We start from the raw sequence: 55,229 nt of genomic DNA, 5'->3' as shown, positions 1-55,229 counted from the left end.
ATGGAGACGCCGCCCAAGGGCTACCACCGTCTGTATCCGGGCAACAAGGTCCGCTTGAAGTACGGCTATGTGATCGAGTGCGTGGGCGCCGAGAAGAACGAGCAGGGCGAAGTGACCGCCGTGCTCGCCAAGCTGGTGCCGGACACCAAGAGCGGCACCCCGGGGGCGGATGCCGTCAAGGTCAAGGGCGTCATCACCTGGGTGGGCGTGCATGACGGCATCCCCGCAGAACTGCGGCTGTATGACCGGCTCTTCACCGAGGCGCAGCCCGACTCCGGCGACCGCAACTTCCTGGACTTCATCAACCCACAGTCCAAGCGCGTGGTGCAAGGTTTCGTGGAGCCGTCGCTGGCCGGTGCACAACCTGACCAGAAGTTCCAGTTCGAGCGTCATGGCTACTTTGTCGCGGACCGGAAGGACCATCAGTCTCACGCACCGGTCTTCAACAAAATCACCGGGCTGAAGGACAGCTTCGGCAAGTAAGCTCACGCTGGGCCCCGCATGCGTGGCCGTCACGCCCGGCCCGCACGCTTGATCCGCACCCCTGGCCTGCCGTTCAGACCCCAGCGGGCATCGCGGCATTCATCCAGCCCATGCCCTGCCCCAGATGGAGGTTGGGCAGGCTGGGTGCTTGCGTATCCAGGACGAATTCGAGCCGCACGGTGTCACTGCGATTGCCGGCAGCATCGAAGGCCCTGAACTCGATGACGTGACTGCCGTCCGCCCAACCATCGGGAACGAGTTCACCGTCGGCTAGATTCGTCCACACCGCGTCATCGTCCATTCGATACACCACCGTCAGACCGGCTTCGGCGACCTGGACCAGGATCGTGCCGTCATTGGTCACATGGTCGCTGGCGGACAGGCCGGAGTCATTCTTGAGCCGGACCGAGGGCGCCTCGGGGCCTTGCCGGTCCAGGTCGAAGTTGAAGGTGGTGATGGCCGTTCCCACGTTGCCGGCGGCGTCCACCTGACGCGCCAGCACGGTCCAGTGGCCGTCCCGTGAGAAGGCGGCGTCGTCCCTGAAGACGGGGTCGGCCGCGCTGGCGGGAGCGGTCCAGGTCTGGCCGCCGTCCAGGCTGAGGGACCAGCGCGCCCCCGGCTCCAGCCCGGACAGCGTCAGCCAGGGCTTCAAGGTGAGCAGATCCCCTGGCAGGCCGGTGTCCTGCGCCAGCGACACAACGGGCGCTGTCACCGGTGCTGTGGTGTCGCGCTCCAGGGTCAAGGTCGCCTCCGGGCTCTGATTGCCGGTGGCGTCCCTCACGAAGACGCGGACGGTGTGGGGTCCGTCGCCGCCGATCTGGGCATCGGAGAGCTCCTGGCCCTGCCCCGCCTGGAACTCCCCCCCATCCACCGAGAAGAACCATTCGTCGCCCGGCTGCACGCCGCTGACGGTAAGCGTGGCGTCGCGGGTGACCGAGTCATTGGGGTCGCCGGTGTTGTTCTTGAACTGGAGGGTGGGTGCGTCCGGCGCCACTGTGTCCAGCCAGAAATTGAGCGCGGCAACGCCACTGCGGTTGCCTGCCAGGTCCATCTGGAAGACCTCCACCGTGTGCTGGCCCTGGCCTGTGAGGGCAAGTCCTGTCACGCTGGTGCCCTGCCCCTGGACCCACGCCTGCCCGTCCACGCGGTAGTACCACGCGCCGTCGGCTTCCAGGTTGCCGACCTGGATCACCGGATCATTGGTGCTGGGCAGCCCCTGCACCACGCCCGCCGCTTTGGCCAGCCCCAGCGACACCGGCTGGCCCATCGGGCCCGGGTTGGGGGAATGGCCATCAACGCCGCCTGCACTGATGCCTCCACCGCCGCCCACTATGCCGCCCGTGTTGCCGCCTGTGTTGCCCGTTCCGCCGGGACCGCCGCTGCCCACATCGCCGCCAATGCCCCCCGTGCCAGCACCGGCCCCAACACCCACGAAGGCGCCGCCGCCAGTGCCCGCCCCACCACCGCCAGCAGCTCCCAACGCGGCTGCAGCGAGCAAGCCGCCACCTGCGGTCATCCAGCCCACCGAGGACGTGCCAGTAGGCGCAAACAGGATCGCGCTGCGTCGATCCTCCTCATCGACTGGCGGAGGGGCGCTGTCGTGGATCGGCTCATTGGGCGGCGCAGCGGCGACTTGCGTGCTGGGCTCCGGCTCCGCATCGGCATCGCCGTCCCGTGCATAGGGGTCGTTGCGGGCTTCGCGGCGAGCGTCACGCGCAGCTGGGGTCAGGATGTAGGCCTGGAGCGGCCGCTCGGGGCTGGGTGCAGCGTGAAGATCACCAAGCGGCCAAGGTGAAGGACTGGCTGCGGCGAAGCGCAGCAGCTTTGCGACGGGACGCTTGCCCTCCGCTAGATTCGCAGCGTCTGCAGGGCCTGCAAGGTCAGCTCGGTGCTCGTGGGGCTCGTGGGGCTCGTGGAGCCCATGCTGCGTCTGGTGGCCGTGGTGGCCTTGCTGCGCTTGACCCGCAAGGTCTGCAACATTCGCAGGTTCCATCAGGGCCAGTTCATCGTGCGCCGCATCACCGGGGAACGCAGGGTGCGCAGCCTCACCAAGGCGCGCCGGGCCAGACGCCACAGTAGAAGACACCGAAGAATGGGCCTGGAGGGAAGAGTCGTGGAGATGTGTCATGGCGAATCGGAAACATCCAAGTGAAGGGATGTCCAGTATTCGCCGCGCGGTCTGTGGGCGCAGCCGCTTGCGTGGGTATCAAACGGCGTCAGGCCCGCTTGAACCGGTGGAAGGACCGACTCGCTGAAGGAGATGTCCGGCCACTGGCGGTGCGGTGGCCCACAGAGCGACCCCGCGCTTCAGGTCCGCAGCGATGGACGTCCCGTCCACCGCCGCGGCGATTCACTTGTAATAAGCCTCGACCTTGCCCTTGAGCTTGATCATCAGCGGCTGCCCCTTGCGGTCCAGCGTGCGCCCGGCGGGCACCTTGATCCAGCCTTCGCTGATGCAGTATTCCTCGACATCCATCCGGTCCTTGCCGTTGAAGCGGATGCCGATCTCGTGTTCAAAAATGGCGGCCACGTGGTGCGGGCTGCGCGGGTCCACGGAAAGATGGTCGGGCAGTTCGGGGCGGGCGGTCTCGGTCATGGAAAGGTCAACAAGAACAACAGAGGACCTGCATTGTCCTGCACTTCAGGACCCGTCCACCCACCTTCACAGGTTCATCCGTAGCAGCGCTGCACAACCGGGGTGGCGTACTCATGGCCCACCACGGCGCGGGCGAACAGGTAGTTGTCGCGGGCCTGCTCGCTGAGCTGGTCCAGCGCCACCTGGCCGCGGGCATCACACGGAAAACTCAGTCCCCGGCCGCTGTGGAACAGGGACTCGAAGCGCAGCAGATAGGGCACCTGGGACGGCCCACAGGAGGGGTTGTTGCTGCTGGACTCGACAGACGAATTCATCACGCATCTCCATCGCCTGGGGAGGCAGGCGTGACGCAACATTAGGACGGGCGCCGCCGCCATGTGCGTGCAAACGTCGCAATCCTTACAGCTGTTGCAGGCCGCCCCTCAATCATGGGGGCGGGAATGCGAGAGGTGTCACAGTCCGTCGGGCCGCCTGTGTTCAGCCACCGGCGCGTTTGGGCGAATAACCCGCCTTTTGCAGCCACTGCATCACCTTGTCCAGATGGTCGCCCTGGATCTCGACCGTGCCGTCCTTCACGGTGCCGCCACTGCCGCAGGCGGCCTTGAGCTGCTTGGCCACATCCGCCAGGCCGTCCGCCGTCAAGGGCAGGCCCAGGATGACCGTGACCCCCTTGCCCTTGCGGCCCGAGGTCTCGCGCCGCACGCGCACCTGTCCGTTGCCCAGCACGGCCGCCTGGGCCTGGGCCTTGCAGCGGCAGTCCGCCTGCGCCTGGCGGCAGACCGGGCAGGTGCGGCCGCTGTCGGTGGAATAAACCAGTGCCATGGGACCCTCAATGCGTGGCAGGTGACTGCAGCGTGGCGGACGGCTGCGTGGAGGACGGCTGCGTGGGCGCCTGCAGCGTGCGGGCGAAGAAGGCGTCGACCGTGCGGTACAGATGCAGCCGGGCGCCACGGCCGGCAATGCCGTGGGCCTTGCCCGGGTACACCATCATCTCAAAGGGCACCGACTGCTTCTGGAAAGCCTCGCTCAGGCGCAGCGTGTGCTCAAACAGCACGTTGTCGTCGGCGGTGCCGTGGATCACCATCAGCGGATGCTTGAGCAGCGACACGCGGTCCACCAGATTGGACTGCGCATACGGCGCGGTCGGCTGACCGGCGGCATCCGTGGGCAGGCCCAGGTAGCGCTCGGTGTAGGCGGTGTCGTAGAGCGTCCAGTCGGTGGGCGGCGCACCGCCCACTGCGGCGGCGAACGGCGTCTGGTCGTCCAGCATGCTGCGCACCGCCAGGAAGCCGCCGTACGACCAGCCGAAGAAGCCGATGCGGCGCGCGTCAATGCCGGCGCGCTTTTGCGGCAGTTGGCGCACGGCCGCAAACAGGTCGGCCACTTCGTTGACGCCGAAGGACCGGGCATGGGCGCGGGTGAAGGCGCGGTCCCGGTTGGCCATGCCGCGGGTGTCCAGCGTGAAGACGCCATAACCGCGACGCTGCCAGTAGGCGATCAGCGCGGTGTCGCGATGCCAGCTCCAGCCCACGGTGCTCACGCCCGGGCCGCCGTAGGCCAGCGTGATGACCGGGTGCAGGCCAGGGCGGCCGTCCAGCGGCGCGAAGTAGAAGGCGTTGAGCGGGGTGCGACCGTCTGCCGCCGTGACCTCGATCACTTCCGGGGTGGGCACCACCTTGGCCAGCAGCGGGTCCGGCAGGTCGCCAGGCAGCGCCACCGGCGCCGTGCCGGTGTCCAGGTCCTGCAGGAACAGACGGGGCGGCTCGCCCCAGGCGGAGCGCGTCACCAGCAAACGACTGCAGTCGCCGTCGGCGCGGGCATCGCGCCACTGCCGCTCCCGCTGACCGGCCAGCGGTCGGGCACGGCCGGCCAGGTCCACGGCAAACAGTTCACGCGAACGACCGCGGTCGCGCGCGGCGGCATACACCACGCGGTCGCCGCTGCTGCAGACGCGATAGGCCACCGGCTCGGGTTCGGTGGTCAATGCCATGCGTCGGCCGGTCACCCGGTCGATCAGCACGAGTTGGCGCCGGCCCGAGGCCTCGGTGGACCACAGCAGCGCCGGTTGGCCGGAGAGACGGCGGGCGGGCAGTTCAGTGAGGTCGTCCTGCACTTCGACCCAGGCGTCGTCGCGTTCCTCGGTGATGACACGGCCTTGCAGCGCGAGGGGATCGCCAGCGACAGCGCCGCCAGCAGCACCGCCAGCCTTGAACTCGGTCAGCACCAGCCGACGCTGGTCCCGCGTCATCCATTGCAGCCAGGGCGTGCCGTCGGCAAACCAGCCGGCACGCGGCAGGTATTCCGCCTCAGCCGGCACGGCCAGTGGCACGGCACGCGCGGCGCCCTCCCCGGCCAGGTCCAGCACCCAGGCGGTGACTTCCGCATTGGGGCTGCCGGCGCTGGGGTAGCGCTGCTGCGTCATGGTGGTGCGGTCGGCAAAGATCTGGGCGCGGGTCTTCACCGGCACACGCGATTCGTCCACGCGGAACGCCAGCAGCCGCCGGCCATCCGGCGACCACCAATAGCCGCGCTGGCGGCCCAGTTCTTCCGCCGCGATGAATTCAGCCAGGCCCCAGAAACGGGTGCCGGTGCCGTCGGTGGTCAGCGCACGGGCGGCGCCCTGGGTCTGCAGCGGCTGCAGCCAGAGGTTGCCGCTCTTGACGTAGGCCAACTGGCTGCCGTCGGGCGAGCAGGTCGGGTCCTGCTCCGGGACGTCCGGATCGTTGGTGAGCCGCTGGGCCTGCGGGCCCTGCTCGGTCAGGCGGACCAGGTACAGGTCGCCGGACAGTGGGAACAGCAGCGTGCGTCCATCCGGACCGCACCATTGGTAGCCGGTGATGCCGCCCTGGCTGATGCGTTTGCGCTCCAGCGCCATGCGCTCCGCTTCGGTCAGTTGCTGGCGACGACCGCCCAGCACTTCGTCGGCGGAGACCAGTCGGCGCGGTTCGCCACCGGCGGTGGGTTGTGCCCACAGTTCCAGTTGGTCGCTGTCCGTCACCGACGGGCGCAGGTAGCTGACCCAGGTGCCGTCCGGCGACAGCTCAGCCTGGCGGGTGGTGCGGCCTTGCAGCGGCGGGTCTGCGTAGACGCGCTCCAGGCTCAGGGGCGTGGCGGCGGTGGCGGTCGCGTTGGAGCTGCCGGCCGTGCGCGCAGCGGTGCCGCTGCGGGCGGGCCGGGGCATGCCACTGGCGTCGCCAGGGTGGTTGCCACGACCGGCGTGGCGGGCGTGGCGGGTCTGCGCGTTCTGCCCATTCTGCGGCGTTTGGGCGGACGGAGTCGCCTGGGGCGCTGATGACGCGGTGGGGGACGCCTGCGCGCGTGCGTCAGCGTCGGCCTGGGCCAGTGCGGTCATCGGGATCGCCGCTGCCAGCGAGGTCAGCAGCAGGGAAGCCGCCAGCGGCTTCAGCCAGGCGCGGGGCCGGGCAACAAGGGTGGGCAGAGTCATGCAGTCAGCGTCAGCGCGTCATCAGGCGCGGCGTTGGGTTCGATGGGGGAATGGCGTGAGCCGTTGGGCGACTCTCTCGAAGAAGCGGGAGAGGCCATTGGCGATACGGGTGATGTCTGCGCCTTGATGAGCGCAAGCCGAGCGGCCATTTCGTCCGCGACGGCATCGCCGAACATCTGGCGGGACAGCTCATCCGCGCTGTTGATCACGCGCACGCGCTGGTAAGTCTCTTCCGCTTCCGGATAGTGACGGCGCAGGTAATGCAGCCACTGCTTGAGCCGGCCCGCCTGGTGGCGCGCGGCCACCTTGGCACGCACTTGCAGGAAGAAGTCGGCCATCAGCACCAGCAGCGCCGTCCACGACAGGGCCGGAGCCACCGTTCCGGTCAGCTCCGCGCGCAGCGCCAGGGCCAGGCCGGGATTGGCGACCATGCCACGGCCCAGCATCAGGCTGTCGCAGCCGGACTCGGCCAGACACCGGCGGGCATCGGCCACGGTCCAGACTTCGCCGTTGGCCACCACCGGCACGCGTACGGACTGGCGCACGACGGCAATCTGGTCCCAGTAGGCGGGGGGCTTGTAGCCGTCGCGCTTGGTGCGGGCATGGATCACCAGCTCGGAGGCACCGGCCCGCTCCACGGCGCTGGCGCATTCCAGCATCCGCGAGCGGTCCTCGTTGCCTAGCCGCATCTTGGCGGAGACGGCGATGTGGGCCGGCACGGCGCGGCGAACGGCGGCGACGATGTCGTGCACCAGGGTCGGCTCGTCCAGCAGCACCGCGCCACCGCGGTGACGGTTGACCGTCTTGGCAGGGCAGCCGAAGTTCAGGTCAATGCCGGCGGGGTGGAGTTCGGCCAGGCGCGCGGCGTTTTCGGCTAGGCAGGTGGGGTCAGAGCCCAGGAGTTGCGGCCGCACCGGCACGCCGGCGCGGGTGCGGCTGGCGTGGCGCAGCTCCGGGACGATGCGGGTGAAGACGCGCCGGGGCAGCAACTGGTCGGTGATGCGGATGAATTCGGAGACGCATCGGTCCACGCCGCCCACCTGGGTGAGCGTGTCACGCAGCATGTGGTCCAGCAAGCCCTCCATGGGAGCCAGCAGGATGGTGGGGAGTGCGCCTGGGGAGATTGGGGCGACGGAATCGGACTCTGGCGTCATCAGGACACTACGGGCTGCGGGGCCGGCTCAGCGCAGCAAGGCCGGCGCGGCGGAAAGTCCGACAGCATAGCGGATCGTCCACATCCGCTGTGGATAAACGGGTGTACAGGCTGAGCAGGGGTGGGCTAAGTGGTTGATGGGAAAGGCGGTTTGTCGAGGTGCCTGAAAATGTGGCAATGGGGTGAATGCGGCGCTGCACGGTGGGGGCCAGGGGAGACGCCTACAAATCAAGTCCGGCGGGCTAGCGCTGGCTTGCATTACTCGACGCAGGCAGTTCGCTGAAGTGATGCGCTACACCTGGGCCGCCCAAACGATGGCAACGAACAAGCTGGCCACGTAGGTTGTTGAAACAGCAAATGACCAGAGCGCCCAGCCAACTGCAACCTTAGCAAGCGGGTCAGGTGGCAAATTGACTACCGCCAGGGCAAGTTCAACGGCGGGGTCAATCGCCTGGCGCGGCTTCGTCTCCATCCGCGCTGCGATGGCAGAGAAAAGTAAAACGGCGACACCGATTCCGAATGCCGGCAACACCCAATCGCTAGGGGAAAGCAGAAATGTTGCGACTCCAGCAAGGGATGCCACGGGCAGGCCAACATTCCACCGATTCATCATGGTTGTGTAGCGTGTTGTAGGCGGGTCGCTCGCGAGTTCATCCGTTGATTTGAGCATGCAGGCCACGCCCGGTAGCTGGTGAGATTCCCTTGGACCGGCGCCTCGTCCGCTTCCAGCAACGGATGTTTTCCGCTCACGCCTCAACGCTGAAGAAGGTGAACCCTGCCGGCCACAACCAATGAAATCGATTGGCCTACGGGTTGCGAGGAATTCGGCCCGGTCTTCCACTCGAGAGAGACGCCGGCCAGTGCGACGAGCTCGGCGCGCTCGGGACTCTCGGCTCAAACTATGCGGGTTGCGAAAAGCCAGCAATCTCTCAGATCAGCCTAGAGCGGCGGCGGCAACGCAGCGGACGCGGACATCGACGCAGAGGCAAGGTAGCATGGAAGAACCATGCCGCTCATCATCCAGCTCATCTGCGAAGACCAATGCTTCGATTTTGAATGCTTGAGCGAGACTGACCTTGCGGGACGCCTCGTCTTGGATAAAGCGCGGCGTGATTGGCTGCGAGCTCAAAGCGAGCGCGAAGACGAAGCGGATGCACCGTGGTATCTGGATGAAAACGGCGAGAGACTGCCCGCGGAGGAGTTGTTCCTTCGATCTCCGTGGGCGATCGTTAGAGGCGCTGCCGGAAACATCAAGGTGCTCAGCCGCTTTCAGAACGTCGAGACCGGAGAGGCGTGCTTCGATTTGCCAGACCAATATGGCGGCGAATGGATGCGGGAATGGATGCGCGACTTTGCGCTCGCAGGTTGACTACCTCCGGACCGGAAGGAATTCGATCTTCGCAGCGCGTGCCTGCTTTCAGCATGAAGTGGACTTCATTGTTGCAGCGGGTGTAGACGTTCGTGCTTCCAACCTGGCACGGCCGCTGTCGGCCACCAGTGGGCAGTCGCGGCCGATCGCTTTCAGGCAGCATGCACAAGACGCTACTTCGGGTTTGACAGCAAGCCATCAGCTGGCGACAGGGACGGCAGATGCGCGAATGAGCTGGAACTCGGTTAGAGTCAATCGTATGACCACCACTGCAACTTTGGTCCGAGTCTGTTCGGCGTTGCTCTTCATCCTCGCTATCGCGCTTGGAAAGCCGATCCTTGCTGTCGTGGCACTTGCATTTGAGGTGGGCTACGCGGCCCTCTCCGGCAAACCTGGGAATTGAGGTGTCCAGCCCGCTTCAGCTTGAAGCGGGTGTCAGCTTCGCAGTGATTGCGGACTTCCGCTTCGCCGAAATCGACGCATGAAAGCTGTCGTTCAACGTTTGCCGTGAGGGGCCGCCGTAGCGGCGGAGCCGCGAAGGGCACCCACAAGCGCAAATTGTGGGCAGTACCCCTCGACGGAATTGTTGGGCCGCACGCGGCGCATGTGTTTGGTCACGACTTGGGAAGCAACTCAGACAACGCACCCCATTCGGGATCTTTGAACATTTGAAGCTCGATTGGATAAGCTGGATGGCCGGCTAGTCCTTGATTGAGCTTGGACATGAACTCGTCGGTGTCGTATGCGTAGTACCGCCACTCTTTTGAGCCATTGCCTGTAATACAGGCGGCCTGTACCCCAACGCCCTTAACTTCAAGGGTCTTTTCAATAGCATCCTCGAATCGAATCGTGTTCTGGTGGTCCTCGTGCTGAGGCATGCCTGAATCATTCGCGGTGTATGGCCACGAGATGATGATCAGGTTTTCATATATTTGCCGGTCTGGAAGCGAAGGCAGCTTTGATCGAGTGCGAACTATCAATGGCAGTCCATTGACCTGCGCTCCCCCAACTGACCAATCATCCTCTTTGTAGATTCCGCTCATGCAATGGGTTTCCTATGATGACGCCCAACGTTCGAGCCAAGCTGCCCGCGAAGGCAGGCGGCGCTTGGCCGCGGAAGGCAGCATGCCACAGGCGCCAGGAGCGGCCACGCGACGACTGCCGTAGCGAGTCAGCTTGAGCGAGGGGTTAGGCGTCATTCGCGAAGGCGCGTACTTCTGCCAAACGTCCGTCTTGCAGCCAGACTGCATCAAGGCAACCAGAAGCGACGGCCTTCAGGCCTGGAAGCGCAAGGGTCTCCTCGCGAGACAGGGCGTGGCTGCACAGCTGTGAATTTGCAGCCGGTCGGCATTTAGCGTCCGTGATCATGAACGAGTTGTTGCTTGGGTTGAAGAGCCAAGACGAGAGGACCCGGTCATTCACTGCGTCGTTGCCCCAGGTTCCGATCAGAAAGTCGAAGTTGGGCATGTGCTCCGCAGAGCCTACCGTCCACTGCACAAAGTACGCGGCGACGGTTTTCTCGCGGTCGTGCACATAGCCCCACACCGTGCTTGTTGCGTTGCCGCAGCAGTCGCAGTGGCCGTGGCTTTCACCGGTTGGTTCGACTGAGAGCGGGTGAGTCATGACGCCAGACGTGTGGTAGACCGCAGGTCAGCGCAGTCTATCGCGGCAATCCGCGCTGTAACGGGTCGCCCTGCTTGCATGGCAAGTGCTTGTCGAGCCTGGACTTTCACCTCACGGCCTTCACGGCTTTCCTGGCCATCAAACGCCGGACGACGATAGGCAACACCGCCAGTGGAATGATCACCACCGCGACGCCCGCCACGAACGCCTCCAAGGCCCCCAGCAGCATCAGCCCGTCACTGATGTGCTGGTATTCACGGTCAAAGCCCCAACTCGCCGCCGCAGCGCAAATGCCAAGGACACAGCCAACCACAAAGGGCCCGGTGAGTGTTTGTCGCTCTGACGGCGTTAGACGGAACATGGATCCCCTCAGCAAAGGCTTCAAGTTGCGGGCCTCATGTTCTCATGCGAAAACCTGCTTTGGAAGCGAGGCACCCCCCTCGTAGCCTCTTGCGATCACCTCAGGAGGAGCTTCCATGTCCCACGCTGATTCGCCCTCGCCCTCACCCTCGCAATCAACCTCTCAATCGCAAGCGCCCTCACCCACCCCCGCCTGGCGCTTCGAAACCGTCTCCGTCCACGGCGGCTATTCCCCCGACCACACCACCAAGGCGGTCGCCGTCCCCATCTACCAGACGGTCGCCTACGCCTTCGACAGCGCCCAGCACGGCGCCGACCTTTTCGACCTGAAGGTGCCGGGCAACATCTACAGCCGGATCATGAATCCGACCAATGATGTCCTGGAGAAACGGCTTGCCGCGCTCGAAGGCGGCATCGGCGCGTTGGCAGTGGCCTCCGGCCAGGCGGCGGTTACCTACGCCATCCTCACCCTCGCCGAGGCCGGCGACAACATCGTCGCCTCCAGCGCGCTCTACGGCGGCACCTACAACCTGTTCGCCCACACACTGCCGCAATACGGCATCACCACCCAGTTTGCCGACTACCGCCAGCCCGACTCATTCGCCGCTCTGATCAACGAGCGCACCAAGGCCATCTTCGTGGAGTCCCTGGGCAACCCCCAGGGCAACGTGACCGACATCGAGCGCATCGCCAAGATCGCCCATGACCACGGTGTCCCGCTGATCGTCGACAACACTGTCCCCTCGCCCTACCTCAGCCGCCCCATCGAGCACGGTGCCGACATCGTCGTGCATTCGCTCACCAAGTACCTGGGCGGCCACGGCACCAGCATCGGCGGCGCCATCGTGGACTCAGGCCGCTTCCCCTGGGCGCAGCACAAGGAGCGCTTCAAGCGACTCAATGAACCCGACCCCAGCTACCACGGCGTCGTCTACACCGAGGCCTTGGGCCCTGCCGCCTACATCGGCCGGGCGCGGGTGGTGCCACTGAGAAACACCGGGGCGGCGCTGTCGCCCTTCAATGCATTCCTCATCCTGCAGGGCATCGAGACCCTGGCCCTGCGCCTGGATCGCATCAGCGACAACGCCCTCGCGCTGGCCCAGCACCTGAAGCGCCATGAACAGGTCAGCTGGGTGAATTACGCCGGGCTCGAGGACCATCCGGACCATGGGCTCGCCCGCAAGTACCTCTCTGGCAAGGCATCGGGCATCGTCACCTTCGGGCTCAAAGGCGCCCAGGGAGGAGGACGCGAGCGCGGCGCGCGTTTCCTGGATGCGTTGCAGCTGTTCACGCGCCTGGTGAACATCGGGGATGTCCGCTCACTGGCCACGCATCCGGCCTCCACCACCCACCGGCAGCTGTCGCCGAGCGAGCTCGACAAGGCCGGTGTGTCCGAAGAGACGATCCGGCTGTCGGTGGGCATTGAGCACATCGACGACCTCATTGCCGATCTGGATCAGGCGTTGGCGGCGGCGGCGCGCTAGTCGCAGGGAACGATCAGACCGCGGCTGGCGCATCGGCCGGAGGCGGCTTTGCCGGTGGGTCGATTGACTTCGAGCGCTTGAGCACCAGGCCGGGCTGCACCCGCTGCCCCAGGGGCAGTTGCTTCAGAACCGTGCAGGAGCCGTCCAAGCGGCGTTCGACCAGCAGGCCCTGACTGGTTTTCACGACCGCGCCGCCAGTGCGGGCCAATGCGGTCTTGTAGGCTGCATGGCCTGCCTTTGACGCCAATTCCGGGATGCGTTGCTCTGCACGTTGCATGGCGCACTCACTCATCGGTTGGCGTTTTGGGGCAGACATGTCGCGTCTCGCGGCTGGGATCAGATCGTCAGTCTATCCGGCGCCGCTCGATGCGTCCGCCCCGCCCCACTCCCTACCCCGCTTCACGCCATCGAGACATTCCTCTTCCGGGTAGGTTTCCCTGATTCTGTTGGCCGCAAACTGCGACAGCGGTAACTCATGTTTTCAGCGGGACCGCAGCGCTTGTCGCGCCTCAGCGCCCCTCTTCTAATCCGCGCCCATCAGGAACCTGGTTCCTCCTGGCTCGTCTTCGTGCGAGCCGCTCTGCTCAAGGAGTCAAGATGGCGCGATGGTGGAAGCACCCCACAGCATGGGGTCCGTTCGAAGCTGCTCAAACGGCCTCGCCATGCCCCGCCCCGGCGCGGCGGACGCGGTCGGTCCTGCGCGCGGCTGCAGGCGCGACGCTGCTGACCCTGCTCGCGGCCTGCGGCGGAGACAAGTCCTCGACGGGCCCCACGGAGCAGCCCGCCGGCGCGCCCAATACGTCTCCGGGGACGCCCCCCACCGGCACCGCTGGCCCGTCCACCGTGCCCGCTGGCCGCTACGTGCTGGCATTGGCCTCCACCGGCCAATGCGTCACCGGTGCATCGTCCACCAGCGGCTCGGGCACGCTGAGCCTGGCCGCCTGCGCGACCGGCACGAGCCAGGCCTTTGACCTCACCGTCAACACCGACGGATCAACCCGCCTCACCCAAGTCAGCACCGGTCTGGCCCTGGACCTCGAAGCCATGTCCACCGCCGACGGTGCGGCCATCCAGCTCTGGTCTGCCAATGACAGCTCCGCCCAGCGCTTCTCGCTGAGCCGCATCCAGGGCCACCTGTTCAGCCTGGTCAATGCCGCCAGCGGCAAGTGTGTCGCGGCCCAGGGCGTCTCGTTGCAGCAGATGAGCTGCAATGCCCAGGCTGCTCAGCTGTTCGTGCTCTATCCTCAATCCACCACGGCGACCACGCGTGCGCTGCTGCCTTACGGCCGCTTCAGCCTGCAGTCCAGCCTGTCCTCTCTGTGCCTGGATCTGGCCAACACGGGCCTGGCCGATGGCGACGGTGTGGTGCAGGCCGCCTGCGCCGGCACCGACCGTCAGCGCTTTGACATCAGCGTGACCGCCGATGGCAGCTACCGCCTGCGCAACGTCGCCAGCGGCAAGGTGCTGGATGTGACCGGCGCCGCCACGACGGCCGGCACCGTGCTGCAGCAATGGCCGGATACCGACGGCGCCAACCAGCACTTCGCGGCCCTGGCCAACGGCGCCGCCATCCAGCTCAAGGCCCAGCACAGCGGCCTGTGCCTGGACCTCACCGCCGAGCGCACCGATGCCGGCGCGCCCATCCAGCAATGGGACTGCGGCAGTGGCAAGGCCAACCAGCTCTGGCGCCTGGTCACCACAGACAATCAGGTCTGGACGCCGGTCGCACCGCCCACCACGGGCGACGGGTCGGGCGATGGATCGGGCGGTAGCGGAGGCGGCACGGGTGGCGGTTCCGGCGGCGGAGGATCAGGCGGCGGTAGCGGCGGCGGTGGCACCACGCCTCCCGGCACTGGCACGACGCCCCCCACGCCCACCACGCCATTGACCTTGCCGCTCGAACTGCTGGGCGCCGGCCTGCCCAGCGCACCGGTCATTGCGACCGCCAATCTCACCCTCGATGCCAACGGCATCAGCGCCGCCTCCGAGTTGTGGATGCGCTGCCACCGCTGTGGTTTCTTCGGCCCTCCTGAGTACGAAGCCACGATCGAAACCCCGGCACGTATCAAAGGCAGCCTGCGAGTGCTGGGTGGGACCCCGGAAGCCAATGCGGCCAGCATCCCGTGGATCGACATCACCGACGCCACCGTGACGCTGGCCGACGCCGAGCGGGTGCAAGGGGGCCTGCAGCGTGGCGGTCTCTACACCGTGCGCATGTCCCTGCCCCTGGACACCACCACCAAGGCGCGCCTGGTCGCGGGCGTCAATCTCGTGCAGTTCCGCTTCAACGGCAGCGACGGCGAGTCCAACGGCTACCGCATCATCGATCTGCAGGTGCGCAACGCGCAGGGCGCGAGCCTGGCCACAAATGCCGTGCAGCGGGCCGACATCCAGGCCGAAAAACTCGCCGGCCGCACCCTGACCGCCGACGTCACCGCCGGCGAGACGCTGTGGAAACAGCAGGACAAGCTGCTGAAGTCCACCCTGGTGAACCGCCCCATCCATGCGGCCTGCGCCTCGTGCCACGCCTCGGACGGCCGTGACCTGCAGTACTTCAACTATTCCAACAATGCCATCGTGCAGCGTTCCCGTTTCCACGGGCTGAGCGAAACGGAAGGCCGCCAGATCTCGGCCTACATCCGCTATGCGCTGCAGAACCTGCCGCATGTGGCGCAGGCGGCGCCATGGAATCCGCCCTATCAGCCGGGACCTGGCATGGACAGCCGTCCGATCCAGGAATGGGCCGCAGGTGCCGGTCTGGACGCGGTGGTGGAGTCACCGGCCCAAGCCGTGAAGGCCCTCTTCGGCAAGCCGATGGACAACACCGCGCTGGCGCTGACCCAGGCGGACGTGGACAAGGTCATGGACGCCAATGCCACGCTCAATGCGCGCGAGGTGGCCATGCCCATCCAGTTCCCGGACTGGAACTCCTACCTGCCGGCCATCCATCCCATGGACATCTGGCCGACGGGCGCCAATGCCCAAGGCTCCTTCATGGCGGGCGCCACCTTTGCGGGCAATGGACGGCTGGATCCGCTGGGCACGTCCAAGCGCATTGCCGCGTGGTTCGAATCACATCGCTCCTCGACCTTCGGAGACTGGAGCCATCTGACGCCCGCCCAGCGCAATGAGATCAAGAACATGATCCAGCCCTCTGGCTTCGAGCTCTACGCCTTCCTGGGCGGCGGACGCGGCAATCACATTGCCAGCTCCGGGCAATACGGGGCGCAGGTCGGTGCCGCGCAATTGCAGAAGCTGGCATCGCCCACCCGCATGGCCACCGAGCCCGCCGCCTTCACCACCAATGCCTTCATTGAACGGGTGGTGGGCAGCACGCTGCAGTGGAACCTGATGCAGCAATGGGAATGGGCCCAGCGCTATGGCCTGGAGGGCGACCAGCGCTGGTTCATCGGCGACTATGACGCCACCACCAAGACCTGGACCGGTCGCGGTGAGGCGCGCGGCTGGCCCTTCAACACCGTCAGCGCGTTCTTCCTCGCACCGCACATGGTCTATCAGAGCGACTACGACAGCAGCGGCAAGGTCACGCGGGAATGGATCCTCGCCTGGGAAACCGGCAACAAGGCCGGCTCCTACTACCGCACCAATGCCTGGTATCAGGCGCAGGTGACGATCAATCCGGGCGGCCAGAGCGACTGGGTGAACTTCTCGGTCGACTGGCCCTACCTCACCGGCTTCGACCAGTACCTGTCCGAGCTGCTGGGCAGTTCCACCCCGGCCCTGGCCACGGCGTCCTTCCTCAGCGACATCCGCCTGCTGCAGGCCCGTATCAAGTCCGCGCAGTACGTGAACAACCGCATTCCGCTGTATGTGGCCACCGATACCGGCTCGCTGATCAACAACCGGGGGCGCTTCAGCCGGGCGCAAGTGCTCAAGCACCTGGCGCCGACCAACTTCATGGAAACGGCCACCACGCAGGGCAATGGCGGCACACCGTTCGTGAAGCTGGACCAGTTGCAGCAGGGGCTCTACTTAAAGGTGCTCAACGGCGCATTCCGCCAGTTCAATCAGGTCTACACCGTGACCGACCCGGCCGATTGGCGCCGCTGTGATCCGAACAACATGGACCTGGGCGAGCCCGAGCCGACCGCTGGTTTTGCGTTCTGCCTGGACCGCAGCAAGCGTGCGCTGGTGGCCTTGTCCGGCGGGCTGTATGCCATGAACTCGGAGAACTACCGCACCACGGCCGAGCAGAAGCTGCAGTTCTCCGTCTGGAAGGGCGGACGCCTGGGTGTGGAGGCGTCCCGGCTCAACACCCTGAACGACTGGGTGCAGCGCGCCTGGCCCTGAACGCCACGTCGTCATCTTGTCGACGCCTTGTCGACGCCTCTGCACAGTCCCTCATTCTTCTGGAGTTTCCATGACCGTTTCCCGTCGTCAGTTCCTGGGCAGCGCCGCCGCGGGCGTGGCCGCCACCACCTTGCCGCTGGGCCCGGCCCATGCCGCCGTCAACCGGCGCGCCAGCAGCGTCGGCGACGTTGTGGGCAAGATCACCGTGGGCTACCAGGGCTGGTTCGCCTGCCCGGGCGATGGCGCACCGATTCAGGCCTGGTGGCACTGGGCGCAGGATTGGGGCAGGACGCCCTCCCCCACCAACCGGGCCATCATCAGCTGGCCGGACATGCGCGAGTACGCCGCCGCCTATCCCACCGGCTTTGCACGGCTGGGCAATGGCGCACTGGCCACGCTGTTCTCGTCCTATGACAGCTCGACGGTGGACCTGCACTTCCGATGGATGGCGCAGAACGGCTGCGACACCGCGGCATTGCAGCGCTTCAATCCGAATGGCGGGGAAGGCGCCACGCGGGACGCGATGGCGCTGAAGGTGCGCCAGGCCGCCGAGGCCCATGGCCGCAAGTTCTACATCATGTATGACGTGACCAGTTGGACCTCGATGCAATCGGAGATCAAGGCCGACTGGCTGAACAAGATGGCCGCCCTCACCGCGTCCAGCGCCTATGCGCGGCAAGGCGGCCGGCCGGTGGTCGGCATCTGGGGTTTTGGATTCAATGACGACAACCACCCCTGGTCCCCCGCCGCCTGCCTGGACGTGATCCAGTGGTTCCGCGCGCAGGGCTGCTATGTGATGGGCGGCGTGCCGACCTACTGGCGGGAGGGCAAGAACGACTCTCGCGCTGGCTATCTGGACGTCTACCATGCCTTCCACATGCTGTCGCCCTGGATGGTCGGCCGCATTGGCGACGCGGCGGGCTCCGACTGGTTCTACCAGAACGTCAATCTGGCCGACCAGGCCGATTGCAATGCCCACGGCATCGATTACCAGCCGTGTGTGCTGCCCGGAGACCTGAGCGCCGGGCAGCGGGCGCATGGCGACTTCATGTGGCGCCAGTTCTACAACATGGTGCGGGTGGGCGCGCAGGGTCTGTATATCTCGATGTTCGACGAATACAACGAGGGCAATCAGATCGCCAAGACGGCCGAGAGCGCCGCCTACCTGCCCACCAATGCGGGCATGCGTTCCCTGGATGAGGACGGTGTGGCCTGCAGTTCGGACTACTACCTGCGCCTGACGGCCGACGGCGGTCGCATGCTCAAGGGCCAGTGGCCCCTCACGCCGCTGCGTCCCACCGTGCCGGTGCCGGGTGGAACGAATCCCCAGCCGACGCTGGTTGTGGCGCTGCGGTCGCGCGCCAGTGGCTTTTTTGTGACAGCGGAAAGCGCCGGTGCTTCGCCCTTGATCGCCAATCGCAGTGCCGTGGGCGGCTGGGAGCGGTTCCAGCTGCTGGATGCGGGCAATGGCCGGGTGGCGTTGCGCTCGCTGGCCAACAACCGGCTGGTGTGCGCCGAGAGCAGCGGCAGTGCGCCGCTGGTGGCCAATCGCGATGCCATCGGTCCGTGGGAGACCTTTCAGCTGATGCGCAATGCAGATGGCTCGGTGGCCCTGCTGTCGATGGCCAACCAGCGCTATGTGACGACCGACGCAGCAGGCGCGTCGCCGCTGCTGGCCAGCCGCACGACCGCGGGCCTTACCGAGTCGTTTGACCTGACGCCGGTGGCGTGACGGTGGGGGCGGTCGTCGCTGCGGTGTCGCTGCCGGGGGCGCTCTCGCCACCGACAGCGGTGCCGGTGCCGGTGGCGGCGGCGGCCGCCGCCTGATCTGCACAGCTCAGCCACAGCCGCAGATCAAACTCGAGCTGGGCGTAGTCCGGCGCCATGTGGTGGCACAGCTGGTAGAAGGACTTGTCGTGGTCCGGATGCTTGAGATGGGCCAGCTCATGCACCACGATCATCTTCAGGAACTCGGCCGGCGCTTCCTTGAACAGCGTCGCGACCCGGATCTCACGGCGCACCTTGAGCCGCTGGCCCTGCTTCGTCGTGGCGCGGGTATGGGTGCCCAGCGCATGCTGGACCACCTTGAGCTTGGCGTCATAACAGACCCGCGAGAGCGGGTCGGCATTGCGCAGATGGCGCTGCTTCAGCGCCTGGGTGTAGTCGAACAGCGCCTTGTCGCTGCGCACCTCATGCGGCTCGGGATATTTGCGGGCCAGCAGGGGCGCCAGTTCGCCGCTGTCCAGCAGCGCCTGGGCCTGCGCCACCAGGGCCGGCGGGTAGCCCTGCAGATACTTCATCGTCATGCGGGCATGATATCGACATGGACGAACCCCCTTTCCGCGTGACGCTGCAGCCGCAAGGCTGGACCTTCGAGGCGGCCCCGGACCAGACCCTGCTGCTGGCCGGCCTGGCCGCCGGCATCCGCCTGCCACATTCCTGCCGCAACGGCACCTGCCGCACCTGCATCGCGCAGCTGCAGTCCGGCACCATCCACCACCGCATCGAATGGCCCGGCCTGTCGGCCGAGGAAAAGCTTGCGGGCTGGATCCTTCCCTGCGTGGCGCAGGCGCGCAGCGATATCACGTTGCAAGCGCCGGCCGCCACCCAAATCGTCAACGCCCCTCGCCCCGTTGTGCTGCAAGCGCCCATCCCGCCAGGGCCGATGCCCACGGACCGAGACGACGATGTTCGTATATCGACGTGAAAAAGACACACCCAGCGTGACGCTCGCGTGACACCCTGCGTCCAGCGCGTCGCAATTCACAAAGCGCCGGCTTCGGCCTCTTCCGTGTTTCCCCTGAAAGGGTGAGGATGCGCCCCAGAGACTATGGACCGTCCCCGGGTCCTGCTGACAAGGAAGAAGAATGCTCAAGCTCAATGCATGGCGCCTGCGCACCCGCGTGCTGGCCGGTTTTGCCCTGGTGATCGTTTTGATGGCGGTGGCGTCCACCGTCGGCGTGGTGCGGGTGTCGATGCTGCACCAGCGCATCGAACACCTGGTGGAAGTGGACATGCGGGTGCTGGAACTCTCGCGCCAGTGGGCTGGCATGACCGAGGGCAACATCCAGCGCCGCATCGTGCAGATGGTGATGGACGACGAGGGATTCGTGAAGGCCTTCACCGCGCGGTCCAAGGAGCTGTCCGCCCGCATCGACCAGGTGCAGAAGGAGCTGGACGAGAACATCAAGGAACCGGAGGGCGCCCGCCTGATCGACAAGATCGGTGAAGCCCGCAAGGCCTACCAGGACGCACGGGACGTGCTGGTCAAGGAAAAAGCAGCCGGCAACGACATCAAGGCCGCCGCTGCGACCAAGCTGATCCCGGCGATGAATGCCTATCTGGAGAGCATCGACGTCTTCGCCGAGCACACCCGCAAGCTGCTGCAGTCGGCTCGTGAAGAAGCACAGGCCGAGGCCCAGTCCACCCGCACCCTGGTCATCACGCTGATGGTTGCCGCCAGCGTGCTGGGCGTGTTGATCGCGCTGGTGATCACCCGCTCGGTCACCGAGCCGCTGAGCGAAGCGCAGAGCCTGAGCCAGTCGATTGCCGACGGCGACCTGCGCCAGACCCGCGAGGTCAACGGCAGCGACGAAATGGCGCAGCTCAATCGCTCGCTGCTGGAGATGCAGGAACGACTGGCTTCGACGATTGCCGGCGTGCGCTCGGCGGCGGACCAGGTGCGCCACGCCTCCACGGAAATCGCCACCGGCAATGCCGACCTGTCCAACCGGACCGAGCAGGCGGCCAGCAGCCTGGAAGAAACCGGTGCTGCCATGGCCCAGCTCAGCGAAGGCGTGAAGCTCAATGCCGAAGCCGCGCGTGAAGCGGACAGCCTGGCCAAGACCGCTTCCGACGTGGCGGGCCGCGGCGGCGCGATGGTGGATCAGGTGATCAGCACCATGAACGACATCCAGCAGTCGTCCAACAAGATTGCCGACATCATCGGCGTCATCGACGGCATTGCTTTCCAGACCAACATCCTGGCGCTGAACGCGGCCGTGGAAGCGGCACGGGCCGGTGAACAGGGTCGGGGCTTTGCGGTGGTGGCCGGTGAGGTGCGCTCGCTGGCGCAGCGCAGCGCCGAAGCGGCCAAGGAGATCAAGTCGCTCATCTCCGCCTCGGTGGAGCGGGTGGATGGCGGCAGCCGGCTGGTCGGTGAAACCGGCAACACGATGCGTGACGTGGTGGCCAGCGTGCAGCGTGTGACGCGCATCATCGGCGAGATCTCGTCGTCCAGTGCCTCACAGGCGCTGACGCTGGGGGAAATCGGTCAGGCGGTGACGCAGCTGGATCAGATGACGCAGCAGAATGCGGCGCTGGTCGAGCAGTCCGCGGCTGCGGCGGAAAGCCTGCGGGACCAGTCCGCCCAGTTGGTGGAGGCTGTGGCCAGCTTCAAGCTGAAGTGAGCAGCCCCCGGGCGGCGGATTCGTTCACTTCATCGGGCCACTGCCGATGAGGGATTGGCCCTGACCCGTTGAACAGGCCCCGCTCTGGCGGGGCCTTTGTCATTCCGGCGCTGCCTCCTGCATGGCACTGGCCAGCGCCGGGTTGCCCGCAGCGATCAGCCCGTCGATGGCGCCCTGCCGGTCGGCCTCGCTGTGGTGCTGGTTGAGCTTGCGTTTGCCCTCCAGCCGCGTCACCTGGATCTCGATGCCGACGATGTGTTGCAGCAGCTCATCGATGTAGTCCGCGGGCGCATCCCCCATCTTCCACGGCACGGGCTGACTGGCTTCATGATGGCGCGTCAGCCGGGCAAGCGCACCGCGCAGGAAGCGGGCGTCCTCGCGCCCGAACATCCGTCCATGGGCATGGACGGCCTCGTAGTTCCAGGTGGGCACGCGTCGATGCGTTTCCTGCTTGCCGGGATACCAGTTCGGCGAGATGTAGCCGTTGACGCTGCGAAAGACCACCATCACCTCCTGGCCGTCAAGGCCGGTCTGCCAAACCGGATTGGCCCGGGCGACGTGGGCCAGCAGCAGCGTGCCGTGTTCCGGGGTGCTGTCGAGCAGGAAGGGGATGTGATTGGCATCGAGCCCGTCCGCACCCTGGGTCACCAGCACGCCCAGGGGTTGCGCCTGGATGATGCGGTGAAGTTCTTCGGTGCGGGTCTCGGCGTAGGGCTGGGGGGTGTACATGGCGGGGGCGTGGATCTACGGGCGTGCTTCAGCGGAAGTGCATCGGCGGACGTGGGTCATCGGGCGTGCCTCAGCGGATATGCGTTAGCGGAACGCCATCATGGCCTGGCGGCCTTCCGGCGACAGGAAGCGCTGCACTTGCGCCAAAGGCAGCGCGACGTCTTCTGCGCAGGGCGTCAAGGCATACGGGGCGGAGGTATGAAACACCAGTTGCCCCGGCAGCCCGTGCAGAGAGGCGCCGTTCCAGGCGATGGAGTCCTTGCATTCGCTGTACTCAGGGCCGAGGTCGCCTTTCTCGTAGGTCTTGCGCAGCAGGCGCCCGAGCGGTGAGGCGTCGCCGATGTCCTTGCGGTATTCGGGCAGCAGCCAGGTCGACACGTCCACCTTGGCGCCCGTGTCCAACTGGAACGTGGTGGTGAAGGTGTCGTGCCAGGGATGCGCGCCGCCGCAGTAGCCTTCGGTGTAGGTACGGATCACGACGTAGCGATCGTTCCAGGCTTCCACCTGTTGACGGATCTCCGCCTCGTAACCGGCGTCCGGTCCTCGCTCCAGGCGGCCGGAGGCCTTGCACTCCAGATGGTCACTGACCGCCTCGACGGCCGCCTGCCGCAGGGCCGCATTGATCGCATCCAGGCCGGCGGCAGTGCCGACCAGGCGCACGCCTTCGGTACCGCCCCCTTGCGGGCCGAACGTCAACAGGTCGAAACGGCGCTTCTGGAAGTTGCTGCTCTTCTGCCCCGTTGGCTTGATGGCGCCTGCCCGGGCGACCGGGTACTGCGCCTCAGGAGCGGCCTTGGCGAGCACCGGCAAACGCCGGGCACCGTCCATTGAGCGCCACTCCCCACTAAGCGTCTCCGATTGGCAGCTCAGACGAAGCAGCCCCGTGGATTTGCCATTCTCATCCTCTTCCTGCCATTCACCGGTCGACGCGTCTTGCTTCAGGAACAGATCCCCCAACGATGCGCGGTAGTAGTAGCGTCCGACCTGGGCGCGGTCTTCCGGCGATCTCAGTTCCAATGAGATCGGGGTGCCACCCAAGGTGCCGAGCCAGACACCCGCAGAACACGCAGCGGCGCTGCCCTGCGCGCCGCCGTGGCCCACCGGTCGCGGAGGCCCGGCCACCGCGGTGGCAGGCACCAGGAGTGAAAGTGTCATTGCAGCGGCGAAGCAAACCGGGGCCCAGAGGCCTCGGCGCTGACAATCAGGCCAACGAGGATGTGTTGGGAGGATCGCTTTCATGGTGGACACTGTAGCGCCTCCAATCGCGGTGGCATGCGTACGTGGCAACAAGGCACGGTTGCCATCGCCCCACGGCCCCGCTCACCTCTACAAGCTTCTAGTCTGAGACTGCAGCGTTCATGTCCATCGAGCACTATTGGCCTGCCATCGTCGGCGCCTTGCTGATCCCCGTACTGGCTGTCACCGTCCCCTGGTTCGTCCGCTATTGCAGAGAGCCGAAGCAGCATCTCCGTGACGGTATCCAATCGCAGATAAAAGCGATTGGACAGTTTCGAATCTGGTTCACGATATCGCTGCATACCGCCGCCGCAGTCGCCCTTTTCACGCTTCTGCTGTCCAGGGTAAGCATTCTGACTTTGACGCTTTCGCTGTTCTGCTACGTCATCTTTGTCTGCGGTCTGGCTGCGTCCACGCTCATTGCAGTTCCCGCTCTAAGAAAGCTTCTGGAAGATCCCTTCTTCAAAATTGTGGTGGCGATCATCCCGATCGTGGGTGGTTACGTTGCTCGCGGCTACGCGCAGCTCTGGGTGGGCGAAGCGCTTGGCACTTCGGCTGCAAACGTCCCGATGACCTTGCTCGCCGCCACTGCATTCATGACGCTTCTTGAAGTCGGAATTGCGCTTTCGGCGATGACAGTGGTGTTTGAGATTCTGTATTTCATCGCCGAAGTCACTCGCACGTCACCTCCACGCCCTGCGCATGCTCGCCCGTGGAGAACGCTAGTCTTTCGTTGGCACCCGCTGTCCCAGGGTGACCCGGATCGACTGCGCATGCGGGAGCAGCTCCAAAATATTGGACTGGGACTTCTCTGTCTGTTCTCGTTCGCCGCCTGCCTCCTTGGTTCGAAGGCAGCATTCGCCCTTCCGACGAGCGGATTAGGGAGTGCGATGCTGCATGCCATCGCTTTTGAGTTCGATGCCGGACCCGCCGGCTACTGTCAGTTCAAAGACGACTTCGAGCGGCAGCATGCACAAGGGTCGCAGCCTTTTCTGAAAGCCATTCCGCTGGCGAGTTCCCAGGAGAAGGCGCTGTTGGTGTGGCGCCAACCAGCGTTGTTTCGCGAGATCAAGCTCAGCGAACTAAGCAGCGAAGCCCCCGATTCACGCCGCATGCAGTTGCTTCGGGTCGAAAAATGCTACGAGGTCGGGCCGTAGATCGACCGTCATACCCGGCGTGGTCGGATTTGTGGACGTCACTCAGCGAAGCGAGACGGACACCCCCGCCGGCACACACGCCATGGCAATGCTGATCCACACCCCGAAGCTGAAATAAGGCGTCAGCCACATGGCATCCGCTTTCCAGGCGTCCCAGCTGCCGCTGTGCACACGTCGCTCCCAGGCGTCGCGGGCGCCGTGGTGCAAGCGCATGTAGGTCACCCCCTGGATGCGCCCCTGCTGATACCGCCGCCAGTACATCGGCACGTCCACCCGCAGCACATAGGCCACGAAGCAGGCCGAGCCCAGCATGCCGAACACCGCCAGCGCCTGCACCCAGCCGCTGCTGCCCAGGGCGATCACACCCAGCAGCGCCGCCATCCACGAAAAGCCGGCCGCCCAGAGCGACGACTCCACCGCCTGCGTGATGTGATTGAGCGTCAGCACGCTGTGCCAGCAAAAGGCCTGCGCCACCGTCATGAAGATGGGAATGGACCAGGCCGCCTTCTGCACCCACGGCATCCCGGCCTGCGCGCCGAGCTGATGCACGATCAGCCCCAGCTGCAGCGCAAAGCAGATCTCGGCCACCGTCGCCGCACTGCGGCCCAGGAAGATGCTGGACAGCCGCGTGTCCACGACCACCAGCCGCTCCAGATCCACCCGCGGGAAGATCGAGCGGTAGGCACACACCAGCACATACACCCCGGACAGCGCCAGATGCGTCTGCGCATAAGGCCCATGCACCGGACCGAAGTTCAGCACCAGCAGCCACAGGGCAATGTTCAGCACGGCCAGGGCGCGCAAGCCGCGCCACCAGGACAGCAGCATGGCATCCGCCTGCACCTGCGCTATCGGAAGTAAGTGACGAAATGATGACATGACGTCAAAGCCTACTCGTGCAGGCCTCAGGCGGGAAGCCCGGACAGCAAAAAGGCCTGCGGATGCAGGCCTTTGCACGGGGACGTCATGGTCCCTTCGGACTAACAACAGCTCCTTGGAGCTACGCGCCGCGGCTGTGAGTGACGCGCAGGCGCGACACCTTCGCTCACTCCTTGGTGCCGAAGATCTTGTCGCCGGCGTCACCCAGACCCGGAATGATGTAGCCCTGCTCGTTCAGATGAGAGTCGATGGCGGCGGTCCAGCAACGCACATCCGGATGAGCCTTGTTCAGTGCCGCCACGCCTTCGGGCGCGGCCACCAGCACCAGCGCGCGAATGTCCTGGCAGCCCCGCTTCTTAAGCAGATCGATCGTGGCGATCATCGAGCCGGCCGTGGCCAGCATCGGGTCCACGATCAGCGCGGTGCGCGACTCCAGCTTGCCCACGAACTTCTCGAAGTAGTTCACCGGCTGCAGGGTCTCGTGGTCGCGCGCCAGGCCCACGACGCTCACCTTGGCGTTGGGCATCATGTCGAGCACGCCGTCCAGCATGCCCAGGCCCGCGCGCAGGATGGGCACCACCGTGACCTTGCGTCCGGCGATCTGGTCCACCTCCACCGGTCCGCACCAGCCATCGATGGTGGTTTTCTCCAGCGGGAAGTCGGCGGTGGCCTCGTAGGCCAGCAGGCGGGCGACCTCGCCGGTCAGCTCGCGGAACTTCTTGGTGGACATGTCAGCCTCCCGCATCAGGCCGATCTTGTGCTTGACCAGGGGGTGTTTGACTTCGATGACGGGCATGTCGGGACGCTCTTGGGGAGGGGATGGGAAAGAATGGCCGGATTATCCCCGCAAAGATCATGCCGGCTGCGCCCAGCCTCAGGGCTTGCGCTGGCGCAGGGCCTCGTACAGGCAGACACCGGCCGCCACCGACACATTCAGGCTTTCCACCGCCCCTTGCATGGGGATGCGCACCAGCTCGTCGCAGGTCTTGGCCGTCAGCTGCCGCATGCCCGGGCCTTCCGCGCCCAGCACCAGCGCCACCGGACCGGTGAGGTCCAGGTCGTACAGCGTCTTCTCTGCCTGGTCGGAAGTGCCGACGACCCAGATATCCCGTTCCTTGAGCTCGTTCAGGGTCCGGGCCAGGTTGGTCACCATCAGGTAGGGCACCGTCTCGGCGGCGCCGCTGGCCACCTTGGCCACGGTGGCATTCAGGCCCACGGCATGGTCCTTGGGTGCGACGACCGCATGGGCACCGGCACCGTCCGCCACACGCAGGCAGGCGCCAAGGTTGTGGGGGTCGGTCACGCCGTCCAGCACCAGCAGCAGCGGCGGGCCTTCCACGCCGTCCAGCACATCGTCCAGCGAATGGTGCTGCGCCACCGGCTTGACCCGCGCCACCACCCCCTGATGGCGGTGCGTGCCGCACAGCTTCAGCAGCCGCTCGTCATCACTTTCCACCAGGCGGGCACCGGCGGCCTCGGCTTTCTCGAGGAAGCCGCGCATGCGCTGGTCCTTGCGGGTGGCGTCGAACAGGATCTCCTGGACGGAGTCCGGCGCCGTCTTCAGGCGAACGGTGATGGCGTGAAAGCCGAAGAGGATCTGGGTCTTGCCACCGGCGGCCGGTGCGTCGGGGCCGCCGGCCCTGGATTGTCTGGATGCGCTCATGGGCCCGATTGTCGCCGGTCTCAGAACCAGCCCAGCGCCTTGGCCCCCATCAGGGCGCCGATCAACACCGGTTGATGCAGCATGTAGTAGGACAGCGACCACTGCCCCAGCACCCCCAGCGGCCTGAGCACGCCGGGCAAGGGCCTTTGCAGCAGGGTCTGCACCGCACGGGTGCGCATCAGGGCAAAGCCCCACAGCATCGGGCCCAGCCACGGCAGCACCGGCACGTAGTCCTCCGTCAGCGGCTTGCGGGTCACCAGGCCCACCCAGTTCGTGGTGCGGGCGTCAAAGAACGGATGTGCCGCCCACAAGGGCAGCAGCACCGCCACCAGTCCCAGCAGCACCAGCCAGCGGTTGGACAGCCGCGAGAAGCCGAAGCGCACCATGATGAGCATCAAGGCCATGCCGTGGAGCACGCCGAAGCTGATGAAGGAGCGGGGGAACATCCACCACGACCCCACCGACACCAGCAGCGCGCAGACCATGATCTGCCCCCAGCGGCGCCAGAAGCGCTCGGCCGTCTGCCCCTGGGCCAGCGCCACCGCCTGCCCCATGCCGGCGCACAGCAGGAACAGGCTGACGATGGCGCTGCGCTGCCAGGTCCAGACCGGGTCGCGATAGAAGTCCTGGTGGATGAGGCGGAAGAAGGCCAGGTCGAAGCAGAAATGGAAGACGGTCATCCACACCATGGCCACGCCACGCAGCGCATCCAGGCGCGCGTAGCGGGGCGTCGCGGACGCCGGCTCAGCGCCCGAAACGGGGTCGGGGTCAGGAGTTGTTAGAGGATGGGAGACCTGCGCATTCATCGGGCCGGAGTCTACCGAAGGTGGGGCACTTCTTCAGTCGCCGGACCGTTGGGTTAGGGGGAGGGGACACCCGTGACAAAGCCTTGCAGTTCGCACTGCGGTTTACAAGCAAATGTGGCCTTGATCGAAGCTGGCGCGCCTGCGAAGTGGCGCCAGCGTTCTGGGGTCGGTCAGCCAGGGCAATTGCCGGGAGAACTCGGCGCTCAGCACGCTGGTGCTGAAGTTGTCCAACAGTCCGCTGAAGACGCACACGGTGTGCGCCGCCTACCAGTACAACGATCTGGTGGGCGATCTTTGATCAGCGAGGGTTGAGCAACTGCTGCACGCGCTGACGGTGCAGTCCCTGCACAGCCGGCAGCAGCGCCCCGAGCGACTGGAAGTCCAACGCCTTCATGGTGCTGGTGATGTCGCTGACCAGGTCCTTGGCCTCCTCGACGTTGGTGACCACGGGCTTGGCGGTTTGCTGAAACTGCTGGCCCAGGGTCTGCCGCGCCTGCGCCAGCCGCGGTTCGGCCTGCAGCAGTTGGCCCAGCGCCTCGCGCTGTCCTTTCACGTCCTGCAGGTTCCAGCGCTGCGGTTGCAGGGCTTCGGGGGCGGGCTCCAGCATGGCGCGCACGGGTTGACCGCTGGGGAAGCGTTTGCCTTCTCCGCGCACCGTGAGGCCGTCCCGAAGCGCGGGCCACTGGGCTTCGGCCATCTGGAACACGATGTCCTGCCCCTGCACCAGCACTTCCAGCCCCGCCGGAGCCAGGGCCTTGGCCAGCACATTCAGCTGTTCCTGGGTGCCTTCCCCCTGCAGCGTCACCGCCAGTTGAACCGGTTTGCTGCTGGTGCCTTCGCCTTGCGGCACGGCTTGGCCGGGCAATTGCAGGCGCAGGGTTTCCCGACCGCCTTGCTGCAGCACGGCCAGGTCCAGGCCGCGCAACTTGAAGCGCTGGCGGGCGCTGGCATCCGGTCCTTCGGCGGCCTGCAGCTGGGCATCCACCCGTCCGCCTGCGGCTTCGGCGCGCTGCGACCACAGTTGGCGCAGCTGCTCCACTTGCTGGTTCAGGGAGTCTGAGGGGGCACTACGCCGCGCCAGCGTGTCGCTCAGCCCGTGCTTGACCTGCTGGACGGACGAAGCCAGGCGGTCCAGATAGTCCAGCCCTTGCTGCAAGCGCCCCAGGCGTTGCTGCTGACCAGGCTGCCGAGACAGGGGCAACTCGGCATCGGCGCGCAACGCGACGGACGGATCCGTTTCCCCGCGCTCGATCAAGCCGCTTGTGGGCGGTGCAGCAAGCGTCTGCGCGGTTGCGGCCAGCCCTTGCGTCGCAGGACGAAACTCGTTGCCCAGGACCGCGCCGGCCTGGGCGGTGAAGCCGCCCGAACCCGCCAGGGCGCTGGAAGTGGCCGAAGCGCCGGCCACCGCCGTGGCGCCGCTGCCGGCTGCCGAAGCGGTCGCTGTACCGGCAGGTAGGCGAGGCAAGACGGAGGGCGTGGCGGGGGCAAGCAGAGAGGCCATGGCAGCGCGTCAGGAAATGGCGTCGAACAGGCTCAGCGCGCTGACCTTGGCGTAGGCCTTCTGCGTGGCCTGAAGTGCGAGGGTGTAGCTGTTGAGCCGGGTGGCGGCCTCGCCGTAGTCGATCTGGCCGATGTCCAGGGCGGCCTGCTGGTTGGACAGGCTCACCGAGGCATGGTTGTTGTCCAGCGTCTCCAGGATGTTCTGGCGACCGCCGAGCTGACCGATCTTGCCGGAGACCGAATTGAGCGTCTGGTCCAGGGCCGTGATCAGGGCGGTCACGTTGGCGTGGGCGCCTTCGGCGGTCACGCCGGGGGCGGCGAGCTGGCCGGTGAGCGCATTGAGCTGCTGCAGGAAGGCGCCCATGGTCTCCAGCGTCACATTGGCGGGCACGGTCATGTTGTCGGCCACGGCCACCTGCTGCGTCTGGAGGTTGCCCTGGAAGGCATAGGCAGCGTCCACGGTGGGTTGGTCGCTGGCGGTGCCGGAGAACAGATAACGGCCCTCGGCATTCTTGCTGTTGGCCAGGTACAGGAGGCTGTCGTGCAAGGTCTTCATCGACCCGGACATGGCGTTCAAGTCGTCGCCGGTGTTGCCGGCGTCGGCGGCCCAGACCAGCAGGTCGCGGGTGGCTTGCAGGTCGTCCTTGATGCTGTCCAGCGTCACTTCGCTGGTCTTGAGGCGGCTCTTGAGTGCGCCGATGTTGTCCCGGTACTGGGTCAACGATGCTTCCTCGCGGGACAGGCGGGACAGGCGCAGCGTGGCGATGCTGTCGTCGGACGGCTTGAGCACCCGCTGGCCGGAGGCCATTTGCTGCATCACGTGCGTCAGGCCTTCGTTGGCGGCCTGCAGCGCGCTGTTCATGGTCGTGTGGTACTGATTGCTGGCAATGCGCATGGGGGGCTCCCGGATCAACCCAGCATGGCCAGGGTGCTGTCGAACAACTGGTTGGCCACGGCCACGACCTTCATGTTGGCCTGGTACATCTGCTGGTATTGCATCAGGCTGATGGCTTCCTCGTCGGTATTGACGCCGCTGCTGGACTTCCAGTTCTCCTCGGCCTGGTCGCGCACGGTCGTGGCGGTGGTCTGGGACGCCTGGTTCAGGCTGCTGGCCACGCCCAGCTTGCCCACCAGCTGGGTGAACACGTCGCCCAGCACCACATTGCTGGTGCCGATGGCGGCGCCCTTCGTGTCGAAGGTGGTCATGGTCAGCGTCTTGTTCTTGAGGCCGACCAGGGCGGTGAGGTTGCCGCTGTCGCCGCTGACGGTCGGGCTGCTGGAGAACGCCAGATTCGCGGCGGACAGGCCGGTCAGCTTGAGCCGACCGCTGCTGGTGTCGAACAGCGGCTGGCCGGGTGTGGCGGCCGGCGGCGCGAAGCCGGCGGCGAGCTGGGTATTGAAGGCATTGCCCATGCCCAGGGCCAATTCCGAGATGGTGGTGGCCATGGGCGTCAACACCTGCTTCTGCAAATCGGCCAGTCCGCCGAGCTGCCCCCCCAGGCCCGCATCGGCAAAGGTGAACTGGGTGCTGGCGAACACCACTTTGAGCTGATCGGGACCGTCCGTCATCAGCGTGGCAGCATCGGCGCCGACCACCAGCGGTTGTCCGCCCTTGAGCGAGATGCTTTTGGCGCCGTCCGGCGTCGCCACCACCTGCAGGCTGACCAGTTCCGACAGCGACTTGATCTTCTCGTCTCTTGCGTCCTGCAGGCCGGCGTCGTTCACACCGGCGCTGCGGCCGGCGGCGATCTGCTTGTTCAGCAGCGCGATGTCCTGGGTGAGCGTATTGACCTGGCTCACCACGCCGTCGCGCTGCGACGCGATGGCGGTCTGCTGATTGGCAAACAGCTGCTGCAGGCTGTCAAAGCGCTTGACCAGCCCATCGGCAGCGGTGATGACCGCTTCGCGCAGGGGGCCGGACTCTGGCTGCACGCTGGCGGCATTCAGTGCGGCGAAGAACTGGTCGATGCCTTCATTGATATTGGCCGTGTCATCGGACATCACCTGTTCGAGCTGCGTCAAATAGGCCTGCCCGGCCTTGTACTGACCGAGATTGCTGGTGGCCTGCCACAGCTGCAGGTTCTTGTAGCCGTCCGAAAAGCGCAGCAGCGACGACACCTGCACACCGGAGCCGCCCTGGGGCGTCTGCAGCGAGCCCAGCAGCACGCCCTGGCGGGTATAGCCTGGCGTCATCGCATTGGCGACGTTCTGGCTGGTGGCATTCAGGGCAGCCTGGGCGGCCAATGCACCGGTCAGGCCATTCAGGATGATGCTCATGGCGGGTAGTGGGGCAGTTGAAGGAGGAATGACGGGAGTCGGTGCCGATCAACGGGGCTGACCCTGTGATCTCACTGCTCCTTCGGGGAAGGCGACCCGGCGGGGCTGTCACTTAAATGCGGCAACACCTGTTTGAGCATCAGATCGGCGATACCGAAGGCGCGTTGCTGGGCCAGCGCATCGGCCACCAGCCCGTCGGCCAGGTCGAGCATGTCCTGATTGACGCGTTTGCTGTCGGCGCTGTCCTCATCGGCGAGGGCGCGGGTACCGGCGCGCATCTGGCTGATCATCTGCTTGATGAAAAACGCCTCGAACTTCACGGCGGCGTCGGTGGCCTGGGCCTTGACGCGGACCTCCGCATCCGGCTTGGCGTCCAGCGGAATCGGTCCGCTCTGGGGTAGATCAATCATCGCGGCCTCCAACGCTCAAATCACCTGCAACTCGCCTTCGATGGCACCGGCCTGATCCAGGGCCTGAAGGATGGCCATCAAGTCATCCGGATTCGCACCGATGCTGTTGACCATGTCGACGATGGATTGCAGCGACGTCCCGGCGGGCCATCGGAACATGCGTCCGTCACCCTGATCCACCCGCACCTGGGACTGCGGCACCACCTGGGTCTTGCCCTGGCTGAGCGGATTGGGCTGGCTCACCTGCGGCGTTTCGCTGATCACCACTTTCAGGGACCCATGCGACACCGCAGCCGCGCGCACTTTCACGCCGTCCGCGATCACCACCGTCCCAGTGCGGGAGTTGAAGATCACGCGGGGCAAGGCAGCGGCGGCGTCCACGCTCATGCCTTCCAGCCGGGCCACAAAAGCGACTCGTTCCGTGCCGGACAGGGGAGCGCGCACGGTCACGCTGGTGCCGTCCCGCGTCGTTGCCGTCTCCGCCCCAAACCGTTCGTTCACGGCATTCACGATCTTGGTGGCCGTCTCAAAGCTCGGACGCTTCAGATTCAGCACCACTTCCGGTCGCGTACTGAAGTCCGACTCGATCTCCCGCTCGATGCTGGCGCCATTGGGCACCCGGCCTGCGGTCGGCGTATTCACCGTCACGCTGGACCCGCTCTGCCCTTGCGCATTCAGCCCGGTCACCACCAGATTGCCCTGCGCGAGCGCGTACACCTCGCCATCGGCCGCGTGCAACTCGGTCAACAGCAGCGTGCCACCGCGCAAGCTCTTCGCATCCCCGAGTGACGACACCGTCACATCAATAGTCTGCCCACGCCGATAGCCACTCGGAAACACAGCACTCACCATCACAGCGGCTGCATTGCGCGACTTCGCCTCGGTCCGCTCCGGCAGCTTCACCCCGAACTGCTTCAGCAGATTGCCCACCGACTGCCCGGCGAACTTGACCTGCGTGCTGTCCCCGCTGCCATTGAGGCCAACCACCAGGCCGTAGCCCAGCAGCTGGTTTTCGCGCACGCCTTCCACATTCACCAACTGGCGAATGGTTTGAGCGGCCTGGGCGTTGAAGCCGCAGGCCAGCAGGAGCATGCACAACAGAAATTTCTTCATCGCTGCCTCCAGGGGACAGAACGTTATTTCGGCATTCAGATCAACGTGGCCCAATTGCTTCATCGGCGCTGTGTCATGGGCCTTTGCACCGGGGACGCTCCACCGCTGGTGCGATGGGCAAGGTCCCTTGGTCTTGATGGGGAAGAGGTTTGCAAGCTCTTCCGCGTGAACGGACCACTGCGGTCGTTCTAGGTTCCTCTGCACTCGCAGATTGCCTCTCTCGAAACGCAGCATCAACAGCTTGGGGACTGCGAACCGTGCACTCTCTCACCAATGTCAAAGAAGCATTTGTCTTGAACGACCGCGGTGGTGGTGATGGGAGGGGATTGGGCCCCTTTTTTCGGAAGTTAAGGAAGGAATGGCCCGCGAAGCGGGACAGGAGGGACATGGAGAAAAAAGGGGCCCAATTCCCTCCCATTGCGCTCCACCTCACGCCCACCACCGTCAAATCGGCGCCCAAGGCGAGACGAACCACCTCGACAGCCAGCCCGGCGTATTCGCATCCGCCAACGCCCCTCTCCCGCTGTAGAGGATCCTCGCATTCGCCACCCGCTGCGACGACACCCGGTTCTCGCTGTCCACGTCGGCGGGCCGCACATACCCCGCCACTCGCACGAGTTCTTCGCCTTGATTGAGCGTGAGGCTCTTCTCCCCCGCCACGCGCAGCAACCCGTTCCCCATGACTTCCTGGACCACGACCGTGATGGCCCCCTGAAGTGTGTTCTGCTGCGAGCTCGCCGCGCTCCCGTTGAATGCACGCTCCGCCCCCAAACCATACGCACGGGTTTTGCCATTCAGGTCGAGATTCATGCCTGCGCTGCTGTCCTTCCCCATCTGCGTATCGGCCTTCTTCGACGCCTGCGTGGCCTCTTCCAGCACGACGGTCAGCACATCCCCAGAGCGAAACGCGCGCGTGTCGGCGATGAGGCTTGCGCTGCGCCCGGCCACGAACACCCCGCCGCCGGCAGGACGTGGCGTTGCCGCGATCGGCAGGGGCACGGTCCCGGGATCGTTGCTGGGCCACTGCGGCGGCGCCATGGCGCTGCAAGCGGACAGCAACGCCAGCACGACACCAGCCCCCCCGACAGTGAGTGCACGAGCGGCCTTCATGATCAGCGCGCCGCCTGAGCCAACACCTGAAGCATGTTGTCCGCTGCGGACAGCACCTTCGTATTCATTTCATAGGTGCGCTGAGCGGCGATCATGTCCACCATCTCCTCCACCACCTGCACATTGGACCCTTCCAGCGACCCTTGCTTCAGCGTCCCCAGCCCGTTCTCCCCGGGCACGCCCTCGGTCGGATTCCCACTGGCCACCGACTCCTGGAACAGGTTGTCCCCGAGCGCCATCAACCCCGCCGGATTCAGGAAATTCGTCAACCGCAACTGCCCCAACTCCGTCGGCGTCGCACTGCCGGCCACACGCGCCGTCACCACCCCGTTCTCGCCGATGGTGATGGCCGTCGCATTCGCCGGCACCGTGATCTCCGGCTGAATCCGCAGCCCATGTGCATTCACCAGCCGCCCGTCCGCATTGATCTGCAACTGCCCGGCCCGCGTATAGGCGGCACGACCATCCGGCCCTTCCACCTGCAGGAAGCCATTGCCCACAATCGCCACATCCAGGCTTTGCCCGGTGGCCTGCAGACTCCCATTGGTGAACACCTTCTGCGTCCCCACCAGCCGCGTCCCGTTCCCCAGCTGCACGCCGGTCGGCGCGGCCGTGCCGTCCTCCGCCTGCGCGCCCGGCTGACGCTCCACCTGATAGAACAGATCTTCGAACATCACCCGGTCGCGCTTGAAGCCCACCGTGTTCACGTTCGCGAGGTTGTTGGCAATCGCCTGCAGCTTGGCGTCCTGCGCCTGCACGCCGGTCTTGCTGATCCACATGGCTGGGTTCATGGTGCACTCCTTGGCTTGATTGGGGTCGTCATTCGCGCATCAGACGGTTGCCGGTATCGGCCATTCCGTCCGTCGCCTTGTACAGCCGCATCTGCAGCTCGAAATCGCGGGCGAGATTCATGGTCGCCACCATCTCCTCCACCGCCGACACATTGCTCGACTCGAGCTTGCCGGCCGCCACCTTCACCGACGGATCACTCACCGGGGCATTGCCGCTGCGCGGCACCAGCAGCCCGGCCTCGTTCTTCGTCAGCGTGGCGAAGTCCGGCTTGACCAGCTTGAGCTTGTCCACCGGCTGCATCTCCGTCGCACCGCCGCTGAGGATGGACACCGTCCCATCGGACAGGATCTCCAGCCGGTCATGCGGCGGCAGCACGATCGGTCCGCCCTCCCCCATCACCGCATGCCGCCCCAGCATCAGCCGGCCTTCGGCATCCAGCGTGAAGGTGCCGGCGCGGGTGTAGGCCTCGCGGCCGTCGGGTCCGTCCTGCGCCACCGCGAACAGACCATCGCCCTGCACCGCCAGGTCCAGCTCACGGCCGGTCTCGCGCTGGCTGCCCGCCTTGGCGCTGATCACGTCCGAGCGTTCCTGGGCCAGATGGCGGGCGTCGTAGCCGTAGCCTTTCACCTGCGCGGCACTGGCCTGCTCCAGATTGGCCCGGAAACCAGCCGTCTCCAGATTGGCCAGATTGTTGGCATGCACGGCCTGGGCGCGCTGGATGCGCTCCGCGCCGCTCATCACGGTGTAGATCAGGGCGTCCATCGCTGCGTCCTTACACGGCCTGCATCAGGGCCTGCATCACATCGTTCTCGGTGGAGATCACCTTGGTGTTGGCCTGGTAGTTGCGCTGCGCGCTCATCAGGCTCACCAGCTCACCGGTGATGTCCACATTCGACTGCTCCAGCGATCCCGACGCCAGCTTGCCCGCCGTGCCGGCACCCGGCCGCGAATACAGTGCCACGCCGCTGGTCTGGCTGGACGACCAGCTGGTCTCGCTGATCGGCGTCAGGCCGCTTTCGTTGGCAAAGGTCGCCACCGCCAGCGTGCCCACCGTCTGCTTCTCGCCATTGCTGTAGGTGGCCACCAGCGAGCCGTCCTCGCTGATGCTGGTCCCGGTCAGCGTGCCGGCGGCATAACCGTCGGTGGCATTGGTCAGCGTGGTGGTGTCGCCGGCGAATTGCGTCGTGCCGGTGTAGTCGATGGCCAGGGCGATGGGGGCGGCGCCGTTGGTCGGCGTGGCATTGAGCGTCACCGTCGGCACCGCCGTCAGCTGGCCCTGCGCATTGAAGTTGAGCGTCGCGCCCACGCCGGCCGGGGCCGCGCCGTCGAAGCTGTAATACGCATCGGCCGTGCCGGTGCCGGTTTTGACGAAATACTGCGTCACGCTGTGCTTGGTGCCCAGCGAGTCGTAGATCACCGAGGTCACCGAGCTGTTGTAGGTCAGCGGATCGTCCTTGTTGAACGGCGCGGCAGTGGGCGTGGTCCAGTCGGCGCTGAGGTTGCCGTTGAAGTTCAGCTTCTCGCTGGCCTGCGCCGGAATCTGGCCAGTGGCCACCTTCAGGTCGCCAAAGGCGCCCAGGCCCGCGCCGTCCACTGGCTTGCCGTTGGCATCCAGCACCGCGGCATAGCCCTGCGCCTTGCGGCCCAGGCTGTCGATCACGAAGCCGTTCTTGTCCACGCTGAAGATGCCCACGCGGGTGAACACGGTCTGGCCGGCGTCATCCTTCACCGGGAAGAAACCGCGGCCCTGGATCATCGCGTCCATGCCGCGACCGGTGTTGAACAGACCGCCGCCAATGTCGACGCTCTGCGAGGTGGAGCTGGCCTCCACGCCGTTGGCGTGGCTGTCGGCATACATGGCCGAGAAGTTGGTGCGGCTCGACTTGAAGCCATAGGTGCCGGAATTGGCGATGTTGTTGCTGATGGTCTCCAGGCTGGCGTTGACCGCGTTGATGCCGGAGCGTGCGATTTCGAAACTCATGAGGGCCTCCGTGGGACTGTGAAGCGGACTGCTGGGATGAAAGGCGGGGATCGGTCAGGACAAGGGCGGTGCGACCGGTGGGTCAGTTGCCGCTGCGTCCCTTGAATTGCGTGATGGCCTGGCTGGTGACTTCCCCCACCCCGGCCAGTTGCAGCATGACGTTGCCGTCGGCGGACAGGCGCACGCCGTCCAGCCGGGCCAGTGTCTCCACCGTCACGCTCTGCTTGTTCTGGGTCTCGACGGCCACGCTGTAGCTGCCGTTGGCCAGGCCCAGCTTGGCCGGGTCCAGGGTGTAGGACTGCTCGCCGCGGCTCATCGAGCCCAGGTCCACCCGCTGCGCGCGACCGTCGCTGCCGGTGACCACCAGCGTGTTGGCCGTGCTGGACGAATCCAGGTTGAAGCGCAGCTCCACCGGCTGGCCGGACAGCGACACCGACGACACCGCCGCCTGCAGCGTCGATCCGACCTGCGCGCCCAAGGTCATCAGCTGCAGGCTGGCCAGCATGCTGGTGTTGGTCTGGCCTTGCGAGGTCAGCTGCTGCATGGACTCGACCTGGCTGAGCTGCGTCAGCTGGCTGACGAACTGCGACGGATCCTGCGGGGACAGCGGGTCCTGGTTCTTGATCTGTGCGACCAGCAGCGTGGTGAACAGGCTGCTCAGCTCCCCATTGCCGGCAATGCTGTTGCCGCTGGTGGAAGAACTGCTGCTGGTGGTGTTGGTGACGGCGGTGCTCATGGGGGCTCCGTGACAAAGGGGGGATCAGCTTTCGCCCAGGCGCAGCAGGGACTGCTGCATGGACTTCACCCGGGACAGCACTTCGACATTGGTCTCGAAGGCCCGTGACGCCGACAACATGTCGGTCATCTCCGCCACCGGATTCACATTCGGATAGAAGACCTCGCCGTTCTCATTGGCCAGCGGGTTCTCCGGTTCATAGGCCTTGCGCAGCGGCTCCTGGCTCTCCACCACATCCAGCACCTGCACGCGAGCGCCGGCCAGTTGCTGGTCGCCCAGGCCCTCGCGGGCCGCCAGGGCGGCAAACACCGGCTTGCGGGCGTGATAGGTGCTGGTCTCGCTGCCGGCGGCCGACTGCGCGTTGGCCAGGTTGCTGGCAATGGTGTTGAGCCGCACCGTCTGGGCGGACATCGCCGAACCGGCAATCTGGCTGATCTGCTTGAAGGACATGGCTGTACTCCGTTATTGACCGTCGATGGCCTTGGCCAGGCCCTTGAGCTTCATCTGGACAAAGGTCAGGCTGGTCTGGAAATCCAGGGCGTTCTGGGCGAAGGACGCCTGCTCCACGCCCAGCTCGACGGTGTTGCCGTCCTGCGAGGGGTGGTAGGGGACGCGGTACAGCAGGTCCTGCCCGCTGGTGTCCAGCGGCAGTTCCTCGGCGAATCCATCGCCGCCGCCGAGGGCGGAGGTCAGGGACGCGGCAAAATCAAGGTCCCGCGCCTGATACCCTGGCGTGCTGACGTTGGCGATATTGGAGGCCAGCACCTTGGTCCGCTCCGCCCGCAGGCGCAGCGCGTCGTCGTGCACACCGGCCGCCTTGCTGAAATCGATGCTCATGCGAGTTCCCCTTCTTTTCGTTGGCCTGCTGGCCTCAATGACAGGCGCCCTGGCGGCATTGCCGGCGGCCACCGCCGACCTGGACAGCCAGGTGGTGGAGACCGCCCGCCGTGCGCTGCTGGACCAGGCCGACCAGGCCGGCCTGCTGGCCGCGGAAGTGCAGTTGACCCAGCCCTCGCCGCGCGCCCGGCCCGCCTGCCCGGCCGGCTGGGACATTGCCCTGCAGGACAGCCGCAGCCTCAGCCGCATCCGCCTGGTGGCCCGCTGCGTGGACGACAGCGCCAAGGTGCCGCCGCAGGACTACCTGCTGCGCGCCACGCTTAGCGCGGAGGTGCTGGTGATGACCCAGTCGGTCAACACCGGTCAAGCCGTCGGCGAGGCGGACGTGCAACTGCAGCGCCGCGACATCAGCCAGACCCTTGATGCCTTGTCCACCCTGGACACGGGCCTGGCCGCTCGCACCAGCCTGCGCCCGGGCCAGGTGCTGCAAAAGCGCCTGCTGGTGGCGGCAGTCATCGTGCGACGCGGCGACGCGGTCCGCATCCTGGCCAGCCGTGACGGCGTGCGCGTGGAAGGCCAGGGCGAGGCACTGGACAGCGGTGCCCGCCAGGCGGTGATCCGGGTGCGCAACCTCAACAGCGGCCGCATCATCCAGGCACGGGTGCTGGAGACGGGACTGGTGGAGCCGGCCGAGCTGCGCTGAAGCGTCGCGGGCTGGCGTGCCTGCTGCAGCGATCACCGGGACGCTCACATGGACGGCGTCGACGGAATGACCGCTCATGGCGCGCCTCCTTCGGTGCGAGCCGTGGGTCCCGTCGCCGAAGCGGTCGCCGGACCGGTCGCTGCACGGGCTGCCGGATGGGGCGCCGACGGGGCAGTCACACGCGCCGCCACAGCGGCCAGCTTGTCTGCATAGGCCGGATCAGTGGCATAACCGCCGCGTTGGAGCGCCTGACCATAGGCGCGAGCGTCCGCACCCGTGCCCAGCGCCGCCTGGTAACGCGGGCTGCCGCCGATCAGGCTGGCCAGATCCTGGAAGGACTGCGCCGGCGAGGCGTAGGCCCGGAAGCTGGCCTCGCGCGACACGGCCTGCCCCGCCTCCACCTCGGTGGTGGACGCCACCGTCACCTCACCCGACCAGCCGCTGCCAGCCTTGATGCCAAAGAAGTTGTGGCTGCTGCTGCCGTCGCCGCGACGGATCGGCGAGCGGCCCCATCCGGTTTCCAGCGCCGCCTGGGCCGTGAGCACTTCCGGCGCCACACCCAGACGGTCCGCAGCCTGCCGGGCCAGCGGCAACACCTCGTTCACGAAGGCCTGCTGCTGCGCGGGCGTCGCTGCGGGGACGCCGCCCACGCCGGCTGCTCGCAGTGCGGAGGTCGCGACCGTCTCGTCCAGCAATGCAGAGCCGCCGGCCAGCCCGCCGAGCATCGCGCCCTTCAGGTCACCGCTCGAGGCTGGCCCTGCGAGCAATTGCTGCCGACGCCAGGCACCTTCCGGCGACAGACTGCCGCCGCCTTCGCTGCCCTGTTCGATGTAGCGCGTCACCTCGCGCTGAAGCTGCTGATAGAGCGCTCCAAAGCGCGGCGTGTCCGCACCGGCCGACGTCATCGGCGTCGCTCCCACCGCCATGCGCACGGCACCCGACGACGCGCCGCCGCCGCGCACCGACGGCAAGGCGGGAAACTCGCCGGCGTTCAGATCAGCGCTGCGCATACACATGCTCCTCACGCCCCATCAGCTGCTGCATCAGGGCCTGCTGCTCGGTGATCAGCTGGCAGTTGCGCAGGTTGAGCGTCTTGCAGGCCGTCAGGGCCTGTTCCAGCGCCCGCCACAACACGGCAATCGGCTGGGCCGCGCTGGCCGGCAAACGCTGCAGCAGCGTGCGCACCGACGGCTCCACCGCACTGCCCAGCAGCGACACCAGCAGGTCCCGGCGACGAGCCCGCTGCACATCCAGCGTGGCCACCTGGGTCAGGATGCGCGCGGAGAGCTCGCTCATCTGGTCGGCGTCGTGCTTGAGTGCCGCATTGAATTGCTGATTCAGCAGCTCCCGCAGGTCGTCATAAGCGGCCAGGTCCTGCCGCAGGCCGTCGGTGAGCTGCCGCAGCATCACTGCCGCGGGGCTGTCGGCGCCCGGCCGCACCATCGACGACATCACCGCGCTCATGCCCGGCCTCCGTGGAAACGCTGGATCAGCTGGGCCAGCCGGTTCGCGTCGAACCGGATCTCGCCATTGGCCAGCGCATCGCGCAGCGCCGCGACCTTCACCTCATCCACTTCCGGCATCGCGGCCAACGCCGCCTGCGCGGGCTTGAGCGCATCGGATTCCAGCGCCGCCGCCTGCATCGCCGGGCTGGCGCCCTGCGGGCCCGCGACCGGGGTCTCGGCCGACACGCCGCCGGCGCCCGTCACCGGATTCAAGGGGCCGTTGCTTGTGACTCTCATGCGATCACCTTTGGACTTGGTTTTCATGGCTGCTCCTCACCGCGCCGCCGTTGGCGCGTGCGAGAAGCCGCGGACCTGTTCGGCGGGGTCCACCGGCGTGCGCGTCCAGTCGCCAGGGCCGTACATGCCGGCGATGGCGCGGGACTGGGCGCTGGTGAGCAGCATCAGTTCGATACGGCGGTTCACCGGGGACTTGGGATCGTTCGTGTCCAGCGGCGCCGCATCGGCCATGCCGCTGACCTGCAGCACCGACGCTTCGGGCATGCCGCCCAGCAGCAGCTCATGCCGCGCCGCCATGGCGCGGTGGCTGGACAGGGCCCAGTTGGTGAAGGCGCCGGGGGCCTTGTCCTGGTAGGCGGTGGCATCGGTGTGGCCGACGATCAGCACCTGGTTGCGCACCTCCGCCAGCAGCGGGCCCAGCTTGCGCAGCAGCGCCCGCAGCCGCGGCGACGGCAGCGCGCTGCCGCGCTCGAACATGCCGCTGGACTCGGTGTCATGCAGCTGAAGCCGCAGGCCCTGCGCGGTGACGGCGGTGCGCAGATGGCCTTCCAGCCCCTCTTCCGCCGCCAGCCCCGCAATGCGGCGTGCCAGCGCCTGCAGTTGCTCCGGCGACTCCAGGCTGGGCTTGCCCACGCGGGCGTCGGACGGTCCATGGGTCGGGTCGCCCGGATTCGGATCTTCACTGCGCGAGGGCACCGGATTGCGCTCGATCATGCTGCCGCGCGACCCGGCGGCCAGCGAATTGGTCAGGCCCTGGCCGTCCTCGATCAGGTTGGCGCCGGCGTTTTGCAGCACCACCTGCATGCGTTCGGAATTGCGCGAGGCCAGCAGCCACAGCACCAGGAACAGGCACAGCAGCGCCAGGCAGAAGTCGGCAAACGCGACCTTCCAGGCGCCGCCATGGCCTTCGTCCTCATGTTTGCGCGAGACCCGCTTGACGACCGTCTGATGGTCGCCGCGCGCGGGCTTGAGGCTGACGACTTCAGGCTGCACGGCGCTCCCCTTCCGGTGCGCGGTCGCTGGCGCGGCGGCGCGGCGTGCTGCTGTCGGCGCCGTCCTGCTTGCCGTTGAGCGCGTCGATCCACGACTCCAGCTGCACGAAGGTCGGCTTGATGTTGAGCTGCACCAGGCGGCGGCCGGCATCGATGGCCAGCAGCGGCGGCTTGCCCGCCACGTGGGTCACCAGCACCACCTTGACCGATTCCAGCGAAGCCAGCTCTTCATGCACCAGCTGCTTCATCATGTTGGAGATGGGGTCCAGCACGCCGTAGCAGAAGAAGATGCCGATGAAGGTACCGACCATGGCGGCGGCCACCATGACGGCGATCTCGCCGGTGCTGGCGCCTTCCGCCACGTTGTTCATGGCCATGACGATGCCCAGCACCGCTGCCAGGATGCCGAAGCCCGGCATGGCCTCGGCAATCTTGTGCAGCGAGCGGGACGGCTGCGTCAGCTCTTCCTGGATGGCATCGAGCTCCTGCTCCAGCACGCCTTCCAGCTCATGCGCGCTGATCTTGCCCATGGCCATCAGGCGGAAGTTGTCCACGATGAAGTGCAGCAGCTTGGGGTCGTTCAGGATCAGCGGATAACGCTGGAACAGCGGGCTCTGCTGCGGGGCTTCCACGTGGGCGTCCAGGGCCTTGAGCCCGCCGGAGGCCGCCTGCAGCAGCTCGTACATCAGCAGCAGCAGTTGGCGCTGGAACTCCTGGCCGTGGTGGTCGCGCTTGACCAGCTTCTTGAGCTGCCACAGCATCTCCGACAGCACATGGCGCGGGTTGCCCAGCACGATGGCGCCGACAGCGGCCCCCACGATGATCAGCAGCTCCACCGGCTGCCAGATGACCCTGAAGCTGCCGCCATGCAGCATGAAGCCGCCGAAAACACAGCCCAGGACGATGAGAATTCCGACAAAGGGTTGCACGATCAGCCTCGCTGGAGATGGGCGCGCATCTTGGCGAGTGCGGCCTTGTTGATCTGGGACACACGGGCCTCGGTGAGATCGAGCACGGCGGCGATCTCCTTGAGGCTGGCGTCGAATTCGTAATAGAGCTGGATGACCTTCTGCTCCCGCTCATTCAGCGCGGACAGCGCCTGGGCGATGGAGCGCGTCACCATCAGCTGTGCTTCCGGGCTGCGCTGCTCGCTGGGCAGTTGGGCCAGGTCTTCCACCAGTTCGTCGAAGCTGGCCAGCTCCTCCGCCACCTCGGCCTGCAGGAACTCCTGGTAGGCCTGCGGGCTCAGCTTCAGGTGCTGCAGGATCTCGGCCTCGGTCGGCTCGCGGCCCAGCGTGCGGGTGAGCGCCCGCAGGGCATCGCGCTGCTTGTGGCTGTCCTGACGGACGGTGCGCGGACGCCAGTCCTGCCGGCGCAGTTCATCCAGGATGGCGCCGCGCACCCGCAGCGCCGCGAAGCTGCCGAATCCGGCATCCGGCGGGCCGTAGCGGCGCAGCGCTTCCAGCAGGCCCATCAGGCCGATCTGCTCCATGTCTTCCCGGTCCATCACCGCGCTGGCCTGCGCCGAGAGTTGACGCACCACTCGCTTGACCAGGGGCGCGTACTCGCGCAGCGCGCGCTGCTCGATCTCGGCGCTCAGGCCCGCGGAGGCAACGGCTCCCCATTCGGCGTAGGCGTGTTGCATGGTGCTCGGCCTTATTCGATGATCAGCTTGCCGATCAGGGCTTCGGCGAACGGGGGCTCGCGACGCTCTGCGGCATAACTGGCCTGGTAGGCCTTGTTCAGCAGCAGCGCGAAGTCCTCCACGCTCATGGCCGAGGCGCTTTCCACCGTGTGCACCGACAGCGCCTTCACCGCCACCGTGCGCAGCAGCGGCAGATGTTCCTTGGTGCGCTTCTCCTGCTCGGGCAAGGCCTTGAAGACGATGTCCACCGCCATGTAGTGCGACACCGCCGAGCCATTCGGGCCGCGCAGCATCACCAGCACCTTGTCCAGCGTCACGTACTTGTAGTCCGGTGCCGGCTTGACCTCTTCCTTGGGCGCTTCGGCCTTGGCGTCCCCGGCGGGATGGGCGCGATGCGACTGCATCCACCACACGGCCGCCCCGGCCCCGCCAGCGGCCAGCAGGGCCACGCCTGCGATGACGGCGACGAGTTTGGATTTGGTGTTCATCCTGGTGTTCTCCTGATGCGGGGGCCGGGCCTCAGACCTGCGCCTGGGCCTGGCCGGCCAGTGCGTCGCCAAAGGCTCCGGCGGCGCCGCGTGCGTCGTCCGTCAGGGCGCGGCCGGGCTGACGCTGGGCGTCGCGCGGCTGGCCCTGGCCCGTCTGGCCTTGCCCCGCCTGGCCGCCCGCTGCGCCGTCGCGGCCCCGGCCATCGCCGGCCGCCTGGGCACCGCTGGCCACCTGCACCGACACGTCGCCGGTGTGGCGCTGGACCAGGTCCTGACGCAGCGGCTCGGCGATCTGGCGCAGTTGCTGGCGGACTTCGTCGTGGGTGGCGCTGAGTTGCACCTGCAAGGCGCCGCCCTGCTGGCGGATGTCGATCTCGATGCGGCCCAGCTGCGGCGGCATCAGATGCAGGCGGGCCTGCTCGCTGCGCTGCACGGCCTGCAATTGCAGACGGTCGCCCAGCGCCTGCATCAGGCTGCTGCGCCAGTCCTGGCGTTGGTCCGGCAGTGTGAGGGTGTGATCGCTGACGCTGCGGGCCGACGCGGGTGTTGGCCACAGCGCGGCGCTGGACGCGTCCATCATCGCGGCGCTCCAGCGCTGCAGGCCGGCCCAGGCGGAGGTGTCGGTGCTGGTCGATGCATCGGCGGCGCGGATCGCAGGGGTGTCCGCGAACCGTTCATCGGCGGTCTGGGCCTTGAGACTCAGCAGCTGCGCAGCATCGGCGGCCACGGCGCCGGACAGCAGGGCTGACGCGCCGGCGCCGGCTTCGTTGTTGCCAGAGGCCGGGGCTGCGTTGGCGCTTGCGCCTTGGCCGTTCAGGAAGGCCGCTGCAGCCGGGCCCAGTGCGGGGGCCGGCGGCATGACCGTGGGCAGCAAGGTCGGCAGCAGCCAGGCCGAAAGGGCCGCGTTGCTGGAGGGGTCCTGCGCAGCATCGGCAGCATCGCTGCTGCCTTCCACGTCGGATGGCGCCGCCGCGTTCGTGCCATCGGCGGCCAGCGTGTCCGCCAGGGCCGTTACAGCCGAACTCGCCGGTGCGGTGCCGTCCAGCAAGGACGCCACGGCTTGCGCAAGTGCTTCCTGGGCACTGGGGTCGGCGGCCGCTGAAGGAATGGGCAGCGCTGCTGGCGGCGGCGCCTGCTCGGCCTGGGCCGATGAGGCCACGGGCACGTCGCTGCCCACAGGGCTCGTCTCATGCGTCTGCGTGCGGGCGGCGCCGCGCGCTGCATCGCTGTCGCGGTCTTCACTCACAGCGCGGCGCTGCTGCGCCATCGCCTCCGAGAACCCGCGCCGCGTCTCGCGAGCGGTGTCGGCCTCGCGGTCCGCACGCAGCGCGCGTTCGGGCTGCACCTCGCGGGCGGTTTCACGGAGGGTCTCGCGAGCGGGGGGCACACGGCTGAGATCAGCCGCCGCACCACGTCCGGCCGTTGCCTGCGCCACTGCAAATGGGGTCATCGTGTTCATGCCTTGGCCTCCGTGCCCCAGTCCTGACTTTCCGCGTAGGCGGACCATCCGCCCCGCTGCTCCTGCATCTGCGCCAGCGTCTGCCGCACATGCTCAAGCTCATGGCTGCAATCGCTGCGCACCTGCTCATGCACGGCCTGCAGTTCACGCAGCGCCTTGCGTTCGCTCATGTCCAGCCGCTTCCCGTCCAGGCGCGCCAGGAACTGCGCCAGCTCCGCATCGATGCTGGCCAGCGCCGCCCAATGACCGCTGGCGGCCGCTTCCCGCAGGCGCTCGCCCAGGGACAGCAGACGGCCGGTGACCGGCACGGCCTGGGTGGTGGGGACGGGAACCGGGATGGGCATGGCCGTCTTTCTCATGCGTGACGGGCCATCACGCCCTGCCAGCCGCCGCGGATCTGGCCCAGCAGGCGCTGCACCTCGTCCACCACTGCCGGGTTCATTTCCACGCCGGCCCGGTACAGCCGGTCGGCGCAGTAGTCGTACAGACGGGCCAGGTTGTGCACCACCTCGCCGCCCGCTTCCAGGTCCAGGGCGCTGGAGAGCCCGTTGATGATGCTCACGCACTTGTCCAGGCTGGCGGCCTTCAGCTCGAAGCGCCGGGCTTCGATGTGGGCGCGTGCGCGGGCCAGTTCATCCAGCAGGCCGTCCATCAGCACCAGCACCAGCTGGAGCGGGGAGGCTTGGGCAGTCTGAGCATGCAGGTGAACAGCCTGGTAGCTCTGGTAGGCGTCGTAGCTCATGAGGCGGATGCGCTGATGGAATCGAACAGGCTGCCGGTATCCGCCAGCTGCGACTGCAGGTTCTGCAGTGCGGTGAACTGCTGGAGGTAGCGGTTGTAGGCCTGGGTGTATTGGCTGTCGAGACGGGTCTGGCGGTCGCTCAGGCTCTTCTGCTGGGCGGTGACGGTGGCCTGGCGAGACTTGATCTGGCCGGTGCCGGTGTCGGTCCACACGTCCAGTGCCTTGTCGAAAGCGCCGAGCAAGCCCGACGGCGCGGACAGCGCGGCCGACCCCAAAACGTCGTCCAGGGCGGTCGGCTGCGCGGTCAGGGCCTTGGTCAGCTTGGCGCTGTCCAGGCTCAGCTGGCCGTAGCGGTCGATGCTGACGCCCAGCGTGCGCAGGTTGGAGCCGCCGTAGTCGGCCCGCAGCAGACCGGACAGGCGGTCGCGCAGCGCCCGCACGCCGGCGTCGGACGCGAAGGTGCCGGACGCGGTGGTGCCGCTGCCCACGGCCGTCAGGTCGCTCAGGGCCTTGGACAGCGAGTTGTACGCATCCACGAAGGTCTGCAGCTTGCCGGCGGTGGCGCTGTCGTCGCGGGAGACGGTGAGCGTGGTCGGCGCGTCGCCAGTGGCCTGGGCCTTCTTCAGCGTCACCGTGACGCCGTCGATGGCCGTCAGCGTATTGGTCGATTGCTGCAGCCGCACGCCGGCGCCCTGCGCGCCCAGCCAGACCACGGCGTCCTGCGCCGCCACCAGTTGCTTCTGTTTGGTGGTGTCGTCCAGGGCCGTCTTGAGCGGGCCGCTCAGGCCGGACGTGTCCAGGGTGATCTTGCCGCCCGCGCCGCTGACGCCGGAGGTCAGCAGCAACTGCGTGGCGCCGCCCACCGTCACCACCATGGCGGTGGCCTGGCCGTTGGCGGCGGTGTTGATCGCGCGGGCGATCTCGGATTGGGACAGCGTGCCGTCACCGTCCGAATCGGCGCTGGCCAGGTCGACATTGAAACCGCTGCCGTTGGCCAATTGCACCGACATGCTGCCCGGGCCCGCCGGCACCGCGGGCAGGTCCTGGAAGGCCACCTGATGGGTGGTGGCCAGTTGCTCCACGAACAGCGGCGTGCTGGTGGCCTGGGCCTTGCCGGTGGCCGTGGCGGTCAGCACGCTGCTGTCGCTGGCCGTGGCGCTGTACTGGGTGAGCGTCTTGCCGGTCGTGGACGACAGGCCGGACAGGGCCGTGTTGAACGTGCTCAGCACGCTCTGCAGCTTGGTCAGGCCGGTCGAAGTCGCCTGGGCCGCCTTGGTCTGCGCGGTGATCAGGCTCTGCGCCGACTGGGTGTAGGCGGTGGCCAGGTTGGTGGCCATGGTGGTGGGGTCGAAACTGGTCGTCATGTCAGGCACCTCCAAGGGGGTCGATGGGACTTCCCTGGTGCAAGGCGACCGGCCGGGCACAGTTCTTAAACATTCGACCCCCAGGTGGTGGGGCCGAAGCCGGTGGGACCAAAGGCGCTGAGGCTGCCGAAGCCGGTGGACGCCCCCGCACGGGCGGTAGCCGAGGCGGACTGCACCGCCTGGCTGGCCACCTCGTCGTCGCGTTTCTGTTCGCGGCGTTGGGCTTCCACCAGCGCCCGGGCATCGGCCAGGCTCAGCAGTTGCTGGAGCGAGGCCTGGCGGCGGGCTGACGCCATCGCCTCGGCCTGGGCCTGGGCCAGGTCGGCCTGCCGACGGGCCAGCTCCTGCCGCTGCTGGTCGGCCCAGGCCAGCATGGCCTGCTTGTAGACGGCGCTGTTCTGGGCCAGGCCCGGCAACTGGCTGCCGGCCAGGCTCGCATGGGCGCCCAGGGCTTCCAGCCGCTGCACGGTGCCCTGCACCCGCTGGCACAACTGCTGCTGCGCCACGAGCTGGGCCTGCTGGCGGTCGAGCTGGAGCTGCTGCAATTCCAGCAGGCGGCCCAGCTGACGCTGCGTGGAGGTGGACGAGCCGCTCATGCCAGCAACTCCTGCAGACGGGCCACGGTCTGCTCCATCGGCGCGCCTTCATGCGTGCCCTGGTGCAGGAAGGCTTCAATGCGGGGCCACAGGGCCACGGCGCGGTCGGTCGCCGGATCGGCCCCAGGCACATAGGCGCCCAGCGGCATGAGTTCACGCACCTGCTCGAAGCGGGCCATGAGCTGCTTCACCAGCCGGGCAGCCTCCTGCTGCGGGCGGCCGGCGACCAGCGACATGCAGCGGCTGATCGACTGCGCCACATCGATGGCGGGATAGTGGCCGCGCTCGGCCAGCGCACGCGACAGCACGATGTGGCCGTCCAGGATGGCCCGGGCGGTGTCGACCACCGGGTCCTGCTGGTCGTCGCCTTCGGCCAGCACGGTGTAGATGGCGCTCATGCTGCCGGGGCCTTCGCCGTTGCCGGCGCTTTCCACCAGTTCCGGCAGCAGGCTGAAGACAGAGGGCGGATATCCCCGCGTGGCCGGTGGTTCGCCCAGGGCCAGGGCCACCTCGCGGCGCGCCATGGCGTAGCGGGTGAGGGAGTCGATCAGCAGCAGCACATGCTGGCCCTGGTCCCGGTAGTGGGCGGCGATGCTGTGGCACAGCTCGGTGGCCCGCAGGCGCATCAGCGGCGATTCATCCGCCGGCGCCACCACCACCACCGCCCGGGCCAGGCCCGCCTCGCCCAGCGAGAGCTCGATGAATTCACGCACCTCGCGACCCCGCTCGCCGATCAACCCCACCACCACCACATCGGCGACGGTGTTGCGGGTGATCAGGCCCAGCAGCACGCTCTTGCCCACGCCGGAGCCGGCCATCAGGCCGACCCGTTGGCCACGGCCCAGCGTCAGCAGGCCGTTGATGGCGCGCACGCCGACGTCCAGCGGCTCGTCCACCGGGCGCTTGCGCAGCGGATTGACCTTGGGCGGCGACATGTTGAGGGGCAGGTCGCCCCCCAGCCGCCCCAGTCCGTCGATCGGCTCGCCCAGACCATTGACGATGCGGCCCAGCCATTGCGGGCCGATCATCAGATGGGTGCGTTCCACCACCGGCAACACGCGCGCACCGGCGGCCAGGCCGTCGGGCTTCTTGAAGGGCATGAGGTAGGCGGTCTGGTCGCGGAAGCCGACGACCTGCGCAGCCAGCCAGTCGCGCAGCGGCGCCTCGGTGCCCTCGGGCCGGTGGTCCGAGCCGGTCTCGATCAGGCAGCGCTGCCCGGTGCGCAGCGTGCAGCCGGTGGCTTCCAGCAGCAGGCCGGAAGCGCCGATCAGTCGGCCGGTGGGCGTGGCCACGGGCACTTCGCCCAGTTCCACGCGGCGCAGGGCATGGCTGATCATGGCTGATCCTCCAGCGGCTGCATCAAGGTCTCGCCCTCAGCGTCGTCCGACTCCACGCCTTCGGGCATCAACTGGCCCCGCACCTGCGTCATCACGGCGGACAGCCGCTGGCGGCAGCCGGCGTCGGCTTCACGGCCTCCGGCGACGACGCGGCATTCGCCCGGCTCCAGGGCGCTGTCGGCATGCAGGGTCCAGCCCTGGACACGTTCGGGCGCCAGCTCCAGCAGGCGTTCACGGTCTTCCGGATTGAGGAAGACCACCACGCCTTCGCGGGTCGGCGACATGGCCGACAGCGTCTCATCCACCAGCGCCAGCAACTGGGCCGGGCGCAGCGTCAGCTCGGCCCGGATCACCTGCCGGGCCACCCGCTCCACCAGCTCGACCACCTCGCGACGCACGGCCGATTGATAGTCCTTCTGCAGCTGGCACAGATGGGTCAACAGGGTGTCGACCGCCGCCAGCGGACTGGCCAGCAGCGCCTTGGCATCTTCCCGTCCGGCGGCCAGGCCCTTGGCATGTCCGGCCATCTCGGCACTGCTGCGCGCCTGCTCCTGCCCGCTTTGCAGTCCGCTCGCATAGCCTTCCTCGTAGCCGCGGGCCAGGCCTTCCTGGAAGCCCTGGGCCAGGCTGGCCTGCAGCTCGGCGCCGCTGAGGCCGGCCTGCGCGTCCGGCCCCCGCGACCCGATCTGGGCCAGCGGCGGAAAACGGTGCGGGCGAAGCGTCTTCATTCGACGACCGCCTCGGCGAACAGTTGCACCTGGATCTCGCCGGCATCCACCAGCGCCTTCACCTGCGTCATGATTTCGGCGCGGGCCTGCTCGACACGGCTCATCGGCATCGGGCCGCCGCGACGCATCAGGTCCTCGAAGCTCTGCGCCTGACGACGCGGCATGGCGGCCAGGATGGCGTCCCGCACTGCCGGCTCGGCGCCCTTGAGCGCCACGGCCCACAGCTCCAGCGGCACTTCCTCGATGAGGCGGGTGAGCGTGGCTTCGCTCTGGCGCGACAGCATGAAGAACTCGTACATGCTGGTCTCGATCTCGCCGACCACCACCGGGTCGTGCGCCCGCAGCAGCTCGACCATCTGCTGGCGCTGCTCCGGCATGCGGTTCAGGATTTCAGCCACCTGCTTGACGCCCTCGACCGTGGCGCCCTGCTGGCCAAGGCCAGCCAGGCAGCGTTCCACCAGCTCTTCCAGCTCGGCCAGCAGGTCGGCATCCACTTCCGACAGCCGCGCCATCTGCAGCAGCACACGGTCGCGGCTGGCGCTGGTGCTTTCCGGCAGGGCCCCCACCACCTCGGTGGCCAGGGCGCTGGGCAGGAAGGCCAGGAACACCGCCTGCATGCGTTGATGCTCCTGGCTGATCTGCTCGGCCAGCCACTTGGGCGAGGCCCATTGCAGGCGCTGCATCTTGGGACGGATGGCGTCGCCGTAGATGCTGTTGAGCACGCTGGAGGCGATCTGCTGCCCCAGGGCCAGGTCGAGCGATCGCTTGAGGTAGCTGCGCGACGCGCCATGCACGCCGCTTTGCTCGCGATAGTCGTCGAAGAAGTCCTGCAGGGAGGTCTTCACCCAGTCGACCTTGATGCCGGAGAGACGGGACATGACCTGCGTCACGTCCAGCAGCTCCTCGCGGGAGAGGCAGCGCAGGACGGCCGCAGCCGGCTCCTCCCCCATGCTCAGCAGCACGATGGCGGCGCGTTCGACGGGGCTCAGCGACGCAGCGCTGCCCGGCGGAATGAAATCACTCGCTTCGGCCATTTTTCTTCTGCACCCATTGCTTGACGACTTCCGCCACCCGCTCCGGCTCCTTGGCCGCGAGCACCTTCAGGTGGTCCACCAGCACGTCCACCGGCGAGCCGGGGGGCGGCAGTTCATAGTTTTCCAGCAGCGGCATCACCGGGGAGCTGCGACCCGTCGCGGGGGCATGCCCCAGGGCCGGTGCTTCGGCGGACGGCCCGCCCACGCCGACGGGGGCCGGGCTGCCGCCGCTGCTGCCCAGCGGTTGCAGCGGCGTGATCTCCGGGCCCTGCCCGGGATCGGTGCGACGGTCGTCCGCGTTGCGGCGGTCGGCCCGTGCCTTCGCCGGGCCCATGCCCAGCGCATGCTGGCCCATGCGCAGCAGCGGACGCGCAATCAGCAGATAACCCAGCAGGGCCGCCACCGCCCCGGCCGCCCAGCCGCCGACATCCACCAGGGTGTCGCGCTGCTGGTACCAGGGCTCGACCGCCGGTGCGCCGGGGAAGGCCAGGGAGGACACGGTCAGCTTGTCGCCGCGGGTCTTGTCCATGCCCAGGCCGTCATTGAGCAGGCGCTCGACCTTGGCCACGTCTTCGGGCGACCAGGTCTTGGCGCCGCCGGGCGCCGCCGCGGTGTTGAGCAGCACCGCCACGCTCAGCCGCTCCAGCCGTCCGCGGCTCTTGCGCACCTGGGTGATGCTGCGGTCGTAGGCGTACTGCCGGGTCGACGCATTCTTGCGGGCCACGTTGCTGTTGCCATTGCCGGCGGTGTCGTCCGGCCCGACCTGCGAGGCCGATGCCGCCGCAGACGCCAGCGCCGCCGCAGGCCGGTTGCTCAGCGAGCCGGGAATGCCGAGCGCGATGCGCTCACGGTCCTGCTCCTCGCGGGTGGCCTCGTTGGTCACCTTGGGCGCGTCGCCGTATTGCTCGCGGGTTTCCTGCACCCGGTCGTTGTTGACCTCGGCCGTAACGCTGAGCCGGTAGTTCTGCTCGCCCAGCACCGGGGCCAGCAGTTCATGCACATTGCGGCGGACCTCGTCCTGCACCCGCTTCTGGGCTTCATTGCCCTGAGCGGTGCCGTCGAAGCCTTCGCTCAGGTCCACGCGGGAGGACAGCAAGCTACCCTGCTGGTCCACCAGGCTGACGCGGGAAGGCTCCAGGTTCGCGACGGAGCCCGCCACCAGGTTGATGGCCGCGGCAATCTGCTCATGGCTGAGCGAGCGCCCGGGCTTGAGGGTCACCACCACCGAGGCCGAGCTCTTCTGGCCGTCGTTCAGCACGAACGAGCTGCTGCGGGCAATCGAGAGGTGCACACGGGCGCTCTCGACCGCATCCAGCGCCATCATGCTCTGCGCGAGTTCCCCTTCCAGACCGCGCCGGAAGCGGATGTCCTGCACGAACTGGCTCACGCCCAGCGGATCGTTGCGGTCCATCAGCTCCAGACCGGCCGGCAGCTTGGCCACAACGCCCTTGGCCGCCAGCAGCATGCGGGCCTTGCCCAGCTGCGACTCGGCCACCAGCACCTGGCCGCTGTCGGGATGAAGGCGGTAGGGGATGTGCTCGGCATCCAGCACCGACAGCACGTCGGCGGTGGGCACGCGTTCCTGGTGGCCGAAGACCGGCTTGTAGCCGGCCTGGTCGCGCCACAGCAGCATCAGCACCAGGGCGGTGACCACGGCGGCGAGCCCCAGCAGCGGCAGCGCGCCGCGAAGCCCGGCGCCGGCGGCCGGCGCGGCCTTGCCCAGCCCGCTCATCAGGCCGTCCAGCCGCTGGCGCCAGCCTGGCGCGGCGGTGGTGGGCACGGTTTGCAGTTCGTTCATGACCGGGGCCCCGCGTTCAGAGCTGCAGCTTGATCAGCTCATCCACAGCGCCGACCACCTTGTTGCGCACCTGCATGAGCATGGAGAAGGAGAGGCTGGCTTCCTGGCTGGCCAGCATGGCGCCCACCAGGTCGTCGCTCTCGCCGCGTTCGACGGCCTCCATGCGCGCGCTGGCGGCCTGGTCCTTGTCGTCGACACGGCGCAGCAGCTGCTCGAAGCCCATCCCATCCGGGTTATGGGAGGCACCCCCCATGAGCGCTTGCGCGTCATTCTGGAGACGGACGGCATCCTGGTTCAATAATGAATCCATGGCCGTCTGGGCCAGTGACGATTGAATCGCCGACACGGACATATCAAGCTCCCGACTGAACGTTGGCATTTTCCATATTCAAGAAAACGCGAATTTCTGGATGAGTTTTTCCCTCCGGAATATCCGGATGGTTTTCAAACTGAAAGGGTATTTCCTGGCGGCAGGCCTCCTCACCAGGCCTGCAAGACTCAAATATGTCTATTTAGTGAATCGCGACATATTTGAAAAGGGAAGAATCCGGGACGACGCGGGGACGCATCACAGGGCGGCAGACATGCAGCAGCGAACCCGCGGGATCGCGAGGCGAACGCTTCAGCAGCAGCGCCGCGCGGCACACCGCGAGGCCCCGCACGCGCCGGAAGTCCCGATCCACGATCGGAAACCGGCGGCAGCGAGCCGCTGAAAAAGACAGGGAAGTTCTTGTCTGCTGCATGGCTTGACCATCCTGTGTCACATCAAGTGTCAAGACGGGCTCACCGTGGCGAACGCCAAAAGCAGGTCACAACAGGCCCCGGTGGGGGCCTGGCAGGCATGTGCCCATGAAGCACGCGTCACGTGCCCCGCAGACTCAGGTCTGGCAACCCCGCTATCGTGACCTGACGCCCCGCAAGGGGGTGCCGGTGGTAGACCGGAGGCTTTGCGACCCCGGCTTTCGCTCGGGTGTGCCCTGATGTGACGGACTGTAGTGGCTGCATCCGTACGCAACAAGGACTTCTTGTGCAATGCCGCAAAGCAGTATTTGCCAACGTGAAGAAGTTCACATCTGACAAACGCAAACTGACATGGATTCCGCTCGATCTGCGTGAATCGCGCCGATGTTTGATAAATATGAAAACGCTAACACGATGTCCCTGCCAGGGGTAAGGCGACCCGGTAATAGGATGACTTAAATTTGGAATACCCGCAGCCTGCCCAATTGCAGGCGTCCATTGCATAGTGCATTGTGAATTTTTAACGTCCACTGGATTTACGAATATCCTGGACCCCTGCAAAACCCGCATTCGATTCCTAGAATGAAGTGGTTATGGCATCACGCCTTTATTGAGTCCGCCACGGATCCCCCATGACCAGCCCTGCCCTTTCTCCCCGGCCCGCTGCGCTTGATACGCGAAGCCTTGGCCGTCCGGTGCATCTGCTGCCGCGGGTGGCCGTCCGCCTGCGCGAGACGCTGCATCGCCAGCTGTGCCTGCCCTGGAACCGGCGCTATCACGCCCACTACGATCTGCGCGAGGTGAGCCTGCAGCCGCTGGATCGCGCGGCGCGTGAAGCCGAGGTCCTGCTGGACCCGGACGCCGGCCGCTGGCTGCATGCCATGGGCCCCTCCGGCCTGGTGGCCTGCCGCATCGACCGCGCCCTGGTCAACGGGCTGATGGCGCGGCGCCTGGGCCTGGCCAGTGCCAGCACCGACGCCCCGGCCAGCGAGCTCAGCGCCCTGCCGATGACGGCCACGGAAGAGCGGCTGCTGCAGGCGCTGGCCCGCCAGGGCTGCCAGTTGACGCTGCAGGCGCTGGCGCAGGTCGCCACCGCAGCGCCCGACAACGATGAGGCAGGGTCGAACGACCTGCCGCCGCTGCAGATCGGCGGCCTGCCGACCAACTGCACCGATGCCTGGGAAGTCACGCTGCTGGTGCGCGATGCCGATGCCCGCCCCGAGCGCGACATGCATCTGCGGGTGGTGCTGGATGGCGCCTATCTCACACCCCTGCTGAGGCGCCTGGCCGCCCAGCATCGCGGCCCGGCGCGCGCGGCCGTGGCGGTGCAGCCGCTGGCCCGCCGTCTCACCCTCAAGCTGCAGGCACGCCTGCTGGAGCAGGAGATGGACCTGGGCAGCG

The 55,229-nt window shown here is 66.9% G+C and carries 59 protein-coding genes and 1 riboswitch (2 of these 60 running past the window's edge); of the genes, 11 read left to right on the top strand and 48 right to left on the bottom strand.

Translation table 11 applies throughout. From position 1 onward, the window contains the following. A protein-coding gene (locus DES44_RS04825) for a glutamine--tRNA ligase/YqeY domain fusion protein (RefSeq protein WP_058935974.1) crosses the window boundary here: on the top strand, positions 1–483 show its 3' end. It extends 1,353 nt beyond the left edge of the window; 483 of the gene's 1,836 nt are visible here — the last part of the coding sequence; its start codon lies off the left edge, out of view; the stop codon is at positions 481–483. 73 nt (positions 484–556) lie between these two features. Here the strand turns inward: DES44_RS04825 and DES44_RS04820 are convergent, their stop codons facing one another. The 8 genes from DES44_RS04820 to DES44_RS24460 form a co-directional block, all read right to left on the bottom strand. Next, entirely contained in the window at positions 557–1,981 is a 1,425-nt protein-coding gene (locus DES44_RS04820) for an Ig-like domain-containing protein (RefSeq protein ID WP_147306953.1), read from the bottom strand. A gap of 350 nt (positions 1,982–2,331) precedes the next feature. After that, entirely contained in the window at positions 2,332–2,463 is a 132-nt protein-coding gene (locus DES44_RS25815; RefSeq protein ID WP_259374778.1) for a hypothetical protein, read from the bottom strand. A 370-nt stretch (positions 2,464–2,833) separates the two neighbouring features. Beyond that, positions 2,834–3,079, bottom strand: a complete 246-nt coding sequence (locus DES44_RS04815) for a DUF3297 family protein (RefSeq protein ID WP_058935977.1) — start codon at positions 3,077–3,079, stop codon at positions 2,834–2,836. A 74-nt stretch (positions 3,080–3,153) separates the two neighbouring features. Then, entirely contained in the window at positions 3,154–3,393 is a 240-nt protein-coding gene (locus DES44_RS04810) for a hypothetical protein (RefSeq protein ID WP_058935978.1), read from the bottom strand. 163 nt (positions 3,394–3,556) lie between these two features. Beyond that, positions 3,557–3,901, bottom strand: a complete 345-nt coding sequence (locus DES44_RS04805; RefSeq protein WP_058935979.1) for a translation initiation factor Sui1 — start codon at positions 3,899–3,901, stop codon at positions 3,557–3,559. A 7-nt stretch (positions 3,902–3,908) separates the two neighbouring features. Then, entirely contained in the window at positions 3,909–6,524 is a 2,616-nt protein-coding gene (locus DES44_RS04800) for a DPP IV N-terminal domain-containing protein (RefSeq protein WP_058935980.1), read from the bottom strand. Continuing rightward, positions 6,521–7,609 carry a tRNA dihydrouridine synthase gene (locus DES44_RS04795; protein WP_083525739.1) on the bottom strand — a complete coding sequence of 363 codons (1,089 nt, stop codon included), beginning with the start codon at positions 7,607–7,609 and terminating at the stop codon, positions 6,521–6,523. Before DES44_RS04795 ends, DES44_RS04800 begins: the two co-directional genes overlap by 4 nt. Before the next feature lie 360 nt (positions 7,610–7,969). After that, entirely contained in the window at positions 7,970–8,347 is a 378-nt protein-coding gene (locus tag DES44_RS24460) for a hypothetical protein (protein WP_147306951.1), read from the bottom strand. 336 nt (positions 8,348–8,683) lie between these two features. Between DES44_RS24460 and DES44_RS04790 the strand changes: the two genes are divergently transcribed. Next, positions 8,684–9,046 carry a hypothetical protein gene (locus tag DES44_RS04790; protein WP_058935981.1) on the top strand — a complete coding sequence of 121 codons (363 nt, stop codon included), beginning with the start codon at positions 8,684–8,686 and terminating at the stop codon, positions 9,044–9,046. A gap of 614 nt (positions 9,047–9,660) precedes the next feature. Here the strand turns inward: DES44_RS04790 and DES44_RS04785 are convergent. From DES44_RS04785 to DES44_RS04780, 3 genes are all read right to left on the bottom strand, one after another. Beyond that, positions 9,661–10,089: a DUF695 domain-containing protein gene (locus DES44_RS04785; RefSeq protein ID WP_058935982.1), complete on the bottom strand. Its 429-nt coding sequence runs from the start codon at positions 10,087–10,089 to the stop codon at positions 9,661–9,663. Positions 10,090–10,234: 145 nt separating this feature from the next. After that, positions 10,235–10,669, bottom strand: a complete 435-nt coding sequence (locus DES44_RS24455; protein WP_147306950.1) for a hypothetical protein — start codon at positions 10,667–10,669, stop codon at positions 10,235–10,237. Positions 10,670–10,775: 106 nt separating this feature from the next. After that, entirely contained in the window at positions 10,776–11,054 is a 279-nt protein-coding gene (locus DES44_RS04780; protein ID WP_147306949.1) for a hypothetical protein, read from the bottom strand. A 91-nt stretch (positions 11,055–11,145) separates the two neighbouring features. Here DES44_RS04780 and DES44_RS04775 point away from each other — a divergent pair, with 91 nt between their 5' ends. Beyond that, a complete protein-coding gene (locus tag DES44_RS04775) occupies positions 11,146–12,513 on the top strand; it encodes an O-acetylhomoserine aminocarboxypropyltransferase/cysteine synthase family protein (RefSeq protein ID WP_083525740.1) in 1,368 nt (455 codons plus the stop codon). A 13-nt stretch (positions 12,514–12,526) separates the two neighbouring features. Here the strand turns inward: DES44_RS04775 and DES44_RS04770 are convergent, their stop codons facing one another. Then, complete coding sequence (locus DES44_RS04770; RefSeq protein WP_058935985.1) at positions 12,527–12,790, bottom strand: hypothetical protein; 264 nt, start codon at positions 12,788–12,790, stop codon at positions 12,527–12,529. Positions 12,791–13,110: 320 nt separating this feature from the next. On the opposite strand from DES44_RS04770, the gene DES44_RS04765 reads away from it, so the two are divergent. Together DES44_RS04765 and DES44_RS04760 are read left to right on the top strand one after the other, a co-directional pair. Beyond that, positions 13,111–16,824 carry an RICIN domain-containing protein gene (locus DES44_RS04765; RefSeq protein ID WP_083525741.1) on the top strand — a complete coding sequence of 1,238 codons (3,714 nt, stop codon included), beginning with the start codon at positions 13,111–13,113 and terminating at the stop codon, positions 16,822–16,824. A gap of 70 nt (positions 16,825–16,894) precedes the next feature. Further along, positions 16,895–18,556, top strand: a complete 1,662-nt coding sequence (locus DES44_RS04760) for a hypothetical protein (protein WP_058935987.1) — start codon at positions 16,895–16,897, stop codon at positions 18,554–18,556. Here DES44_RS04760 and DES44_RS04755 read toward each other — a convergent pair. Next, entirely contained in the window at positions 18,522–19,130 is a 609-nt protein-coding gene (locus DES44_RS04755; RefSeq protein ID WP_058935988.1) for a M48 family metallopeptidase, read from the bottom strand. The genes DES44_RS04760 and DES44_RS04755 overlap by 35 nt on opposite strands. A gap of 17 nt (positions 19,131–19,147) precedes the next feature. Between DES44_RS04755 and DES44_RS04750 the strand changes: the two genes are divergently transcribed. Next, positions 19,148–19,531 (top strand): 2Fe-2S iron-sulfur cluster-binding protein, encoded by a 384-nt coding sequence (locus DES44_RS04750; protein WP_083525742.1) that lies wholly within the window; start codon positions 19,148–19,150, stop codon positions 19,529–19,531. Between the two features lie 160 nt (positions 19,532–19,691). Beyond that, positions 19,692–21,233, top strand: a complete 1,542-nt coding sequence (locus DES44_RS25905) for a methyl-accepting chemotaxis protein (protein WP_058935989.1) — start codon at positions 19,692–19,694, stop codon at positions 21,231–21,233. Between the two features lie 99 nt (positions 21,234–21,332). Here DES44_RS25905 and DES44_RS04740 read toward each other — a convergent pair whose 3' ends face one another. Both DES44_RS04740 and DES44_RS04735 read right to left on the bottom strand, forming a co-directional pair. Then, on the bottom strand, positions 21,333–21,962 hold the full coding sequence (locus DES44_RS04740) for an FMN-binding negative transcriptional regulator (RefSeq protein ID WP_058935990.1): 630 nt from the start codon (positions 21,960–21,962) through the stop codon (positions 21,333–21,335). Between the two features lie 84 nt (positions 21,963–22,046). Beyond that, entirely contained in the window at positions 22,047–23,117 is a 1,071-nt protein-coding gene (locus tag DES44_RS04735) for a polysaccharide deacetylase family protein (RefSeq protein WP_116001305.1), read from the bottom strand. A gap of 203 nt (positions 23,118–23,320) precedes the next feature. On the opposite strand from DES44_RS04735, the gene DES44_RS04730 reads away from it, so the two are divergent. Next, a complete protein-coding gene (locus DES44_RS04730) occupies positions 23,321–24,355 on the top strand; it encodes a hypothetical protein (RefSeq protein ID WP_058935992.1) in 1,035 nt (344 codons plus the stop codon). 42 nt (positions 24,356–24,397) lie between these two features. On the opposite strand, the gene DES44_RS04725 is transcribed toward DES44_RS04730, so the two are convergent. From DES44_RS04725 to flgB, 16 genes are all read right to left on the bottom strand, one after another. Further along, positions 24,398–25,234 carry a hypothetical protein gene (locus DES44_RS04725; RefSeq protein WP_147306948.1) on the bottom strand — a complete coding sequence of 279 codons (837 nt, stop codon included), beginning with the start codon at positions 25,232–25,234 and terminating at the stop codon, positions 24,398–24,400. 166 nt (positions 25,235–25,400) lie between these two features. Next, complete coding sequence (upp, locus tag DES44_RS04720; RefSeq protein ID WP_058935994.1) at positions 25,401–26,030, bottom strand: uracil phosphoribosyltransferase; 630 nt, start codon at positions 26,028–26,030, stop codon at positions 25,401–25,403. Between the two features lie 78 nt (positions 26,031–26,108). Then, a complete protein-coding gene (rlmB, locus tag DES44_RS04715; protein WP_083525743.1) occupies positions 26,109–26,897 on the bottom strand; it encodes a 23S rRNA (guanosine(2251)-2'-O)-methyltransferase RlmB in 789 nt (262 codons plus the stop codon). Positions 26,898–26,917: 20 nt separating this feature from the next. Further along, positions 26,918–27,703 (bottom strand): acetyltransferase domain-containing protein, encoded by a 786-nt coding sequence (locus tag DES44_RS04710; RefSeq protein ID WP_083525744.1) that lies wholly within the window; start codon positions 27,701–27,703, stop codon positions 26,918–26,920. 298 nt (positions 27,704–28,001) lie between these two features. After that, positions 28,002–29,204, bottom strand: coding sequence for a hypothetical protein (locus DES44_RS04705; protein ID WP_147306947.1), 1,203 nt, complete (start codon positions 29,202–29,204; stop codon positions 28,002–28,004). Positions 29,205–29,213: 9 nt separating this feature from the next. After that, entirely contained in the window at positions 29,214–30,098 is an 885-nt protein-coding gene (gene flgL, locus DES44_RS04700) for a flagellar hook-associated protein FlgL (RefSeq protein ID WP_058935997.1), read from the bottom strand. Between the two features lie 14 nt (positions 30,099–30,112). Then, positions 30,113–31,480: a flagellar hook-associated protein FlgK gene (flgK, locus tag DES44_RS04695; RefSeq protein ID WP_058935998.1), complete on the bottom strand. Its 1,368-nt coding sequence runs from the start codon at positions 31,478–31,480 to the stop codon at positions 30,113–30,115. 71 nt (positions 31,481–31,551) lie between these two features. After that, the gene (locus tag DES44_RS04690; RefSeq protein WP_058935999.1) at positions 31,552–31,890 is read right to left on the bottom strand and encodes a hypothetical protein; all 339 of its coding nucleotides are present in this window, start codon (positions 31,888–31,890) and stop codon (positions 31,552–31,554) included. Between the two features lie 15 nt (positions 31,891–31,905). Then, entirely contained in the window at positions 31,906–33,003 is a 1,098-nt protein-coding gene (locus tag DES44_RS04685; RefSeq protein ID WP_058936000.1) for a flagellar basal body P-ring protein FlgI, read from the bottom strand. 444 nt (positions 33,004–33,447) lie between these two features. Then, positions 33,448–34,113, bottom strand: coding sequence for a flagellar basal body L-ring protein FlgH (flgH, locus tag DES44_RS04680; protein ID WP_058936001.1), 666 nt, complete (start codon positions 34,111–34,113; stop codon positions 33,448–33,450). A gap of 2 nt (positions 34,114–34,115) precedes the next feature. Continuing rightward, a complete protein-coding gene (gene flgG / locus DES44_RS04675; protein ID WP_170156601.1) occupies positions 34,116–34,904 on the bottom strand; it encodes a flagellar basal-body rod protein FlgG in 789 nt (262 codons plus the stop codon). A gap of 28 nt (positions 34,905–34,932) precedes the next feature. After that, on the bottom strand, positions 34,933–35,667 hold the full coding sequence (locus DES44_RS04670) for a flagellar basal-body rod protein FlgF (RefSeq protein WP_058936003.1): 735 nt from the start codon (positions 35,665–35,667) through the stop codon (positions 34,933–34,935). Positions 35,668–35,677: 10 nt separating this feature from the next. After that, positions 35,678–36,886: a flagellar hook protein FlgE gene (locus DES44_RS04665; protein ID WP_058936004.1), complete on the bottom strand. Its 1,209-nt coding sequence runs from the start codon at positions 36,884–36,886 to the stop codon at positions 35,678–35,680. Between the two features lie 82 nt (positions 36,887–36,968). Next, entirely contained in the window at positions 36,969–37,622 is a 654-nt protein-coding gene (locus tag DES44_RS04660; RefSeq protein ID WP_058936005.1) for a flagellar hook capping FlgD N-terminal domain-containing protein, read from the bottom strand. A 24-nt stretch (positions 37,623–37,646) separates the two neighbouring features. Then, on the bottom strand, positions 37,647–38,072 hold the full coding sequence (gene flgC / locus DES44_RS04655) for a flagellar basal body rod protein FlgC (protein ID WP_058936006.1): 426 nt from the start codon (positions 38,070–38,072) through the stop codon (positions 37,647–37,649). Between the two features lie 12 nt (positions 38,073–38,084). After that, positions 38,085–38,459: a flagellar basal body rod protein FlgB gene (flgB, locus tag DES44_RS04650; protein WP_058936007.1), complete on the bottom strand. Its 375-nt coding sequence runs from the start codon at positions 38,457–38,459 to the stop codon at positions 38,085–38,087. Between flgB and flgA the strand changes: the two genes are divergently transcribed. Then, on the top strand, positions 38,458–39,162 hold the full coding sequence (gene flgA / locus DES44_RS04645) for a flagellar basal body P-ring formation chaperone FlgA (protein WP_170156600.1): 705 nt from the start codon (positions 38,458–38,460) through the stop codon (positions 39,160–39,162). The two genes, flgB and flgA, sit on opposite strands and share 2 nt — an antisense overlap. A gap of 74 nt (positions 39,163–39,236) precedes the next feature. On the opposite strand, the gene DES44_RS04640 is transcribed toward flgA, so the two are convergent. From DES44_RS04640 to fliE, 17 genes are all read right to left on the bottom strand, one after another. Further along, the gene (locus DES44_RS04640) at positions 39,237–40,172 is read right to left on the bottom strand and encodes a glycoside hydrolase family 73 protein (RefSeq protein ID WP_058936009.1); all 936 of its coding nucleotides are present in this window, start codon (positions 40,170–40,172) and stop codon (positions 39,237–39,239) included. Then, on the bottom strand, positions 40,159–40,626 hold the full coding sequence (locus DES44_RS04635) for a flagellar protein FlgN (RefSeq protein ID WP_083525746.1): 468 nt from the start codon (positions 40,624–40,626) through the stop codon (positions 40,159–40,161). The genes DES44_RS04640 and DES44_RS04635 overlap by 14 nt, the downstream gene beginning before the upstream one ends. Further along, on the bottom strand, positions 40,623–40,904 hold the full coding sequence (flgM, locus tag DES44_RS04630) for a flagellar biosynthesis anti-sigma factor FlgM (RefSeq protein ID WP_058936011.1): 282 nt from the start codon (positions 40,902–40,904) through the stop codon (positions 40,623–40,625). Before flgM ends, DES44_RS04635 begins: the two co-directional genes overlap by 4 nt. A 36-nt stretch (positions 40,905–40,940) precedes the next feature. Then, complete coding sequence (locus DES44_RS04625; protein ID WP_058936012.1) at positions 40,941–41,897, bottom strand: flagellar motor protein MotB; 957 nt, start codon at positions 41,895–41,897, stop codon at positions 40,941–40,943. Further along, the gene (gene motA / locus DES44_RS04620) at positions 41,887–42,825 is read right to left on the bottom strand and encodes a flagellar motor stator protein MotA (protein ID WP_058936013.1); all 939 of its coding nucleotides are present in this window, start codon (positions 42,823–42,825) and stop codon (positions 41,887–41,889) included. Before motA ends, DES44_RS04625 begins: the two co-directional genes overlap by 11 nt. Before the next feature lie 2 nt (positions 42,826–42,827). Next, on the bottom strand, positions 42,828–43,541 hold the full coding sequence (locus DES44_RS04615) for a FliA/WhiG family RNA polymerase sigma factor (protein ID WP_058936014.1): 714 nt from the start codon (positions 43,539–43,541) through the stop codon (positions 42,828–42,830). 11 nt (positions 43,542–43,552) lie between these two features. Then, entirely contained in the window at positions 43,553–44,029 is a 477-nt protein-coding gene (locus DES44_RS04610) for a flagellar basal body-associated FliL family protein (RefSeq protein ID WP_058936015.1), read from the bottom strand. A gap of 31 nt (positions 44,030–44,060) precedes the next feature. Continuing rightward, positions 44,061–45,488 carry a flagellar hook-length control protein FliK gene (locus tag DES44_RS04605; protein WP_170156599.1) on the bottom strand — a complete coding sequence of 476 codons (1,428 nt, stop codon included), beginning with the start codon at positions 45,486–45,488 and terminating at the stop codon, positions 44,061–44,063. Continuing rightward, positions 45,485–45,832, bottom strand: a complete 348-nt coding sequence (locus tag DES44_RS04600) for a flagellar protein FliT (RefSeq protein WP_058936017.1) — start codon at positions 45,830–45,832, stop codon at positions 45,485–45,487. The genes DES44_RS04605 and DES44_RS04600 overlap by 4 nt, the downstream gene beginning before the upstream one ends. Before the next feature lie 11 nt (positions 45,833–45,843). After that, positions 45,844–46,230 (bottom strand): flagellar export chaperone FliS, encoded by a 387-nt coding sequence (fliS, locus tag DES44_RS04595; protein ID WP_058936018.1) that lies wholly within the window; start codon positions 46,228–46,230, stop codon positions 45,844–45,846. Continuing rightward, entirely contained in the window at positions 46,227–47,594 is a 1,368-nt protein-coding gene (gene fliD, locus DES44_RS04590) for a flagellar filament capping protein FliD (protein WP_058937517.1), read from the bottom strand. Before fliD ends, fliS begins: the two co-directional genes overlap by 4 nt. Positions 47,595–47,659: 65 nt before the next feature. After that, positions 47,660–48,190 carry a flagellar export protein FliJ gene (locus DES44_RS04585; protein WP_058936019.1) on the bottom strand — a complete coding sequence of 177 codons (531 nt, stop codon included), beginning with the start codon at positions 48,188–48,190 and terminating at the stop codon, positions 47,660–47,662. After that, entirely contained in the window at positions 48,187–49,527 is a 1,341-nt protein-coding gene (fliI, locus tag DES44_RS04580) for a flagellar protein export ATPase FliI (protein WP_058936020.1), read from the bottom strand. The genes DES44_RS04585 and fliI overlap by 4 nt, the downstream gene beginning before the upstream one ends. Further along, positions 49,524–50,255, bottom strand: a complete 732-nt coding sequence (fliH, locus tag DES44_RS04575; RefSeq protein ID WP_083525748.1) for a flagellar assembly protein FliH — start codon at positions 50,253–50,255, stop codon at positions 49,524–49,526. The genes fliI and fliH overlap by 4 nt, the downstream gene beginning before the upstream one ends. After that, on the bottom strand, positions 50,252–51,289 hold the full coding sequence (locus DES44_RS04570) for a FliG C-terminal domain-containing protein (protein ID WP_058936021.1): 1,038 nt from the start codon (positions 51,287–51,289) through the stop codon (positions 50,252–50,254). The genes fliH and DES44_RS04570 overlap by 4 nt, the downstream gene beginning before the upstream one ends. Beyond that, positions 51,273–53,021 (bottom strand): flagellar basal-body MS-ring/collar protein FliF, encoded by a 1,749-nt coding sequence (gene fliF / locus DES44_RS04565; protein WP_058937518.1) that lies wholly within the window; start codon positions 53,019–53,021, stop codon positions 51,273–51,275. Before fliF ends, DES44_RS04570 begins: the two co-directional genes overlap by 17 nt. Before the next feature lie 82 nt (positions 53,022–53,103). After that, the gene (gene fliE, locus DES44_RS04560; RefSeq protein ID WP_232310048.1) at positions 53,104–53,340 is read right to left on the bottom strand and encodes a flagellar hook-basal body complex protein FliE; all 237 of its coding nucleotides are present in this window, start codon (positions 53,338–53,340) and stop codon (positions 53,104–53,106) included. 157 nt (positions 53,341–53,497) lie between these two features. Here fliE and DES44_RS04555 point away from each other — a divergent pair, with 157 nt between their 5' ends. After that, positions 53,498–53,800: a hypothetical protein gene (locus DES44_RS04555; RefSeq protein ID WP_058936022.1), complete on the top strand. Its 303-nt coding sequence runs from the start codon at positions 53,498–53,500 to the stop codon at positions 53,798–53,800. Positions 53,801–53,970: 170 nt separating this feature from the next. Further along, positions 53,971–54,074, bottom strand: a riboswitch (cyclic di-GMP riboswitch). Positions 54,075–54,460: 386 nt separating this feature from the next. Further along, positions 54,461–55,229: the 5' portion of a FliM/FliN family flagellar motor switch protein gene (locus tag DES44_RS04550; protein WP_083525749.1), read on the top strand. Its footprint extends 143 nt past the window's final position; 769 of the gene's 912 nt are visible here — the first part of the coding sequence; its start codon is at positions 54,461–54,463; its stop codon lies beyond the right edge, outside the window.

It is taken from the genome of Roseateles depolymerans (assembly GCF_003387155.1).
Lineage (GTDB): Bacteria > Pseudomonadota > Gammaproteobacteria > Burkholderiales > Burkholderiaceae_C > Roseateles > Roseateles depolymerans.
The sequence above is the reverse complement of the archived record's forward strand: the minus strand, read 5'-3'. Positions and strand labels throughout refer to the sequence as shown.

Coding starts and splice junctions, on each gene's coding strand:
- DES44_RS04690 (WP_058935999.1), bottom strand. CDS start 31,890: ATGATTGATCTACCCCAGAGCGGACCGATTCCGCTGGACGCCAAGCCG.
- DES44_RS04815 (WP_058935977.1), bottom strand. CDS start 3,079: ATGACCGAGACCGCCCGCCCCGAACTGCCCGACCATCTTTCCGTGGAC.
- DES44_RS04795 (WP_083525739.1), bottom strand. CDS start 7,609: ATGGAGGGCTTGCTGGACCACATGCTGCGTGACACGCTCACCCAGGTG.
- DES44_RS04755 (WP_058935988.1), bottom strand. CDS start 19,130: ATGACGATGAAGTATCTGCAGGGCTACCCGCCGGCCCTGGTGGCGCAG.
- DES44_RS25815 (WP_259374778.1), bottom strand. CDS start 2,463: ATGTTGCAGACCTTGCGGGTCAAGCGCAGCAAGGCCACCACGGCCACC.
- DES44_RS04705 (WP_147306947.1), bottom strand. CDS start 29,204: ATGGCCTCTCTGCTTGCCCCCGCCACGCCCTCCGTCTTGCCTCGCCTA.
- DES44_RS04740 (WP_058935990.1), bottom strand. CDS start 21,962: ATGTACACCCCCCAGCCCTACGCCGAGACCCGCACCGAAGAACTTCAC.
- flgK (WP_058935998.1), bottom strand. CDS start 31,480: ATGAGCATCATCCTGAATGGCCTGACCGGTGCATTGGCCGCCCAGGCT.
- DES44_RS04585 (WP_058936019.1), bottom strand. CDS start 48,190: ATGAGCGGCTCGTCCACCTCCACGCAGCGTCAGCTGGGCCGCCTGCTG.
- DES44_RS04640 (WP_058936009.1), bottom strand. CDS start 40,172: ATGCGCAGCGCTGATCTGAACGCCGGCGAGTTTCCCGCCTTGCCGTCG.
- rlmB (WP_083525743.1), bottom strand. CDS start 26,897: ATGAGCGCATCCAGACAATCCAGGGCCGGCGGCCCCGACGCACCGGCC.
- DES44_RS04610 (WP_058936015.1), bottom strand. CDS start 44,029: ATGAACACCAAATCCAAACTCGTCGCCGTCATCGCAGGCGTGGCCCTG.
- DES44_RS04810 (WP_058935978.1), bottom strand. CDS start 3,393: ATGAATTCGTCTGTCGAGTCCAGCAGCAACAACCCCTCCTGTGGGCCG.
- upp (WP_058935994.1), bottom strand. CDS start 26,030: ATGCCCGTCATCGAAGTCAAACACCCCCTGGTCAAGCACAAGATCGGC.
- DES44_RS04760 (WP_058935987.1), top strand. CDS start 16,895: ATGACCGTTTCCCGTCGTCAGTTCCTGGGCAGCGCCGCCGCGGGCGTG.
- DES44_RS04805 (WP_058935979.1), bottom strand. CDS start 3,901: ATGGCACTGGTTTATTCCACCGACAGCGGCCGCACCTGCCCGGTCTGC.
- flgG (WP_170156601.1), bottom strand. CDS start 34,904: ATGAACCCAGCCATGTGGATCAGCAAGACCGGCGTGCAGGCGCAGGAC.
- DES44_RS04770 (WP_058935985.1), bottom strand. CDS start 12,790: ATGCAACGTGCAGAGCAACGCATCCCGGAATTGGCGTCAAAGGCAGGC.
- flgL (WP_058935997.1), bottom strand. CDS start 30,098: ATGCGCATTGCCAGCAATCAGTACCACACGACCATGAACAGCGCGCTG.
- DES44_RS24460 (WP_147306951.1), bottom strand. CDS start 8,347: ATGCTCAAATCAACGGATGAACTCGCGAGCGACCCGCCTACAACACGC.
- DES44_RS04670 (WP_058936003.1), bottom strand. CDS start 35,667: ATGGACGCCCTGATCTACACCGTGATGAGCGGCGCGGAGCGCATCCAG.
- DES44_RS04635 (WP_083525746.1), bottom strand. CDS start 40,626: ATGAGCGCGGTGATGTCGTCGATGGTGCGGCCGGGCGCCGACAGCCCC.
- DES44_RS04570 (WP_058936021.1), bottom strand. CDS start 51,289: ATGGCCGAAGCGAGTGATTTCATTCCGCCGGGCAGCGCTGCGTCGCTG.
- flgH (WP_058936001.1), bottom strand. CDS start 34,113: ATGAAGGCCGCTCGTGCACTCACTGTCGGGGGGGCTGGTGTCGTGCTG.
- fliE (WP_232310048.1), bottom strand. CDS start 53,340: ATGGGGGGTGCCTCCCATAACCCGGATGGGATGGGCTTCGAGCAGCTG.
- DES44_RS04555 (WP_058936022.1), top strand. CDS start 53,498: ATGAGTTTTTCCCTCCGGAATATCCGGATGGTTTTCAAACTGAAAGGG.
- DES44_RS04735 (WP_116001305.1), bottom strand. CDS start 23,117: ATGACACTTTCACTCCTGGTGCCTGCCACCGCGGTGGCCGGGCCTCCG.
- flgA (WP_170156600.1), top strand. CDS start 38,458: ATGCGAGTTCCCCTTCTTTTCGTTGGCCTGCTGGCCTCAATGACAGGC.
- DES44_RS04685 (WP_058936000.1), bottom strand. CDS start 33,003: ATGAAGAAATTTCTGTTGTGCATGCTCCTGCTGGCCTGCGGCTTCAAC.
- DES44_RS04775 (WP_083525740.1), top strand. CDS start 11,146: ATGTCCCACGCTGATTCGCCCTCGCCCTCACCCTCGCAATCAACCTCT.
- DES44_RS04600 (WP_058936017.1), bottom strand. CDS start 45,832: ATGCCCATCCCGGTTCCCGTCCCCACCACCCAGGCCGTGCCGGTCACC.
- fliD (WP_058937517.1), bottom strand. CDS start 47,594: ATGACGACCAGTTTCGACCCCACCACCATGGCCACCAACCTGGCCACC.
- DES44_RS04615 (WP_058936014.1), bottom strand. CDS start 43,541: ATGCAACACGCCTACGCCGAATGGGGAGCCGTTGCCTCCGCGGGCCTG.
- fliS (WP_058936018.1), bottom strand. CDS start 46,230: ATGAGCTACGACGCCTACCAGAGCTACCAGGCTGTTCACCTGCATGCT.
- DES44_RS04665 (WP_058936004.1), bottom strand. CDS start 36,886: ATGAGTTTCGAAATCGCACGCTCCGGCATCAACGCGGTCAACGCCAGC.
- DES44_RS04800 (WP_058935980.1), bottom strand. CDS start 6,524: ATGACTCTGCCCACCCTTGTTGCCCGGCCCCGCGCCTGGCTGAAGCCG.
- DES44_RS04790 (WP_058935981.1), top strand. CDS start 8,684: ATGCCGCTCATCATCCAGCTCATCTGCGAAGACCAATGCTTCGATTTT.
- DES44_RS04785 (WP_058935982.1), bottom strand. CDS start 10,089: ATGAGCGGAATCTACAAAGAGGATGATTGGTCAGTTGGGGGAGCGCAG.
- flgC (WP_058936006.1), bottom strand. CDS start 38,072: ATGTCCTTCAAGCAGATCAGCCAGATTGCCGGTTCGGCGATGTCCGCC.
- DES44_RS24455 (WP_147306950.1), bottom strand. CDS start 10,669: ATGACTCACCCGCTCTCAGTCGAACCAACCGGTGAAAGCCACGGCCAC.
- DES44_RS04710 (WP_083525744.1), bottom strand. CDS start 27,703: ATGAATGCGCAGGTCTCCCATCCTCTAACAACTCCTGACCCCGACCCC.
- DES44_RS04750 (WP_083525742.1), top strand. CDS start 19,148: ATGGACGAACCCCCTTTCCGCGTGACGCTGCAGCCGCAAGGCTGGACC.
- flgB (WP_058936007.1), bottom strand. CDS start 38,459: ATGAGCATCGATTTCAGCAAGGCGGCCGGTGTGCACGACGACGCGCTG.
- DES44_RS04660 (WP_058936005.1), bottom strand. CDS start 37,622: ATGAGCACCGCCGTCACCAACACCACCAGCAGCAGTTCTTCCACCAGC.
- DES44_RS04725 (WP_147306948.1), bottom strand. CDS start 25,234: ATGTCATCATTTCGTCACTTACTTCCGATAGCGCAGGTGCAGGCGGAT.
- DES44_RS04605 (WP_170156599.1), bottom strand. CDS start 45,488: ATGAACACGATGACCCCATTTGCAGTGGCGCAGGCAACGGCCGGACGT.
- DES44_RS25905 (WP_058935989.1), top strand. CDS start 19,692: ATGCTCAAGCTCAATGCATGGCGCCTGCGCACCCGCGTGCTGGCCGGT.
- fliI (WP_058936020.1), bottom strand. CDS start 49,527: ATGATCAGCCATGCCCTGCGCCGCGTGGAACTGGGCGAAGTGCCCGTG.
- fliH (WP_083525748.1), bottom strand. CDS start 50,255: ATGAAGACGCTTCGCCCGCACCGTTTTCCGCCGCTGGCCCAGATCGGG.
- DES44_RS04765 (WP_083525741.1), top strand. CDS start 13,111: ATGGCGCGATGGTGGAAGCACCCCACAGCATGGGGTCCGTTCGAAGCT.
- flgM (WP_058936011.1), bottom strand. CDS start 40,904: ATGAGAGTCACAAGCAACGGCCCCTTGAATCCGGTGACGGGCGCCGGC.
- fliF (WP_058937518.1), bottom strand. CDS start 53,021: ATGAGCGGGCTGGGCAAGGCCGCGCCGGCCGCCGGCGCCGGGCTTCGC.
- DES44_RS04730 (WP_058935992.1), top strand. CDS start 23,321: ATGTCCATCGAGCACTATTGGCCTGCCATCGTCGGCGCCTTGCTGATC.